The sequence below is a fragment of the Nitritalea halalkaliphila LW7 genome, assembly GCF_000265075.1.
GTDB classification, from domain to species: Bacteria; Bacteroidota; Bacteroidia; order Cytophagales; family Cyclobacteriaceae; genus Nitritalea; species Nitritalea halalkaliphila.
The window spans coordinates 1-56119 of sequence record NZ_AJYA01000017.1 but is presented as its reverse complement, the minus strand read 5'-3'; the positions used below and the strand labels follow the sequence as shown (position 1 = coordinate 56119).

At 52.1% G+C, this 56119-nt stretch carries 55 protein-coding genes, 5 pseudogenes and 1 riboswitch (1 of these 61 cut by a window edge); of the genes and pseudogenes, 28 read left to right on the top strand and 32 right to left on the bottom strand.

Annotated elements, in window-relative coordinates:
- Both purL and A3SI_RS17265 read left to right on the top strand, forming a co-directional pair.
- On the top strand, positions 1-1550 hold the 3' end of the coding sequence (purL, locus tag A3SI_RS06800; RefSeq protein WP_009054609.1) for a phosphoribosylformylglycinamidine synthase. Its footprint begins 2122 nt before the window's first position; the window shows 1550 of its 3672 coding nt (coding positions 2123-3672); its start codon lies beyond the left edge, outside the window; it ends in the stop codon at positions 1548-1550.
- Between the two features lie 205 nt (positions 1551-1755).
- Positions 1756-2328 carry a hypothetical protein gene (locus A3SI_RS17265; RefSeq protein ID WP_009054607.1) on the top strand — a complete coding sequence of 191 codons (573 nt, stop codon included), beginning with the start codon at positions 1756-1758 and terminating at the stop codon, positions 2326-2328.
- A 109-nt stretch (positions 2329-2437) separates the two neighbouring features.
- On the opposite strand, the gene A3SI_RS06790 is transcribed toward A3SI_RS17265, so the two are convergent.
- Positions 2438-3232, bottom strand: a complete 795-nt coding sequence (locus A3SI_RS06790) for a thymidylate synthase (protein ID WP_009054606.1) — start codon at positions 3230-3232, stop codon at positions 2438-2440.
- A 122-nt stretch (positions 3233-3354) separates the two neighbouring features.
- Here A3SI_RS06790 and A3SI_RS20365 point away from each other — a divergent pair, with 122 nt between their 5' ends.
- The 4 genes from A3SI_RS20365 (at position 3355) to A3SI_RS20350 (ending at position 5646) form a co-directional block, all read left to right on the top strand.
- Complete coding sequence (locus tag A3SI_RS20365) at positions 3355-4005, top strand: hypothetical protein (RefSeq protein ID WP_238531636.1); 651 nt, start codon at positions 3355-3357, stop codon at positions 4003-4005.
- Between the two features lie 46 nt (positions 4006-4051).
- Entirely contained in the window at positions 4052-4585 is a 534-nt protein-coding gene (locus tag A3SI_RS20360) for an MMPL family transporter (protein WP_238531635.1), read from the top strand.
- A 103-nt stretch (positions 4586-4688) separates the two neighbouring features.
- Positions 4689-5078: a hypothetical protein gene (locus tag A3SI_RS20355; protein ID WP_009054604.1), complete on the top strand. Its 390-nt coding sequence runs from the start codon at positions 4689-4691 to the stop codon at positions 5076-5078.
- 112 nt (positions 5079-5190) lie between these two features.
- Positions 5191-5646, top strand: coding sequence for an MMPL family transporter (locus A3SI_RS20350; protein WP_394330361.1), 456 nt, complete (start codon positions 5191-5193; stop codon positions 5644-5646).
- Here the strand turns inward: A3SI_RS20350 and A3SI_RS06780 are convergent.
- From A3SI_RS06780 to A3SI_RS20340, 3 genes are all read right to left on the bottom strand, one after another.
- Entirely contained in the window at positions 5601-6671 is a 1071-nt protein-coding gene (locus A3SI_RS06780) for an endonuclease/exonuclease/phosphatase family protein (protein ID WP_009054603.1), read from the bottom strand. The genes A3SI_RS20350 and A3SI_RS06780 overlap by 46 nt on opposite strands.
- A 91-nt stretch (positions 6672-6762) precedes the next feature.
- Positions 6763-7569 carry a M24 family metallopeptidase gene (locus tag A3SI_RS20345; RefSeq protein WP_238531633.1) on the bottom strand — a complete coding sequence of 269 codons (807 nt, stop codon included), beginning with the start codon at positions 7567-7569 and terminating at the stop codon, positions 6763-6765.
- Positions 7566-8129, bottom strand: coding sequence for a hypothetical protein (locus A3SI_RS20340; protein ID WP_238531632.1), 564 nt, complete (start codon positions 8127-8129; stop codon positions 7566-7568). Before A3SI_RS20340 ends, A3SI_RS20345 begins: the two co-directional genes overlap by 4 nt.
- Before the next feature lie 349 nt (positions 8130-8478).
- Here A3SI_RS20340 and A3SI_RS06770 point away from each other — a divergent pair, with 349 nt between their 5' ends.
- Genes A3SI_RS06770 through A3SI_RS22340 form a run of 4 tightly spaced genes read left to right on the top strand, consistent with a single transcriptional unit; the run spans position 8479 to position 12037 of the window.
- Positions 8479-9468: a GSCFA domain-containing protein gene (locus A3SI_RS06770; RefSeq protein ID WP_009054601.1), complete on the top strand. Its 990-nt coding sequence runs from the start codon at positions 8479-8481 to the stop codon at positions 9466-9468.
- Positions 9469-9522: 54 nt separating this feature from the next.
- Positions 9523-10857, top strand: coding sequence for a primosomal protein N' family DNA-binding protein (locus A3SI_RS22350; protein WP_316929104.1), 1335 nt, complete (start codon positions 9523-9525; stop codon positions 10855-10857).
- An 11-nt stretch (positions 10858-10868) separates the two neighbouring features.
- Complete coding sequence (gene priA / locus A3SI_RS22345) at positions 10869-11744, top strand: replication restart helicase PriA (RefSeq protein ID WP_316929103.1); 876 nt, start codon at positions 10869-10871, stop codon at positions 11742-11744.
- On the top strand, positions 11741-12037 hold the full coding sequence (locus tag A3SI_RS22340) for a hypothetical protein (RefSeq protein WP_009054599.1): 297 nt from the start codon (positions 11741-11743) through the stop codon (positions 12035-12037). The genes priA and A3SI_RS22340 overlap by 4 nt, the downstream gene beginning before the upstream one ends.
- A gap of 56 nt (positions 12038-12093) precedes the next feature.
- Here A3SI_RS22340 and A3SI_RS06760 read toward each other — a convergent pair whose 3' ends face one another.
- Positions 12094-13401, bottom strand: a complete 1308-nt coding sequence (locus A3SI_RS06760) for a glycosyltransferase family 4 protein (protein WP_009054598.1) — start codon at positions 13399-13401, stop codon at positions 12094-12096.
- A 197-nt stretch (positions 13402-13598) separates the two neighbouring features.
- On the opposite strand from A3SI_RS06760, the gene A3SI_RS06755 reads away from it, so the two are divergent.
- A complete protein-coding gene (locus A3SI_RS06755; RefSeq protein ID WP_009054596.1) occupies positions 13599-14840 on the top strand; it encodes a S41 family peptidase in 1242 nt (413 codons plus the stop codon).
- Between the two features lie 186 nt (positions 14841-15026).
- Here A3SI_RS06755 and A3SI_RS06750 read toward each other — a convergent pair whose 3' ends face one another.
- From A3SI_RS06750 to A3SI_RS06740, 3 genes are all read right to left on the bottom strand, one after another.
- Entirely contained in the window at positions 15027-15860 is an 834-nt protein-coding gene (locus A3SI_RS06750) for an alpha/beta fold hydrolase (RefSeq protein WP_238531631.1), read from the bottom strand.
- 149 nt (positions 15861-16009) lie between these two features.
- On the bottom strand, positions 16010-16516 hold the full coding sequence (locus A3SI_RS06745; protein WP_009054591.1) for a Dps family protein: 507 nt from the start codon (positions 16514-16516) through the stop codon (positions 16010-16012).
- A gap of 12 nt (positions 16517-16528) precedes the next feature.
- Positions 16529-16936 (bottom strand): arsenate reductase family protein, encoded by a 408-nt coding sequence (locus A3SI_RS06740; RefSeq protein WP_009054589.1) that lies wholly within the window; start codon positions 16934-16936, stop codon positions 16529-16531.
- Between the two features lie 176 nt (positions 16937-17112).
- Between A3SI_RS06740 and A3SI_RS18840 the strand changes: the two genes are divergently transcribed.
- Positions 17113-17436, top strand: a complete 324-nt coding sequence (locus A3SI_RS18840) for a hypothetical protein (RefSeq protein ID WP_162098426.1) — start codon at positions 17113-17115, stop codon at positions 17434-17436.
- Positions 17382-18245 (top strand): hypothetical protein, encoded by an 864-nt coding sequence (locus A3SI_RS06735; protein WP_009054587.1) that lies wholly within the window; start codon positions 17382-17384, stop codon positions 18243-18245. The genes A3SI_RS18840 and A3SI_RS06735 overlap by 55 nt, the downstream gene beginning before the upstream one ends.
- A gap of 292 nt (positions 18246-18537) precedes the next feature.
- Here A3SI_RS06735 and A3SI_RS17260 read toward each other — a convergent pair whose 3' ends face one another.
- A complete protein-coding gene (locus tag A3SI_RS17260; RefSeq protein ID WP_050977425.1) occupies positions 18538-19386 on the bottom strand; it encodes a helix-turn-helix domain-containing protein in 849 nt (282 codons plus the stop codon).
- A 307-nt stretch (positions 19387-19693) separates the two neighbouring features.
- On the opposite strand from A3SI_RS17260, the gene A3SI_RS06720 reads away from it, so the two are divergent.
- Complete coding sequence (locus A3SI_RS06720) at positions 19694-20593, top strand: fumarylacetoacetate hydrolase family protein (protein WP_009054583.1); 900 nt, start codon at positions 19694-19696, stop codon at positions 20591-20593.
- A gap of 12 nt (positions 20594-20605) precedes the next feature.
- Here A3SI_RS06720 and A3SI_RS06715 read toward each other — a convergent pair.
- The 12 genes and pseudogenes from A3SI_RS06715 to A3SI_RS06665 form a co-directional block, all read right to left on the bottom strand.
- A pseudogene (locus A3SI_RS06715) lies at positions 20606-21986 on the bottom strand (MATE family efflux transporter).
- 7 nt (positions 21987-21993) lie between these two features.
- On the bottom strand, positions 21994-22218 hold the full coding sequence (locus A3SI_RS22335; RefSeq protein WP_316929109.1) for an NUDIX hydrolase: 225 nt from the start codon (positions 22216-22218) through the stop codon (positions 21994-21996).
- A complete protein-coding gene (locus A3SI_RS22330) occupies positions 22193-22549 on the bottom strand; it encodes an NUDIX hydrolase (RefSeq protein ID WP_009054581.1) in 357 nt (118 codons plus the stop codon). Before A3SI_RS22330 ends, A3SI_RS22335 begins: the two co-directional genes overlap by 26 nt.
- A gap of 115 nt (positions 22550-22664) precedes the next feature.
- Complete coding sequence (locus A3SI_RS06705; protein WP_009054580.1) at positions 22665-23147, bottom strand: Lrp/AsnC family transcriptional regulator; 483 nt, start codon at positions 23145-23147, stop codon at positions 22665-22667.
- A 281-nt stretch (positions 23148-23428) separates the two neighbouring features.
- Positions 23429-24559, bottom strand: a complete 1131-nt coding sequence (locus A3SI_RS06700; RefSeq protein ID WP_009054579.1) for a hypothetical protein — start codon at positions 24557-24559, stop codon at positions 23429-23431.
- Positions 24556-25713 (bottom strand): trans-sulfuration enzyme family protein, encoded by a 1158-nt coding sequence (locus A3SI_RS06695; RefSeq protein ID WP_009054578.1) that lies wholly within the window; start codon positions 25711-25713, stop codon positions 24556-24558. Before A3SI_RS06695 ends, A3SI_RS06700 begins: the two co-directional genes overlap by 4 nt.
- 65 nt (positions 25714-25778) lie before the next feature.
- Positions 25779-25882, bottom strand: a riboswitch (SAM riboswitch).
- 119 nt (positions 25883-26001) lie between these two features.
- Positions 26002-26561: pseudogene (gene pth, locus A3SI_RS06690) on the bottom strand (aminoacyl-tRNA hydrolase).
- Between the two features lie 109 nt (positions 26562-26670).
- The gene (locus tag A3SI_RS06685) at positions 26671-27246 is read right to left on the bottom strand and encodes a 50S ribosomal protein L25/general stress protein Ctc (protein WP_009054576.1); all 576 of its coding nucleotides are present in this window, start codon (positions 27244-27246) and stop codon (positions 26671-26673) included.
- A gap of 27 nt (positions 27247-27273) precedes the next feature.
- A complete protein-coding gene (locus A3SI_RS06680) occupies positions 27274-28200 on the bottom strand; it encodes a ribose-phosphate pyrophosphokinase (RefSeq protein WP_009054575.1) in 927 nt (308 codons plus the stop codon).
- 102 nt (positions 28201-28302) lie between these two features.
- Positions 28303-29008: pseudogene (locus A3SI_RS06675) on the bottom strand (2-phosphosulfolactate phosphatase).
- A complete protein-coding gene (gcvT, locus tag A3SI_RS06670) occupies positions 29005-30105 on the bottom strand; it encodes a glycine cleavage system aminomethyltransferase GcvT (RefSeq protein WP_009054572.1) in 1101 nt (366 codons plus the stop codon). The pseudogene A3SI_RS06675 and the gene gcvT overlap by 4 nt, the downstream one beginning before the upstream one ends.
- Before the next feature lie 172 nt (positions 30106-30277).
- Positions 30278-30604, bottom strand: coding sequence for a HesB/IscA family protein (locus A3SI_RS06665; protein WP_009054571.1), 327 nt, complete (start codon positions 30602-30604; stop codon positions 30278-30280).
- 90 nt (positions 30605-30694) lie between these two features.
- Between A3SI_RS06665 and mce the strand changes: the two genes are divergently transcribed.
- A complete protein-coding gene (mce, locus tag A3SI_RS06660; protein WP_009054570.1) occupies positions 30695-31099 on the top strand; it encodes a methylmalonyl-CoA epimerase in 405 nt (134 codons plus the stop codon).
- 104 nt (positions 31100-31203) lie between these two features.
- On the opposite strand, the gene A3SI_RS06655 is transcribed toward mce, so the two are convergent.
- Complete coding sequence (locus A3SI_RS06655) at positions 31204-31401, bottom strand: hypothetical protein (protein ID WP_009054568.1); 198 nt, start codon at positions 31399-31401, stop codon at positions 31204-31206.
- A gap of 121 nt (positions 31402-31522) precedes the next feature.
- Between A3SI_RS06655 and thiL the strand changes: the two genes are divergently transcribed.
- The 5 genes from thiL (at position 31523) to A3SI_RS06630 (ending at position 36546) form a co-directional block, all read left to right on the top strand.
- Positions 31523-32548 (top strand): thiamine-phosphate kinase, encoded by a 1026-nt coding sequence (gene thiL, locus A3SI_RS06650; RefSeq protein WP_009054566.1) that lies wholly within the window; start codon positions 31523-31525, stop codon positions 32546-32548.
- 246 nt (positions 32549-32794) lie between these two features.
- Complete coding sequence (locus A3SI_RS06645; RefSeq protein ID WP_009054564.1) at positions 32795-33202, top strand: hypothetical protein; 408 nt, start codon at positions 32795-32797, stop codon at positions 33200-33202.
- Between the two features lie 35 nt (positions 33203-33237).
- Positions 33238-33912, top strand: a complete 675-nt coding sequence (locus A3SI_RS06640; protein WP_162098425.1) for a two-component regulator propeller domain-containing protein — start codon at positions 33238-33240, stop codon at positions 33910-33912.
- The gene (locus A3SI_RS06635; protein WP_009054562.1) at positions 33879-35804 is read left to right on the top strand and encodes a sensor histidine kinase; all 1926 of its coding nucleotides are present in this window, start codon (positions 33879-33881) and stop codon (positions 35802-35804) included. The genes A3SI_RS06640 and A3SI_RS06635 overlap by 34 nt, the downstream gene beginning before the upstream one ends.
- Positions 35794-36546: a LytR/AlgR family response regulator transcription factor gene (locus tag A3SI_RS06630; RefSeq protein WP_009054561.1), complete on the top strand. Its 753-nt coding sequence runs from the start codon at positions 35794-35796 to the stop codon at positions 36544-36546. Before A3SI_RS06635 ends, A3SI_RS06630 begins: the two co-directional genes overlap by 11 nt.
- A 132-nt stretch (positions 36547-36678) precedes the next feature.
- Here A3SI_RS06630 and A3SI_RS06625 read toward each other — a convergent pair whose 3' ends face one another.
- Together A3SI_RS06625 and rlmD are read right to left on the bottom strand one after the other, a co-directional pair.
- Positions 36679-37062: a hypothetical protein gene (locus tag A3SI_RS06625; protein ID WP_009054560.1), complete on the bottom strand. Its 384-nt coding sequence runs from the start codon at positions 37060-37062 to the stop codon at positions 36679-36681.
- Positions 37059-38460: pseudogene (gene rlmD, locus A3SI_RS06620) on the bottom strand (23S rRNA (uracil(1939)-C(5))-methyltransferase RlmD). The gene A3SI_RS06625 and the pseudogene rlmD overlap by 4 nt, the downstream one beginning before the upstream one ends.
- A 127-nt stretch (positions 38461-38587) precedes the next feature.
- Here rlmD and A3SI_RS06615 point away from each other — a divergent pair.
- Positions 38588-39406: an SDR family oxidoreductase gene (locus A3SI_RS06615; RefSeq protein ID WP_009054557.1), complete on the top strand. Its 819-nt coding sequence runs from the start codon at positions 38588-38590 to the stop codon at positions 39404-39406.
- 80 nt (positions 39407-39486) lie between these two features.
- Here the strand turns inward: A3SI_RS06615 and A3SI_RS18835 are convergent, their stop codons facing one another.
- Positions 39487-39642, bottom strand: coding sequence for a hypothetical protein (locus A3SI_RS18835; RefSeq protein WP_156810207.1), 156 nt, complete (start codon positions 39640-39642; stop codon positions 39487-39489).
- 17 nt (positions 39643-39659) lie between these two features.
- On the opposite strand from A3SI_RS18835, the gene A3SI_RS06610 reads away from it, so the two are divergent.
- Both A3SI_RS06610 and A3SI_RS06605 read left to right on the top strand, forming a co-directional pair.
- A complete protein-coding gene (locus A3SI_RS06610; protein WP_040670339.1) occupies positions 39660-41864 on the top strand; it encodes an AAA domain-containing protein in 2205 nt (734 codons plus the stop codon).
- Positions 41789-43348, top strand: coding sequence for a DEAD/DEAH box helicase (locus tag A3SI_RS06605; protein WP_040670337.1), 1560 nt, complete (start codon positions 41789-41791; stop codon positions 43346-43348). Before A3SI_RS06610 ends, A3SI_RS06605 begins: the two co-directional genes overlap by 76 nt.
- A gap of 48 nt (positions 43349-43396) precedes the next feature.
- On the opposite strand, the gene A3SI_RS06600 is transcribed toward A3SI_RS06605, so the two are convergent.
- The 4 genes and pseudogenes from A3SI_RS06600 to recQ all read right to left on the bottom strand — a co-directional run bounded on the left by A3SI_RS06600 (position 43397) and on the right by recQ (position 49047).
- Positions 43397-43849, bottom strand: a complete 453-nt coding sequence (locus A3SI_RS06600; RefSeq protein ID WP_009054555.1) for a gliding motility lipoprotein GldH family protein — start codon at positions 43847-43849, stop codon at positions 43397-43399.
- Positions 43846-45501, bottom strand: a complete 1656-nt coding sequence (ricT, locus tag A3SI_RS06595; protein WP_316929102.1) for a PSP1 domain-containing protein — start codon at positions 45499-45501, stop codon at positions 43846-43848. The genes A3SI_RS06600 and ricT overlap by 4 nt, the downstream gene beginning before the upstream one ends.
- A gap of 62 nt (positions 45502-45563) precedes the next feature.
- Entirely contained in the window at positions 45564-46856 is a 1293-nt protein-coding gene (gene purD / locus A3SI_RS06590) for a phosphoribosylamine--glycine ligase (RefSeq protein ID WP_009054551.1), read from the bottom strand.
- A gap of 14 nt (positions 46857-46870) precedes the next feature.
- Positions 46871-49047: pseudogene (gene recQ / locus A3SI_RS06585) on the bottom strand (DNA helicase RecQ).
- A 383-nt stretch (positions 49048-49430) separates the two neighbouring features.
- On the opposite strand from recQ, the gene A3SI_RS06580 reads away from it, so the two are divergent.
- From A3SI_RS06580 to A3SI_RS06575, 3 genes are all read left to right on the top strand, one after another.
- Entirely contained in the window at positions 49431-50282 is an 852-nt protein-coding gene (locus A3SI_RS06580; RefSeq protein ID WP_316929101.1) for a mannose-1-phosphate guanylyltransferase, read from the top strand.
- Between the two features lie 8 nt (positions 50283-50290).
- The gene (locus A3SI_RS22325; protein WP_316929100.1) at positions 50291-50536 is read left to right on the top strand and encodes a hypothetical protein; all 246 of its coding nucleotides are present in this window, start codon (positions 50291-50293) and stop codon (positions 50534-50536) included.
- A gap of 250 nt (positions 50537-50786) precedes the next feature.
- Positions 50787-51392: a DUF4136 domain-containing protein gene (locus tag A3SI_RS06575; protein ID WP_009054547.1), complete on the top strand. Its 606-nt coding sequence runs from the start codon at positions 50787-50789 to the stop codon at positions 51390-51392.
- A 15-nt stretch (positions 51393-51407) separates the two neighbouring features.
- Here A3SI_RS06575 and A3SI_RS17255 read toward each other — a convergent pair whose 3' ends face one another.
- Genes A3SI_RS17255 through A3SI_RS06565 form a run of 3 tightly spaced genes read right to left on the bottom strand, consistent with a single transcriptional unit; the run spans position 51408 to position 53695 of the window.
- Positions 51408-51665 carry a hypothetical protein gene (locus tag A3SI_RS17255; RefSeq protein ID WP_009054545.1) on the bottom strand — a complete coding sequence of 86 codons (258 nt, stop codon included), beginning with the start codon at positions 51663-51665 and terminating at the stop codon, positions 51408-51410.
- Positions 51644-53035 carry a glycoside hydrolase family 10 protein gene (locus A3SI_RS06570; RefSeq protein WP_009054543.1) on the bottom strand — a complete coding sequence of 464 codons (1392 nt, stop codon included), beginning with the start codon at positions 53033-53035 and terminating at the stop codon, positions 51644-51646. The genes A3SI_RS17255 and A3SI_RS06570 overlap by 22 nt, the downstream gene beginning before the upstream one ends.
- 9 nt (positions 53036-53044) lie before the next feature.
- Positions 53045-53695 (bottom strand): N-acetylmuramoyl-L-alanine amidase, encoded by a 651-nt coding sequence (locus A3SI_RS06565; RefSeq protein WP_009054542.1) that lies wholly within the window; start codon positions 53693-53695, stop codon positions 53045-53047.
- Between the two features lie 168 nt (positions 53696-53863).
- Between A3SI_RS06565 and A3SI_RS06560 the strand changes: the two genes are divergently transcribed.
- Positions 53864-54613, top strand: coding sequence for a DeoR/GlpR family DNA-binding transcription regulator (locus A3SI_RS06560; protein ID WP_009054541.1), 750 nt, complete (start codon positions 53864-53866; stop codon positions 54611-54613).
- An 87-nt stretch (positions 54614-54700) separates the two neighbouring features.
- Positions 54701-55951 carry a metallophosphoesterase gene (locus tag A3SI_RS06555; protein WP_009054540.1) on the top strand — a complete coding sequence of 417 codons (1251 nt, stop codon included), beginning with the start codon at positions 54701-54703 and terminating at the stop codon, positions 55949-55951.
- Positions 55952-56119: the final 168 nt, after the last annotated feature.

Here is a 56119-nt window from a genome sequence, read left to right as displayed (position 1 = left end):
ATTTTGCGATCGCGCTAGGTATCAATATCCCGACCGGAAAAGATTCCCTTTCCATGACGCAGCAGTATCCGGATGGGCAGACTGTTTATGCGCCTGGAACTGTGATCATCAGCGCCATCGGTACGTGTACAGACATTCAGCGCGTCCTTTCCCCAGATTTAGCCCCCGTGCCCGGATCCTCTCTTTATTACATTGATTTTTCGTCGGCACCCCTACAGCTAGGGGGGAGTGCGCTGGCGCAGGTCTTAAACCAAGTGGGGACAGAGACGCCGGATGTGCTGGATGCGAACTATTTCCGCACCTGTTTCGACGCCCTGCAGCAGCTCATCCAGCAGCAATTGCTCCATGCCGGCCATGATATTTCTTCGGGTGGTTTGGTGACGACGCTCTTAGAGATGTGTTTTCCGTCCACGCGCGTAGGCTTAGACGTGCAGCTGGAAGGCCTGGGCGAGGCGGATCCGATCAAAATGCTTTTTGCAGAAAATCCGGGCGTGGTCATTCAGGTGAAAAATGCTGAAAAGGTGCGCGCCCTGCTGGACAGCTACGGCGTACGCTATGTGTCGCTGGGCAAGGTGACCCTGGATGGGGTGCTGAACATTCCCGCCCAAGGGCTGTCCTTCCCAATCGCGACCTATCGCCAACTGTGGTACCGCTCTTCCTACTTGCTGGATAAGTTGCAGTCAGGTGCTGCGCATGCGGAAGCCCGCTACACGAATTACAGCCAGCAGCCCCTCATGTATAGCGGACTGAGCGCTTGGCAGCAGCGCCTGGCGCAGGGGCAGGATAGTGTCCCTCGTGGTCGTGCCCGTGCAGCCATCATCCGCGAAAAAGGCGTTAATGGAGACCGCGAAATGGCCTTTGCGCTTTATGCGGCCGGTTTCGAGGTGAAAGACATTCACATGACCGACCTAATTTCCGGTGCCGAGACCCTGGAGGATGTGCACATGATCGCCTTTGTAGGTGGCTTCTCGAATTCGGATGTTTTGGGCTCCGCCAAAGGCTGGGCTGGGGCCTTCCTCTACAATGAAAAAGCGAAAAAGGCCCTCGACGCCTTCTATGCTCGCCCCGATACGCTGAGCTTAGGGGTATGTAATGGGTGCCAGCTGATGGTGGCACTTGGCCTGCTATATCCGGAGGCGGAGCAGGCTCCTAAAATGGAGCATAACCGCTCAGGGAAATTTGAGTCCGCCTTCCTAAATGTGACGATTCCGTCTAATCAGTCCGTGATGCTGGGCTCCTTAGCCGGCACGCGCCTGGGGGTGTGGATTGCACATGGCGAAGGAAGGTTCCACTTGCCAGCGATGGAATCCTATCGCGTGGCCATGACCTACAGTTATGCTGCCTATCCAGGGAATCCAAACGGTTCGGATGCGGACGTGGCGGCGCTGGTCTCGCAGGATGGCCGACATCTGGCGATGATGCCGCATATCGAGCGCTCCCTGAAGCCTTGGAACTGGCCCTACCTCAGCCCGGAGCTGGCGGAGGATCCTGTCAGCCCATGGATGGAGGCCTTCCAAAATGCGTATAACTGGATAGCTGAAAGAGTGTAAAGTCAAAAAAAGGAAGAGGTTTCGCATCTCTTCCTTTTTTTAGGCCTGCGCGGCCAAGTGACTACCTATGGGATGAAAGTCTCAGGTGAGGGATAACGATCGCCAGGCTAATTTTTAAATCTACAACATATCAAATTAAATCCCGTAATAATGATAAAATAACGCTGTGTTTGAGGGGAGCTCCCCAAACGCACAAAGGCCACACATGAAAAGCGAGAAGCATACATCTTACGGGAAGAACCATCAAGCCTGCTGTCGCCTGGGATTCCTTTTGCTTCCTTTTCTGCAGCTCCTGCAGCAGCCAACTTGCGCACAAACCCTCGAGACACAGCAGCACGAAAATAATCCACGTATCGGTGCCTTTTTTAGCTTCGTCACCAATATGTACGAACAGCCATTCGGCCCCAGCGCGGAAGCAGGCGCCAGCTGGCTACCGCTTCGCGCCATCGGATTTCCTACCGGCATCAATTTTTGGTTGAACGATCAAATCGCTTTTTCAATCGAAGTAGTACCCACCCTAACATGGGAGGAAAGACTGCGCGTTTCTCAATTTCTTTTTCATCCCGGCATCATCTGGAACTTTGGGAAAGACATGAGCCTTGCCACACGCCTGGCCTTCGAAAGAAACGGACAGCTGGGCTTTACCCCCGTCATCGGAAAAATGATTAAAGATTTTGGCCACTCCAACCTCTCTCTGGCTGTTCCCTTACCCTTGCGCTTTGGAAACGATCTCCCGAGCAACTGGTCCATTGGTCTTCAGGTAGGTTGGGGTTTTTAAAAGGAAGCTCCGGAAATCACGAAAAAAATAGCCAGGGCATGCTTTCGCGCAGAGCTAGCATCCTCCATGCAGCAGCTCGACACGTTATCCTCGGCTTACCCATTTACTCTCAGACAGAAACTTCTGCCTTAATATGTGGATAGGGATCGTAATTTTCAAGGGTAAAATCGGAGTATTGAAAACCAAAAAGGTCCTTTACTTCTGGGTTTAGCCGCATCTGCGGCAAAGGGCGCGGCGTACGGCTCAGCTGCAGCTTGGCCTGCTCTAAATGATTGAGATACAGGTGCGCATCCCCAAAGGTATGGATGAACTCACCCGGAGTCAGCCCACACACCTGCGCTAGCATTAGCGTCAGCAGCGCATAGGAGGCGATATTAAAAGGAACGCCTAAAAACACATCGGCAGAACGCTGGTACAGCTGGCAGGATAGCTTCCCCTCCGCCACATAAAACTGAAAAAGCGTATGACAGGGGGGCAGCGCCATTTCATTCACCTCGGCCACGTTCCAGGCGCAGACCAGGTGCCGCCTACTGTTCGGGTTTTGCTTCAGGCCATCCACTAGGAGCTTGATCTGATCGATCTCACCGCCTTTGCCGTCAGGCCAGTGCCGCCACTGATGCCCATACACCGGCCCCAGCTCGCCATTTTCATCGGCCCATTCATCCCAGATCCGCACCCCATTTTCCTTCAGGTAAGCGATGTTCGTCTCCCCTTTAAGGAACCAAAGCAGCTCATGAATGATGGAGCGCAGGTGCAGCTTTTTGGTGGTCACCAGTGGAAATCCCTCTTCCAGATTATAACGCATCTGATAGCCGAACACGGAAAGCGTTCCAGTGCCTGTTCTGTCCTCCTTTTTCACTCCATGCGCTAAAATGTGCGCCATAAGCTCATGATATGCTTGCATGCGGTAATGGTTTTGGCCTCCGGCCAAAGGTACAGCATTCTCCCCATTTTCAAAAGCGCGCCCAACATCCGGCTCTTAAAACCTTTCTCCCCTGGAGGCGTTTTCTATAAAAACTACGCCGCATGTCTGCCCACTTTTTACGCCCTCAAGCCTACCGCCTCGCGCTACTGGCCCTGGGGATCAGTCTCCTTTTTGTCGCCCTTCGCCCAACCCCCACCTTTGATTATGATTTTGAAGGATTTTTTCCGCGCGGCGACGAAAGTCTGCTCTACTACCAAGACTTCCGCGAGCGTTTCCAAAACGATAACGATTACCTCTTGATCGCCGTCCAAGCACCCGAAACTGTTTGGGATCGCGAGTTTCTCGGGGAGGTAGAAGCACTGCAGGAGGCGCTGCGCGAACTACCAGCCGTCCTCAGCGTGCAGTCCGCCCTAGATCTGGAAGAGCTCCGAGCAGGGGCTTTCGGCCTGCGCCGCAGTAAGTACATACAGTTCGAAGACGAAGAGGAACTGGCTGCCAGCCAAAAGCGCGTAGAAGCCCTCCAAACCACTGGGCTCAATTTATCGCCGAAGAGGAGCGCTACCTCTTACTGCTCTTGGAAAACGAACAAAATATCGCCAAAGAACGGGGCGACACGCTTTACCTCGCCATCCAAGCGACCCTCGACGAGCGCACTGCTGCCTTCTCAGACATCAAAACTGCCGGTAAAATCAAGGCGCAAGGGGCTTTTGTATCCCTACTGCAAGCAGAATTTGCCTTTTTTCTGGGCTTGAGCTTCCTATTGATTGTGGTTTTGTTGGCCTTACTTTTCCAAACCTGGTGGGGAGTCGTGCTTCCCCTGCTGGTGCTAGCCGTGGGCATCGCCTGGTCCCTGGCCTTTCGCCTACTCAGCGGGCAGGCGCTCGATGTGCTGGCGGTCATGCAACCCACCCTGCTGCTGGTTATCGGCCTAAGTGCTGTGTGCATTACCTTAGTTATTATCTGCTGCTACTTCGGCGCGGCTACACGAAGGCGGAAGCCATTCCGGAAACCTTTCGCCACCTTTTTCTGGCCGTTTTCCTTACCGCACTCACCACCAGTTTGGGCTTCTTTTCCCTGTTTTTAGCCAGCGCTGACAGCATCCGCTACTTCGGACTGTTCACGGGCGCTGGTGTGCTGCTGATGTTTGCGGCCATCAACTTGCTGCTCCCCGCTCTGCTGTATCGTTTCGCGCCGGAAGGGCAGGGTGGGAGCGAAAAGGGCTACCTGCGCTGGGAAAGGGGCCTAAGGGGGCTCTTGGGCGCGGTTCTTAGGAACCGCAAAACGGTTTTAGCCACTTTTCTCTTTCTGATAGCTGGTGCAATGCCCTGGTAACCCGCCTACAAGTGGACGGCTACCTGCTGGATAACTTGCCTGAAGAGCATCCTATCGTGCAGGAGTTTTTGTTTTTGACCGTACCTTCGGAGGGAGTAACCCATTGGAAATCAGTATCACAGCGGGTAGCGAAGTGGAAGACCTCTTGGATTATCGGGCGCTGAAGGCTTTGGACACCCTCGAGCAGTTCGTCCAAAAAAACTACGCCACAGGCCCCTTACTTTCACCACTCACCTTCGCGAAATTCGCCCACATGGCCTCCAATCAGGCAAATCCCAAAGCCTTCGTGCTGCCCTCGGAGGCACGCTATAAAGGGTATGAAGGCTCATCGAAGGACTGTTGGAAGCGGATTTTCTGCCCCCACTTATTGACAGCGAGGGAACGAGGGCCCGCATCACAGGGCGCATGCAAGATTGGGGATCCGCCCGAGCCGAGCGATTGGATCATGAACTCCGGGCATTTACGGAAGCATATATTTCCGAAGAAATCCTGAGCGTTCGCCGAACAGGCACCTCTTACCTAATCGATAAAAGCCATCGCCTCGTCTCTGAGCAGATGGCAAAAGGGCTGGGGCTGGCCTTTCTCCTCGTGGCCACAGTGCAGGAATCCTATTCCGCTCCTGGCGCATGGCCCTTATCGTGCTTATTCCGAACGTGATTCCGCTCTTCTTTATGTGCACCGTCATGGTGCTTGCGGGCATCGACTTGAAACTCACCACAGCGATTTTATTTGCCGTCGCATTCGGAATCGCCGTGGACGATAGCATCCACTTTATGAGCAAGTTATACGGGGAATTACGCAGTGGGAAGAGCATGGCCTACGCGGTGAAGCGCACCTTTTTAGAGACGGGCAAGGCCATCAGCCTCAGTACCCTAATCCTATGCAGTGGATTTGCGCTGCTGCTGTTCAGCGCCTTTGGCGTTACCTTTTATACCGGACTACTGATTAGCCTCGCCCTGCTCTTTGCCTGGGCCGCAGATCTCCTACTGCTTCCTGTGTTACTCGGAAACCGAGGCTACGGAGTGCCAGAGCGCTTGCGCAAAAGGGCTCCGATAGGATAATGATCCGAGTAATCGACTGCTGAATACGTTTTAAAGTCAGTCACATCGAAAAAGTCCTCTTGGTAAAACAAGTGGTCGATGCGTAGAAAAAATAAAACACGGTTGTAAGTAAAGCCAAAACCACTGCCCGCACGTTCGAAAGCGTTCGAAAGGTTTTGACGCAAATTAAAATACAGGTAGCTGTAGGGCGTGTCATTAAAATCGCCCATAAGCAAGACAGGGTACGGACTGTCAGCGATATGCTGCTGGAGCTGTGCCAACTGGCGCGCGCGGGTAACTTGGCCATTTCGAATTTTGCGCGCCACATCGTAGTAATTTTCTTTGAACCCCTCCACATCTTTTAAGGCCTCAGCCTGTATGCTCATGGACTCCAGGTGCGCATTGTAAACGCGGATCGTATCGGAGTTCCAACGGATATCGGCGAATATGACGCCGTTATTCCGCGAATTATCGAAAACCCGCCCTTCATTTACGATAGGGTAGCGGCTGATGATGGCCATGCCGATACTTTGGCGCTGGCGCCGTCTCTGCACCGGCTGATAAGAAATGTGCATGCCCTGATCCTGTGCTAACCGACGGATCATGTGGGTCGATGCCGTGGTTTCATCCTGATAAAATTCTTGTATGCACTTGATATCCGCGGGATGCTCACTGAGCCAGCGGGCGATGCTCTCCCGAAATTCTGCAGGATTGCGCTTTTCCCTGTTGTAGCGAAAAAGATGCACATTATACGAAAGCACCTCCAGTGTTTCCTCCGTGCGGGCCTCCTGGAAGCGGTCAGCGCTTGGCCAGCGGAAGGTAGCCTTCAGGTAGGGAAAGCTGAGCACCAGCACCAGAAGGGGCACCCAAAACCAGCGGCTGCGGCTTAAAAGCATGAAAACAAAAAGCACCCCATGTCCGAGAAGGAGCAGGGGGATGCCTAAACTTAACAGGCCCGCCAGCGGAACATGTAGGGGGCTGATGTACACGCTCAGCAGCACCGCCACACTCAGTATCAAAAGAAGTCCATAAAACCAGCGCGCCATAGCTATTCTAAATTGCTTGCAAAACGCAAAACTAGGGAGAAAATTGAGTTTCTTCAGTAAAAAAGCAAGTTTCTCTCCCCAGTTTTAGCGTTTAGCGGTCAGAGGAAATTAGCACAAGTTCCTCCTGCGGGGCCAAAATATAGCGTGCTCCGTCCTCCGTTACGACGGCGATTTCTTCTACGGACATGGTTTTCAGGCCTCCATCAGGCAGCTTCCAGGCATGAAAGCCATCGAAAGCAAACAGCTGCCCCGGCTTCAGCGGACGCATCACAGAAGGGCGTGAGCTCGGGTCTTCCAGCAAGCCACCCCCTAAGCTTGGCCCGATGTCATGCGCCACATAGCCTACCGGATGCCCTGTACTCCACATCACGGGCTCAGAGCCACGCTCGGCCATCCACTCGCGCTGTGCCCGATCTACTTCATAGCCTTTTACACCGGGAGCCATGGCGGCCAGTGCCACACGATTTCCTCCGATGCTGGATTCGAAATAATACTGCACCGAGTCGGGCGCGCTCGTTTCACCAGGGCGTAGCACATACGCAAAACGCTGGATGTCACTCACCCACATGTCCCACACGCGCACCCCAAAATCGATCTGTATAACATCTCCAGGCTGAATCACCTTATCCGTGGCATGACTGTGACCACGATCAGCACCCGAGTTGACATTCGGGTTTTGCTCAGGATTCCAGGCATCACTGAAGCCATAGGCCTCCATTTTATCTTTTAAAAAGCGGGCGATATCCGCATCAGTACTTTTTCCCGGCACTACTTGGGCGTAAGCCTCAAGCTCCCACTGGGCCGTTAGCTCGGAGGCTTTCGCGATAATTTCTACTTCCTCGGGCAGCTTCACAGATAGCCACTCGTAAATGAGCTCATCCGCAGACACTAGCTTCACCGCATCGGGTCCCATAGCCGTGCTGATGGCGGCATACTGGGTGCTGGATAGCCGTCGGCCAAAGCGTTTTCCGTAGAGGTATTAATGGCGATGGCACTAAATCCACCGCTGCGCAGGTAGGCTACCGCCTGCGAAAGGGCAGAGGCTCCCCGGTCGATCGGGCGCACCTCGTCGTGAATGCCCGACTCCGCCAGCGCGGTCGCTTCGCCCACAGGAGAAAAAGCCACACTGCTCACTTCCCCATTTCGATAGGCAAAAACGATGGCCAACTGACCTCCGGCATTTTCGCCGCCGACATGGTGGGCGATAGGGTCATTGTTGTTTTCCCGACAGAGAATCAGCCAAGCATCCACGCCAGCTGCTTCCATAGCCTGGGGAAGTAAGGTACGCATGCGCTCCTTGCGGATTTCGGGCCATGGGCTCGGCCCAGCAAAAGGATTTTCGATTTCCTGCTGATCAGCACTGCCTTTTTCAGCCGCACAAGCTAAAACACTTGCGGCTATGGCACACAGGAGGAACCCTCTCTGAAGAAGGCGAGCAAGAGAATGTGTAGGGGACATGAGGCTTCGTTTATGCAGTTGAAAATAAAGCGAAGATACGGCCTTCTATGGTTTTTTGGCGTATTTTTCCATAAATGGATGCTGGAGTACTTCGAAAAAGCGCGACATATACCCTAGTAGGCTCCTGTCAGAAGCGCCCTAATTTAACCGATAGAAAAAATGCCAAGAAAGAGGAAAAACCTTTGCTTTATTTTTTTTACATTTGTTATTCTGCTCGATCGCATCATTTTTAAATCCGCCTTGCTGTAATGGGTTGAATGTCAGATCGAAAAAGCAGTGATTCAGGCCGGTAGCATCGTGAACATGTCCTATCGTCTTTCATTCCATAAACTAAAGCGTCATCCGATTTATGAGTACCTTATATACCCCTTGTGAAATTCCGGAGAAAGAGCCTAAGCTAGATTTTTCCTCTTTTGTGGTTGCCCTGGGTTCTTGCTTTTCCACAGTAATGGGCGGATTTTTACAGCAGCGGAAATTTGAGACACTTATAAATCCCTTTGGAACCCTCTTTAACCCCATTTCTATCCTCCGAAATGCCCGCATGGCTCTGCAGCAAGAAAGCTACCGACCGGAGCTGGTGGCGCAGCGAGACGGACTGCTCGCGCATTATGAGACGCATGGCGACTTGATGGCCTACAGTGAACATGCACTTATGCGGCTTTTGGCGAAGCGCCAAAGTGTTTGTAGACATGGGCTCCTCGAGGCCAGCCATGTTTTCCTGACCTTTGGCACCGCCTGGGTGCATGAACATAGCCCGTCAGGTACACTCGTGGCCAACTGCCACAAGCAGCCGGCAGCTTTCTTTACGAAACGCCTGCTGCAGGTAGAGGAAATCGTGCAGGCCTTCGAAGCCTTTTACCTCTGCCTACAAGAAGAAAATCCCGACGCCACCTTTCTGCTAACCGTAAGCCCGGTTCGTCATACGCGCGAAGGATTGCCCCAAAACCAGTTGAGCAAGTCGGTTCTCCGCCTGGCCTGCCATGAAATCGAACAGCGCTTTCCTGGGGTACATTACTTTCCTGCGTATGAGCTGATGCTCGACGAGCTCCGCGATTACCGCTTTTATAAGGAAGACCTCATCCACCCGAGCCCTCTGGCGGAAGAAATGATCTGGGAACGCTTTAAAGCCGCTTGGATTCACCGCAGCACCTTCGGCCTCATCCATGAGTTCGAGCAGATTCAGCGAGAGCTGGCGCACCGCCCCATTAACCCCGAAGGCGTGGCGCATCAGCGCTTCGTGAGCAGTCTGCTGCGCAAGCTGGAACGATTCGATAAGGATTTTGATTTTAGTAAAGAAATCGAGCAGCTGCGCAAACAGGCCATGCAGCAAAGCCGCTAAGCGCAAGCCCTTTTTTTGGCCCGAGAGGGCCGTATGCCTTAACCTCTACCACCGGTGCAAGAAAGTTTATTCACGGATTTTAAAGGCAGTGGGGAGCCAGATCAGTTCGTCGACCTGGTGCTGCCCGTTCCGATCCCCAACCTATTCACCTACCTCGTGCCGCGCGAGCTGTCGGCCAGCATCGGCATCGGATTTCGTGTGGTCGTGCAGTTCGGACCCAAGCGTGTGCTGACCGGAATCGTGGCGCGCATGCATACGAAGGCGCCGGAAACCTATGAGGTAAAGCCGCTTCTGGATGTGCTGGACACCGAGCCCGTGGTGCATCCGATCCAAATTCGGTTTTGGTCTTGGATGGCCAGCTACTATGCCTGCTACTTGGGGGAGGTGATGAGCGCCGCCCTGCCAGCTGGGCTTAAGTTAAATGCAGAGAGTAGGCTGCAGCTACGTCCCGAATTTTCGCGCGAGAACTGTGCCTTTCCGCTGGATAACAGGGAAGAGCTGCTCATTCAGGCGCTGGAGCAGAAGGACTCCCTCACCTATGTGGAGTGCGAGCAGGTGCTAGGCAGTAAGCAGATTCATAAAATCATTAAAAGCTTGATCGCGAAGGAAATCGTCCTGGTCTTCGAGCAGTTAAAAGATAAATATACCCCGCGTAAAGTCAGTAAGGTTCGCCTAGCGGCGGAGCATTTGGCGCCGGGGGCGCTGGAAAAACTTTTTGAGACGCTAAGTAGCAAGCCCAAGCAGGAGGCGGTGCTGCTGCGCCTGCTACAGGTGCTGCCCGTGCACCAAAATCCAAGCCTGAATGCGCTGGGGGTGGATAAAAAGCGCCTGCGCGAAGGGGCAGGGCTGTCTGAATCTTCCCTGGCGACGCTCTTGAAAAATGGAGTTTTAGAGGGTTTCGAGGAAATCGTCAGCCGCTTTCAGGAGCAGGCCGGTACAGAAGAACGCCCCATCCTAAGTAAGGCCCAAGAGCAGGCACTGCAAGAAATCCAGGAGGCCTTTCAGTCGAAAGATACGGTGTTGCTGCAGGGGGTGACAGGCAGCGGCAAGACCGAGCTGTACCTCCACCTGATCTTAGATGCGCTGGAAGGGGGGGCGCAGGTGCTGCTGCTGCTCCCGGAAATCGCCCTTACAACCCACCTGGTGGAGCGCCTGCGCAGCGCCTTAGGCGCAAAAATGGGGGTATTCCACTCAAAATTTTCTGAAAATGAGCGCGTAGAGGTATGGAATGGGCTCTTGCAGGGACGTTATCAGGTCGTCGTAGGCGTGCGCAGTGCCCTTTTTCTGCCCTTTGATAGCCTCGGCCTCGTGATCGTGGACGAAGAACATGAGCCTTCCTTCAAGCAGTTCGACCCGCCCCTCGCTTTCAGGCTCGGGATGCCGCCCTGATGCTGGCACACATGCACCAAGCCAAAAGCCTTTTGGGCTCCGCCACCCCCTCCTTCGAATCGTACTTTCATGCGCGCAAAGAAAAGTATGGCTACGTCTTCCTCGGCACACGCTACGGAAATGCGCAGCTGCCGCAGGTCGAACTCGCTGATATCCTTCGGGATAAGAAGCGCAACCTACTCAAGCAGGGCTTCACGGCACGTTTGCGGGAGGCCATTCAGCAGCGGCTAGAACGCCAGGAGCAGGTATTGCTCTTCCAAAATCGGCGTGGCTATGCGCCCTACCTGTCTTGTGATGCCTGTGGCTGGGTGCCCGAATGTGTGCAGTGCGATGTGAACTTGACCTATCACCAGGCCATTGCCAGCCTAAACTGTCACTACTGCGGGTTTAAAGATGGACTTCCCGCGCAGTGCCCTGCCTGTGGAAGTGCCAAGCTAAGCCCGGTAGGGCTGGGAACGGAGCGCCTGGAAGAGGATGTGAGCTTGCTCTTTCCAGAGGCCCGCGTGGCACGTATGGACCTGGATACCACACGCTCAAAATATGGCTTCCAACAGCTTCTGGAGGAGTTCGCGGCGGGACATATCGATATCCTCGTGGGTACGCAGATGATTACGAAGGGCTTAGACTTCGAGCGTGTCACGCTAGTGGGGGTGATGGATGCCGACCGCATCTTGAACTTTCCGGATTTTCGCTCCAGTGAACGGGCCTTTTCGCAGCTTTTACAGGTCGGCGGACGGGCCGGGAGGAGGGAGAAGGCGGGTGAGGTCATCATCCAAACGCGCCGTCCGGATCATCCCCTGTTCCAGTGGGTGATCGGCTCGGACTACCATGCACTCTATCTGGAGGATATGCGGATCGCCAAAAGTATTTGTACCCGCCCTTTGTGAAGCTCATCCGCATTTCGGTGCGCCATAAGGAGCAGGTCTTAGCTAAAAAAGGAGCCGAGTACCTCCGGAATCTGCTGCAGGAGGTTCCTGTACAGAAGGTGGTGCTAGGACCCGAAAAAGCCCTGGTGGGCAAGGTCCGGAACTACTACATTTTCGAGCTGCTGCTCAAATTAGAGCGGCGCCATGAGGCCAACCAAGAGATGAAGCAGGCCCTGCAGCAGCTGGTGGAGAGCATGCAGCAGCAGCGCGAATTCCGGAATTTACGGATTTTAATCGATGTAGACCCCCAGTAAATGCAGTCGCGACAGCTTGGCTGGTGACGGCTTATGGTGTCTTAGTTTTTGGTGGCTTAGTTTTCTTTGGCCGGGAGGCCTTCGCGAAGCCAGTCGGATACTTTTCGGGCAAGTGCTTTTCGGCTGTAAGCGTTTAAACTTTCGGATAGGGGGCGGATAGCTTGTGGACTAAAATCACGTAAAAAACCTTGGATTTCCGTACTTTGGCTGTGTAGAAATACCTTTCCAGCGCCCGCTGCACGAAGGAGCTCTGCGCTGTCTCCTTTGGGGTCCCCCAGTGCCAAAACGGGTCGGCCCGTTGCCATGTATTCAAAGAGTTTTCCGGGGATATTTCCCTTGGCATTCGCGGACTGCGTGAGGATTAGCAGGAGCAAGTCCGCCTGTGCGTAATACTGAAAAACCTCTTCATGCGCCACATAGCCCACCAGGTGTACCGTGGCAGCGAGGGCGGGATGTGCCTCCAGAAAATCTCGGAGTGCTGCGGAGACTTTGCCCACGAAATACACCTGAAAGCGGGGTGCCTCCGGGGCTTGCGAAAGGGCCAGCAGCGCCTCTAAAAAGGGGAAAGGGTTTCGGATCGCATCGATGATGCCGGTGTACACGATGCGAATGGGCCTCCCAGGCTTCACATCAGCAGGCGTGTACAGAGAAGCAGGAAAGTCCCGCGGGTCAAAGCCATTGGTGAGAAGGGATACGGGGCGACCGACGCGTGCCTGCAGCTCCTGCTGAAAGGTGGGGCTAATGGTGCACACACGGTCCGCTTCGCGGCAAACTGCAAGCTCCAGCCGGGCATGTTTTCGGCGGGCAAAGGGGAGCATCGGGAGCTGCTGCAAAAACTCCCACTGGGTCCAAGGGTCGCGGAAATCAGCCAACCAGTAGGCCTGCGTTTGAGCCTTTATCCGGCGGGCGATTAGGTGCATGCTGTGTGGTGGGCCTGTGCTGATAAGCGCCTGTATGCCTTCGGCTTTTACGAGCGCGGTACCTTTGGCCGAGGCGGCCTGCACCCAAGACACGCGGGGGTCTGGGATGAACAGATTCGCACGGATAAACAGTGCTGCCCGTCCCAGTAAGCCGTGATTTTTTTCCTCCAAAACAGCCGCTGCATCTCCCCCTTTTTGGCCCCGAAGGCGGCGCCAAAGCTGGTAAGGCTCCCGTATCGGCAGGGGATGTACCTGAATGTCAGGGTGGATGTCGGCCAGCAGCTTGGGGTCGCGGAGGTGAAAGTCAGGATTTTCGGGGCAAAGCACGTGGACCTGCCAACCCATTTCTTGTAAAAAATAGCTCATTTTCAGCCAGCGCTGCACGCCCGACCCGGCCGAAGGGGGCCAGTAGTAGCTAATGAGTAAAATTCCAGGTTTTTTCATCGAAAATATGCGCGTACAGAGGAGTTCGTGTGCGAATTTTTTATACATTAACCCCCAAAATTACATAAAAAGGCAGGCGGAAAAAACTTTTGCTCAGATGCAGGCGATTTTGCGCGTTAAAAGTTGCGAGAAAAAGAATTTGGCGGCTTAACAATCTGAATGCAAGTTCGTTTCGTTTATGCTTTAAATCATGACGTATGAGAAAAACCTTTTCCTGGTGGACAGCGGGGCTGATGGCCCTATTCGTGGGGATGGGAGCCTGTATGCCTCCCGAAGATGAGACAGATAATCCGGGACTATCCGTGCCGGGGATTAATCAGGAGATTTATCGGCTGATGCAAGATTTCTACTTCTGGGAGGACGAACTTCCCGTGGTAACTGATTTCGGTCGTATTAACGATAACGATGCGTTTCTACGTAGCCTACGCTTCGAGCCGCTCGATCGCTGGTCCTATCTGACCACACGCGAAGCCTTTGAGGCTGCCTTTACCGGGCAGGCGAGTGGCGTACATGGCTTTGGCTTTCAGCTTCAGGAGCAGCCGAGTGGAGACTTTAAGATGTTCATCGCCTTTGTGTTCGCGAATGGTCCTGCCGGACAAGACGGTTGGCAGCGTGGCTGGGAAGTAACGCAGATCAATGGCCGTCCGATCATGAGCTACCGTACGGCGAACGGTTTTGATTTTCAGCTGGGGCCGAATGTGATCGGCAGCACGAATAGCTTTACCTTCCGCCTGCCTGACGGCACGGAAACTACGCGTACCATCCGAAGAGATGCCTTCCAGACGAACTCTGTCTTGCACCAGGAGGCTTTCGAGCTGGCGGGTAAAAAAGTGGGCTACTGGGTATATCATTCTTTCCGTGCCACAGCCGGTGAGACCCCCACTCGCAGCTTAGAGGTGGAAGACAGTTTTCAGTTCTTCAACCAAGAGCAGGTGCAGGAGCTGATCATCGATCTGCGCTATAATGGAGGCGGATCGGTGGCAGTTACCGAACAAATCTTGAATTTCCTCGTGCCCCAGGCGGCTGATAATCAGGTGATGTACACGGTACAGCATAATCAGCCGCAGCAAAACCGAAACCGTACGGTCAATTTCCGTCGCCGAGGGAATCTGCAACTTCAGCGGGTTATTTTCTTGACCAGCCGCAGCTCGGCTTCGGCATCAGAGCTACTCATCAACTGCCTCGAGCCGTATATGGACGTGGTCTTGATCGGCGACAACACCTTTGGAAAGCCTGTGGGATCCTTCACCCTCAGTGGCTTCAGCAGGCCCCTGCAGCAGCGCGGCTTGGAACTGGTTCCGATTACCTTTGCGACCACAAACGCCACGGGCGTCGCGGATTACTTCGATGGACTTCCCGCTGACTTCTTCGTGGCAGATGATCCTAGCCGCAACTGGGGCGATCGTCAGGAGGCACGCTTTCAGGCAGCCTACAGCTGATCAGCACGGGGGCTGTGCAAGCGGGTGCACGGAGCAGTTATCGCCCGCCATTTTGGGAGATGATCGATCACTTCAGTGGCTTAGAGCAAGAGTTTCTGCACTTTTAGTGCCCAAACAATAAAAAATAATTTCATACCATAACTCTAATATCAGGGAGGCAGGTGCAAGCGGCTTCCCTTTTTTATGTTACTTTTTTCGGCGGTTTTTCAGGTATTCGGCGTAGTCTGGAATCAGCGTATTATGGCCGCTAGCCAAAGCCACATGCTCGGCGGCCGGCAGGGCTTCTATAAAGTAAGCCAAGTTTTCATAGGTAACCATGCGGTCGAAGTCTCCCGTGACCAGGGTAACCGGAATCGGCTGCCGCCGAAGCTCAGCCAGTATGGCTTGGATATCCGGCCTTAGCTTCCGAAAAACGGACCAGGTGAAGTACACTTGCGCGCGCTTGGTGCGGGTTTCCATTTGGGTGTCGATAAATTTCACAATGCTTTTATCCAGCAGACCGATGCGGCGAAGTCCGTGCATCCAGGTGAAAAAACGGTTGGGGTCCAAAACAGTTCGCTTAAATAGTCCCTCGAAAATGCCGGGAAAGTTGCTGATGTTGTACCAAAAACCTGTTTTTATCCCGTCGGGTGCTAATAGGGTAAGGCTGAGTACCTGCTTGGGGAGCTCTTGGTAGCTGATGAGGCTAAATTTTCCCCCCATACTGTAGCCGACTAGATGGAAGGAGTTGAATTTTTCTGCGGCCATCAGCTGCTGAAGTATGGCGGCCCAGTCCTTTGGGAGCAGCCGCTTGGAGGCCTTACTCCAGCTGCTTAGGCCATGGAAAAAGAGATCGATACTGATGTAGCGTTCTTCTTTTCCTCGGAGACTCAGGAAAGCGTGGAAAGCGTGTTGGTTTTGGCCGAAACCATGTAGGAGTAGGGTGACTGTACCGCTGGCAGGCCCATGAACGCGGTAGGCCAGGCGCCCGAGGGAGCAGGTTAAAAATCGCACAGGTACGTCAGAAAAGGGCTGTGGCATCGGCTTAGAAACTTTTTTTAGTAATTTAGTTTCCTTTGCCCGAAGGGCAAAACCTTTTACAAAAAAAAAGCACCTACGCATGAACGCAGGTGCTGGCATTTGACGGGGGGCAAGGGGCCGAAAATTAACCCCTACGCCCTCCTACGCTATTAAGCATGCTCTTTTAGGAAGGAAGTGAACATCCAGTGCTTCAGTTCGATGCTTTTGATAAAGGCGACGAGCATATCTTCCGTGGCTTTATCACCGAGTTCTGCCACTTTTTCAGCAGCATCATTCATGTTTTCGGCGAGCACCTCGAAGTCACGTAATACTTCGCGCACCATATCATGGGGGTGCAGGTCTGTGCCTACTTCCTTAATGTCAGCTACTTCCAAGTAGTCGCGCATCAGGCTCAGTGGTGTCATGCCAAAGACCCGTACGCGCTCAGCCACCAAGTCGATGTTTTCCATGGCTTCGTCGTAGAGCTCCTCGAATTTTTCATGTAGCTCGAAGAAATCTCCACCTGTCACGTTCCAGTGGAAATTACGTAACTTCTGATAATGCACGTGATAATTCGCGAGCAACTGATTCAGTGAGGCTACGATTTTATCTGTTTCTTCCCTATTATATCCTAATTTTTTGAATACGCGTTTTTCAGCGGTTCCGTTCGTGTTCATAGTTGTGTTTGTTTAGTAGTTATCGTTTGGATTGATTTTAATTCCCGCTACCGCCAGGTCTATTTGGTGCGTGTCGAATGGAGACTCCAAAAAGCGAGCTCCAAATTCCGCGATTAAAATAGGTGTTTTCAGACGGGAGGGGTCACGATGCAGGAGGTCTAGAAGATCCTGGTCGCTAAACGAAGCAGATGCTATTTCTTCCTCATAGCGATCATGCTGCTTATCGAATAATTCGATGATAGGCACCCCTAATTTGGTGGCCAGCTCCGCAAAATGCCGCTGTGTCAAGGGTGTTTTGGCCACATTTACCTCATTCATTGTATGCTGATCTAAGGCAGTGGCATACCCAAAAGCTTCTCGATCCTTTAGATCGTCTGAATGGTATAAAAACTTGATTTCTTGATGACCTAAGTCAAACATGGTGTAAGTGGTTTAGTGTTTACATGATTATTAACGGGGTCTGATTTCCTTTTGTTTCGAGTTTAAAGCGTATATCTGTAATTTAGACACCTATTTAGTTTCATTAAAAATAAAATAATTGCTAAATTTAGGCATTCCTATAGCTAAACCAATTTTTAAACCCTTAGTAGTTAATTATGAAAGTATGCGTTAACCCCTTGCCATTCCGTCGATTTTCCGTTTTGGCAACCTGTGGCCTTCTCCTTTTCGGTGGCTTGAGTTCGTGTCAGGAGTCTGAAGATGTTCTTCCAGAGCAAGAGCAGGAGGCACGTTTTATTCGCTTACCCAACTTCAACTGGGAGCGTGGGCACGTCGCCAACCTGACCCTACAGGGAGACCGCCTGTTGTACTCGAACGCCTTACGCCGGGATTCTTTAGTGCAGCAGGCACTCAAGAGCAGTTTTCATTGCGTGCCTTTGATATGCGTTTCGGTCAGGCGCATGGAGAGTTTTTATCGATAGGTGCACTAGACACGCGCGCTAGCTTACTGGCCATCGCAAATGAAGACTATAACAGCTTGGATGTTTTGCGCTTGGATGCCCTAACTATTCCCGATCATCCCGCTAACTATCAGTTGAATCCAGGCTGGTTTGGGCTGCCTTCTTTTGGTGTCCAGGGGAATGTGGTGCTTTCCAGCTGGGTGGATCCGCTCGGAGGCTCTTCTTTGGAGGACCGCGTCTTTTTAGTGGAGGTGGATGCTCAGTCAGGGCGCTTGCCTGTCATTAATCAGGAAGTTCCTGTGATGAACAGAATACTTCTGCAGTACCGTTTCGAAGATATGCCGATTACCGAGCTCTATTCGGTTTTCGCTCTGGAGACGGGCTGGCTGATATCAGCTGGCGTGGCGGGCCGTCAGAGTAGTTTTCTACTTACGGAGACGGGTGAGGTGACGCCTGTATTCGAAGATTTACGTCGTTTTGTTGTTTTAGGTACAGATACCTTTACCGATGGCAGCCGTTTGGTGCTGAGTGAGGAAGGGCTTTTCCGCTCTGCCTCCGGCAATGTCCTAGACCTGGAGCCTATGTTTGCGAACAACACGCTGCGTGGTGTGCGCGTAGTGGAGGATCGCATCCTCGTTTGGACGGGTGTCGATGAGTTGTTTGAGCTAGAAGGTCAAGGAGAAAGCGCTGTCCTCACCCGTTTGAATACAGAAGGCTTAGAAAATTTACAGCTTACGGATGTGGCCTTATTTGACGGTTTTGTGCACATCGCCACGCGAAATGGTCTTTTCAAGATCGCGCAGGAGGAGTTTTGGATGCCAGCGGAATAAACGTTTTTTTAATGGTTGATGGTAAATGGTAAATTGTTAATTATTTAAACGCGGAATATGTGAGGACGAAAACGGGAGAATCCTTAAATTTCGAGCGGCATGGCGGCGGATTTTGGGGTAGTTTGGCGGCTTTAGCGTCAAGTAAGAAAGACGATAAATCCGCATCAACGCAGGACAATTAACGTCATCAACCATTCACCATCAACCATTCACCATCAACCATCAACCATTCACCATTAACCATTAACCATTCACCATTCACCATTCACCATCAACCATCAACCATTAACCATTAAAAAATTACCTTTCTTTTTCCAGCAGCAAAACCACTCGGCGTCCGCCCTGTTTCTCGCAGAAAAAGACGATTGAAGTTACTTAAATTGCTGAAGCCTGCGCTTTGTGCTACTTCGGCTATGGTGAGTTCTGGCCGCTCGAGGAGGCAGGTTTGCGCAAAGGCGATACGCAAGGCAAGCAGCACCTTGCTGAGGCTTTGGCCGGAGGCCTGACCTACAAAACGACTAAAAGCCGCATACTGCATGCCGATCTCCTCCGCCAGCTCCGCCAGCTCAATGCCCGTATCGAAGCCCTGAAGCAAGCGCTCATAGACGCGTAAAAGCCGTGGCTCTTGGTGAAAGGGAACCAGCCAACGGCGATCTTCCGTCGCCAGCAGATCGGTCGAGGAATCCGAAAGGGCCTGCTGCCAATCAAATAGCGCCTGAAAAAACTGGAGCTGGGGAAAGGCGGCGGGCTGGGCTTCCTCTAGCCAGCCGGGAAGGTCGAGTAGGCGGACGAAGCGCTCCTCCGAATACGCTATGCGACGGGCCCAAAGTGCTTGCTCGCGGGCCTGTTGGGCCAAAGGCTGTAAGCTCGCACCCCACTGCGGGAGGCTAAGCAAGGCCTCATCACTGACCTCGATGAGATGCAAGGCCTGCACGGCTCCCATGTTCGTTTGCTTTCCTTTTTGTTCGTTTGCTTTCTTTTTAGGGGGTAAATCACTTTCTTTTTCTTTCTTTTGCTTTCCTTTTAAGGGGTTTTTAAGGAAAATAGAAAGATTTCGATCACAAACGAACATACTGTCCTCCCGCAGTACATGGAAGCGACCGCCTACGAAGAGCCAGTAGGGGCCGGCGGGACAAAACAAAAAGCGCAGGCCAGCACCTGGAAGTCCTGGGAAAAGTAGGAGGCCTCCTCGAGAGGTTCTTGCCGGTACAGTGCCGGAAAAAAGGGACGGGAAGGGCGAGTAAAAGCTGACATGCAGGTATGTTTCTTGATGCGAAGATAGGATTTTCGCCCTGAAGCGCCATGCTTCGAGCGCAGGGAGCGGGATTTATCTTTACAGCTATCTTTATTTAGCTGAATAGGCTCGGGATATCCTTGCCCCTTCGGACAAATCCTCGTAGTTTCGAAGGCTAAGGAACACCTAACAACGAACAAGGAATTCAGCGCCTATGCAGGAGCAAAGACAAAAAGTAGAGCGTCTTCGACTGATACGATTAGGCCCTTTCGGGCAAGAGCAGCCTGGACTTTTTCTCGGCGGCAGCGCGCATCTGCTCAAAGGGGAGCAGCTACCGGGAGGGGATTATGGGGAGTCGTTTTTTCGTGCAGGAGGTTTCCGCTGGTTGCGGGAGCGCTTGGAAACAGGAGCCATCTGGACGGAAGCAGCGGCGGCGACTTTGCGCCTCGGCGCACCGGTAGCGCGTCCTTCTAAGCTCATCGCTGTGGGCCTAAATTATGCTGCACATGCCGCTGAAGTGCAGATGCAGGCTCCGGAGAGGCCGATTTTGTTTATGAAAGCCAGCACCTCCCTCTCAGGTCCTTTCGATGCGATTCCACTGCCTTTAGGGGCTGAAAAACTGGACTATGAAGCTGAGCTGGCCGTGGTCATCGGGCGAGAGGGGATCGCGATTCAAGCACAAGAGGCGGCTGCCTATATCGCAGGTTACAGCATCCTGAATGATGTCAGTGAGCGTGCATGGCAGCTGGAGCGTAAAGGGCAGTGGGTGAAGGGCAAAAGCTATGATGGTTTCGCACCTATGGGACCTGTTCTGCTAGAGCCAGCGCGGGCAGCTGAAAACGAGCGTTTCGAGGTGCGCACTTGGGTGAATGGTAAGCTACGGCAGGAGGCCAGTACAGCGCAGATGCTACTGGATGTGCCGGCCTTGATTGCGGAAATTTCAAGCTACATGCGTCTTTTACCAGGAGATATCATCGCTACGGGAACTCCAGCAGGAGTAGGGATGGGCCTACAGCCTCCGCGATTTTTACGCGCCGGTGACCGTGTACGCATGCAGCTGAGTGGGCTAGGCGAGATGGAGCAAGAGGTGCGTTCGGTGCTGCCGATTTCGTAGGTGCCCAGTGGTTTAATGCATCAGCTCGGGATTCACTTTTGGTAATTCTTTGGCGCTAGCCAAACGCTTACTCAGGCTATGAAAACGGTAAAGAAGTCCGCAGGCGGTCAAGCTGAGCCTGTCAAGAGGCCATACCAGACGCCTTTTTCTTCCATGCCGAGGTGGAAGGCAAAGAAATAGCCCAGCGGCAGGCCGATCACCCAGTAGGCGATCAGTGTCACGATGGTGGGAATTTTAACGTCCGCCATCCCGCGCAGTGCCCCTAGGCCCACGACCTGTATGCCGTCCGAGAGCTGGAACATGCCGGCGATGATAAGTAGGCTGGCGCTCATCTGAATGACCTGCTGATCGTCGATGTAAAGCGATGGCAAAAACTCCCGCAGCAGGATCAGGCAGACGGCAGATAAACTCATAAAGGCGGCGGTCATCAGGAAAACCGTGAAGCCAGCATCACGCAGACCGGGGATGTCCCGCTGTCCCAGCTGGTTCCCTACGCGCACCATGGCTGCGGCAGAAAGTCCTGAGGCCATCATGTAGCTGATGGAGGCCAGGTTAATGGCAATCTGATGGCTGGCTAGGGCATTCACCCCGATCCAGCCCATCATAATGGCGGCGGTGGAGAAGGCTCCTACCTCAAAGATAAATTGAAAGCCGGTGGGGATGCCGATTTGGAGCATTTTGCTGACCATCGGGAAGCTGAAGCGCTCAAAGCGAAAGTTGATGTGATACGTTTTATAGCGCGGCGACCACCACACGTAGTAGGCGATCATCAGGGCCATCAGGATGCGGGAGATGAGCGTGGCCCAGCCGGCGCCATTTAGTCCCAGCTCTGGGGCGCCCAGTTGCCGTAAATCAACAGCCAGTTCAGGAATACGTTGAGCGCATTACAGACTAGGGTAATGTACATGGCTTGCTTGGTCTGGGAGAGGCCTTCGGTGAACTGCTTGAAGGTCTGGAACACCATAAAGGGCAGTAGCGAGAAGGTGATGATGGCCAGATAGGGTATGGCCATTTCCACGACAGCTTCTGGCTGGTTCAGGTGAAGCAGCAGTGGGCTGGAGAGTAAAATAAAGAGGAGCAAAACGATCCCTGCACCTAAGTTGATGACGAAGCCATGCCGGAAGAGGCGGGCGATGCGTTTATTGCGTCCGCGCCCATCTGCCATCGCTACCAGGGGTGTGATGGCCATGGAGATTCCGATTCCGAACATCAGCACCACGAAGAAAATACTGTTGGCGAGAGAAGCCGCTGCGAGCGGTTCTGCCCCCAGTCGGCCCACCATCATACTGTCAGCCACGCCCACGAGTACCTGCCCGAGCTGGCTGAGCATCACGGGGTAAGCGAGTAAAAATGTTTTGGAGCTATGCTGCCTAAAGTTCTGAATACCAAGCATGTTGATCTTATATAGCGTAATCGCGGGCTACGCGCAGCAGCCCACATACGGAAATAGCGTCTGTAATTTTTCCTTCGAGGACCCACTGTACGGCTTCCCGCAGGGGGAGTCGGCGTACCTGTAGGATTTCGGTTTCTTCTGCCTCGGGGGTGCCGGCATGTAGCCCTTCGGCCACATAGATCAGGCCCACTTCGTCGGTGGCGGAGTTAGAGGTATGCACTTCCATGAGCAGGGTCCAGCTGTCCGCTGTCAGACCGGTTTCCTCTTTTAGCTCTCTTTTGGCGGCGCGCCAAAGGGGCTTCTTCTAAGGGGCCACCTCCCATAGGAATCTCCCAGGAATAGCCCTCCGTCGTGTAGCGGTACTGCCCTACCAGGTAGGTGTAACCCTCCTCATCGATGGGCAAAATGCCGATCGCGCGGTTTTTAAAACAGACCTTGCCGTATTCGGCGGGTTTTCCGGCAGGATTCAGTACCTGATGGTTTTCAACGCGGATCCAGGGATTTTCAAATACGGTTTTTTTTTCCTGGCAGATCCAGGGATTTTCTTCTTTTGTCGGTGCCATAGGGTCAGGGGTTCCAGTACTGCGGTAGGGGCGCAGTCCTTTCGCCCTGCAAAAGTACATAAAAAAAAAGCATGATCGGGAGACCATGCTTGTGTGGGTGCGCGCTAAGCGACTTTTATGCAGGAATAGGTAATACCTTAGAATCCTTAAAAGTGGAAAGAATCACCATGGACTGCATGGAATCTACCTCTTTAATTTCGGAAACCTGCTCGAGCATCAACTTCTGGTAGGCAGTGATGTCTTTTGCAATAATTTTTAGAATAAAATCGCCAGAACCGGTGATGTGATGGCATTCGATAACCTCTTGGATGGTGTTAATTTCCGTCATGAAGGCATCGATATTAGCTTTATTATGTCCGATAAGGGTCACGAGTACGAAGGTACTTACCCCGAGGCCGATCTTTTCTGGATCTAATTTCGCATGATAGCTACGGATGATTCCAGATTGTTCTAATTTCTTAACGCGCTCTAGGGTGGGAGCCGGTGAAAGCCCAATATCTTTCGAAAGCTGCGCATTGGTTATTTTCGCATTTCCCTGTAAAATTTCTAGTATTTTACGGTCGATTTTGTCAAATTTTACTCTTACGCTGTTATCCATAGATGAAAGTATTTACAGAATAATATCTTGTACAAAGTTAGGTATAATAAATATTATTTTAAAGCAATCGGAAAGAAAAAGGTGTGTAAACACGAAATATTCTTGTTCGTACCTGCACTCCAGCAAAAGCATTCAGGGTAATGTAAGCCAATAACTATGCCAATTCAAATATTCTCCTGCTGAACTTCTTTGGTAAACGGGAAAAGCGTTTCAAAGTTTATTCTTTTTAATAAAATTTCGTGCTTCCTTATGGGCGGGATGCTTTCTTTTGGCAAACTTCTTCACCTGATTAAAATAGGACTTGGCCTCGTTTTTTTTGCCTCGGACGTGGCGATTTTTCCTAAGGCCAGTAAACTGTAGAGGTAGTAGCCACTTTCCTGTGCCTCAGACTCTTCTCCGAAGGCCAGTGTGCGCTTGTAATAAGCTTTCGCCTGCGGCATGTCATTTCTGCGCTCGTAGTACTGCGCGATATAAAATGCGGCATAACGCCCGCTATTGGCCTCATAACCGGTCTGCTTGGCATCCAATCGGCGGAGAATTTCTTCAGACACCTCCTTGCACTCGTACCATTTTCCCACCGTATAGAGGTTGCGCGCATGGGAGCGATGAAAAAAGGCATTATTCGGATACTTATCCATTAGATAATCCGTAATCGCCAAAGATTTAAAGGGGCTGCCCTCCGCATTTGCATACAGCATGTATAAAAAATACTGCGCTTCTACCCGGGAATAGAAAGCATTATTGGCCACATATTCCAGCAGCTCGATTCCTTTTTCCTTATTGCCCTTTGGGAAAAAGGCGACTACGGGTTTCAGCAGGGGATAATTCTCTGGAATCCAGACGGAGTAATAATTAAACAGCGCATCTCCTAGCACCAGCTCTGGACTCATTTCCTCATCGCCATCTTTACTCAAGTTGAGGTATTTGAGCGCATTTTTTCCTGCTAGCGTGGCCTTCGTCCAGGCCCTGCGCTCCGAATAGAGCCGCCCTTGAAAACCATAGGCTGCCGCCAAAAAGAAGGTGGCCTCCTTATTTTCAGGGTCCCGCTTGAGTAGGCTCTTCGCTTTTTCGATCACCACATCCATCTGCCCGACGAAGCGATCGTCATAGCGCTCATTATCTAAATCGGGTAAAATTTTCCACCAGCTGCTAAGCCCCTGTAAAAAATAGGGCAGTGGATGCTCCGGGTACTCGTACTCCAAAACTTTAAATCCGCGATCTGCCTCGCGGAAATCAAAATTATACAGGCTATTTACATAGCGGGTGATTCGAAACTGCAAGCCTTTATCCAAAAGCAGGTACTCGCTGCGATTCTCCACGCTGTCTAAGGCTACAGGAGCAGGCTGTGCGAAAGCAAGGGCTCCCAAAAGGAGCCCCCATAGCAAGAAAAAACCAAAACGTTTTTTTATCATAATGCTTGTTCGATATCCGCGATGATATCGTCCACGTGCTCCAAGCCTACCGATAAGCGTATCAGGCCTGGCGTGATTTGGACACGCTCTCGCTCTTCGGGACTCAACTTACTGTGAGTCGTAGAAGCAGGGTGTGTGACGATACTTCTGGCGTCTCCCAGATTCGCAGTAAAACTGATCATTTTCAGCCGATCGATAAAGGCCGCCGCCGCTGCTGCTCCTTCCTTCAGATCTAAAGTTACTATACCCCCACCATGGCGCATTTGTTTCACGGCCACCGCATATTGTGGATGACTTTCTAAAAACGGATAATTCACCCGATTTATTTTGGCATGCCCCTCGAAATGCCGCGCTATTTTTAGGGCATTCTCACAGTGGCGGTCCATTCGTACCGCTAAGGTCTCCATACTTTTATCCAGTATCCAGGCATTAAAGGGCGAGATGGAAGGGCCCGTATGCCGGGCAAAGAAACGTACCTGTTCGATCAGCTCCTTACTTCCTAAAATCAATCCCCCCAGCACGCGACCCTGTCCGTCGATAAATTTGGTAGCACTATGCGTGACCAAATGGGCACCCCATTTCGCCGGCTGCTGCAGATAAGGTGTAGCGAAACAGTTGTCCACCACCAAAATAAGCCCATGCTCCCGTGCAAAGTTCCCCGCCCATTCTAAGTCGATTAATTCCAATCCTGGGTTTGAAGGAGTCTCTAAAAAGAGCATCTTGGTGGTCGGCTTCAGGAGAGCGGCCCAGTTCTTATAATCTGCAATGTCCCCATAGGTGGAGGTAATCCCCCAGCGCGGAAAGACGCGGGTTAGCAGCTGGTGCGTGGAACCGAACAGGGAGCGCGAGGCTAAAATATGGTCGCCCTGGCTAAGCAGTGCGGCGATACTTCCGAACATCGCGGCCATGCCTGAAGCGGTCACCATGCCATCCTCGGTGCCTTCTGCTAAGCAGACCTTTTCGAGCAGGGAGCTGGTGTTCGGGTTCGCATAGCGGGAATAAATCTGCCCTTCCTGCTCCTCCGCAAAGAGGGCTCGTGCTTGCTCGGCGGAGTCGAAAGTAAAGCTGGAAGTGAGATGGATGGGACTGGAATGTCCTGCTGCATTAGAAGGCTGCGCGCCTGCGCGAATCGCCTGTGTTTCGAAATGTGCCATAAATTCAGGGTTCTTACGTAATCGGTATAAAGACCATCGCCCCGTGCATCTATAGCGCATTGACCCGTTTATAGTTCCCGGATAGGGGGCAGGATGTGGCACCTTGGACGCGAACGGCCGGTTGCCAGAGGGTCATGGAGCCTGTTCTCTCGCCTCTTCTTTATAAAGGTGTAAACTTCTTTTCCTACAAAGAAAGCGCTTGGAATCCAGAAAACAAAATCCCTGTAGCTTTCCCTCCTGCTTTCCCTGCTGCTTTTTCATCTTTGGCCTTCGGCCAAAAAAAAGGACTTAGTCGTTAAACTGATTCATGGCGTGCACGATCCCGATGCTGCCGAAAGCTTCGATCATGGCGATGGCACGGTCCATATGTTCGGGCAGGGCGTCGATTTCTGCCTGCGTCCAGCGTCCAAGGACATAGTCCACCTGTCTGCCTTCGGGAAATCATCTCCTATCCCAAACTTTAGCCGGGGGTAATCTTGGCCTCCTGTAAGCGCCTCGATGTTTTTTAGCCCATTATGGCCTGCTGCGGACCCCTTGGCGCGCATGCGTAATTTGCCGAAAGGCAAGGCCACATCATCTACCACCACCAAGACATGGGCTTTCTCTATTTTCAGCTCCGCCATCCAGTGGGAAACGGCTTTGCCACTCAGGTTCATGTAGGTCGTGGGCTTGATGAGATGAAACTGCCGGGATTTATAACTAAAGTGGCTGTAAAAAGCATGGCGGCTTGAGCTCCAGCTGCACTGATGCTTGTCTGCGAGGCGGTCTAAGGTGAGAAAACCGACGTTATGGCGGGTCAATTCGTACTCTGGGCCGATATTTCCGAGGCCAACGATTAAGTATTTCATGAGTGATGAGGGGGTGAGTGGCGGCCGGCTCCTGCTATCGGCCGGAAACAAGACATCCTGCCACAGCGTAAATACTGGGCAGGATGTAGGTAATTTAGGGAGAAAAAGCTTATTCAGCTGATTTCTTACCACGAAGTGCTCTTGGAATACCGATCGTAGCGATGGAAACGTTCGGGCTAGTAAGAATTTCGAAACCTTCTACTGAAAGTTCAGAAACTTTTACGGACTTGCCAAGGTCTAGGTGCGAAATATCCACATTGATTTTATCAGGAAGATTGCTCGCTAGGCCTTTCACCTTTAAGGTACGGGCTTTAATTTCTAGCTTACCCCCTTTTTGGATACCTGGAGAGCTCCCTACGATATTTACAGGGATGTCCATCTTCACAGGACGGTCTTCGCTGAATGCTAAGAAATCTGCGTGCAGAAGAACTTCAGATACCGGGTGGAACTGTGTGTCCTTGAGAAGTGCCTTGATTTTCTGACCTTCGATGTTTAATTCTACTAAGTGTACATCCGGCGTGTAAACAAGCGGGCGGAAAAGAATCGCAGGTGCATAGAAGTGAATCTGCTCTTCGATACCTGGTCCGTAAACCACAGAAGGAACTTGACCGTCTTCTCTAAGCTCTTTTAAAGTAGCACTGTCGAGATTTGCTCTTTTAAACCCTATAATCTCTAAAGATTTCATAGTAAATAAGAATAAGTTATAAATAAATTAAATAAAGAGTGCACTGATAGAGGAGTTGCCAGTCACTGCATGAATCGCCTTAGCGAATAAATCAGCAACGGATAACACCCGAATTTTACTTGATTCCTGAACCAGCGGAATGGTATCGGTGATGACCAGTTCCTCTAAAACAGAGTTGTTAATATTCTCATACGCCTTTCCAGACAGCACCCCGTGTGTGGCGATGGCGCGAACCGATAAGGCACCTTTTTCCAGTATGATTTGTGCCGCACGGCACAATGTCCCCGCCGTATCCACTAAATCATCGATAAGTACGACATCTTTGCCCTCTACATCTCCGATAACCTGCATGGAAGCGACCTCGTTTGCGCGTTTTCGATGCTTGTCACAGACGACCATCTCCACCGCAAAATGCTTGGCGTAAGCACGCGCACGCGCTACTCCTCCTACATCTGGGGCGGCGAAAATCAGGTTATCCCGGTTCAGCCTCTCCAAATAGGGCACAAAGATAGCGGAAGCATTCAGATGATCCAAAGGAATGTCAAAAAATCCTTGGATTTGTCCGGCATGCAGGTCACAGGTCATGATGCGGTCTGCACCTGCAGAGGTCAAAATGTTGGCCACAAGCTTAGCGGCGATCGAAACCCGAGGGCGGTCTTTTCGATCCTGACGCGCATAGCCATAATAGGGAATGACAGCGCAGACCTTGTAGGCGGAAGCGCGCTTTGCGGCATCGATCATCAAGCAAAGCTCGAGTAAGTTATCAGCGCTCGGGTTAGTCGACTGGATAAGAAATACGGTGCAGCCACGAACAGATTCATTAAAGCTTGGCGACATTTCCCCATCACTGAATTTGGAAAGGGTCAAGTCACCTAATTTTTTCCCATAATGCTTGGCGATTTTTTCGGCTAAAGGGAGACTATTCGAACCGGCAAATAATTTGACCTCGGTCATCATTTTATTGGTATTAAGGTTGTAAAAGGCATCTGCTTATGGCATACAAAGGTAGCCAAAAAGCCTGCATTAGGAAACGATTTTTTCGCTTACGCCTAATTATTACGCCAATACCAATTTTTCTTCTTTTAGCAGCACTAGCTCTTCGTAGCGGTCGAGCTCCAAACAAAAGTCGATATCTCCTTCGATTCCGTGGTTCTGCAGGCGCTTGGCATGGGAGCTTGCGCCAAAAAGCCTTTCAAGTCCTCTTTTACGGCTGCATAGAGGGTTTTCATGGCCAAACTGCTGTCGCAAGCGGGCGTATGGCTTTCCGAAAGTGCCTCCACTAGCGCACCCGCATAGAGGGCGTCCTCGAGGTTATAGTTGCCTTTCCAGCCTGCACAGACGATGAGTACGTCGGCATCTTGTGTGCGCAGGTGGGCAGCTGTGCGGCGCAAGTTCATAAAAGCCCGATGAGGAGTTCACGTGCCCCTTCGCGGAATTTTTCGATCGCCAGCGTGCCATTGGTGGTGGTCATACTGAGTTTTTGGCCTTTAAAGGCTTCCTGCTGGAAGGCCAAAGGGCTATTTCCCAGGTCAAAACCGGGAATAATGTGGCCATTTCGCTCTCCGGCGGTGAGGTATCCTTTGGCGCCAAGCGCTCGGCACTCCTCCTGATCGGCCACAGGAATGATGTGGTCCACCCCTTCGCAGAGGGCCGCGACCATGGTGCTGCTGGCGCGGAAAATGTCCACCACCACCACGATGCGGCCACTTACCTCATAGAGCTCCCGCAAGGCGGGTGTGAGGCAAATGCTTACTGTCTTCATGCGTCTTTTTTATAGAGGGGCAACTTAGTTACGGTCACGGCCAACTGCTTCTGGCGGATGCCCACGCGAAGTACTGTGCCTGGCTTGGCATAGGCCGTCTCCACATAGCCGAGTCCGATGCCCTTGCCTAAGCTAGGAGACTGGCTACCAGAGGTGACGCGCCCGATGGTTTCTCCGGCCTCATTTAGCAGGGGATAACCACCACGGGGGATGCCTTTTTCTTCTAAAATAAATCCGATCAACTTCCTCGTGACGCCGGCTTCTTTTTGTGCCAGTAGCGCTTCGGAATTAATGAAGGGCTTGGTAAATTTAGTGATCCAGCCCAGGCCGGCTTCTAGCGGAGAGGTGCTGTCGTCGATGTCATTCCCATAGAGGCAGTAGCCCATTTCCAGGCGGAGTGTGTCCCGTGCGCCTAGCCCGATCGGCTTGATGCCATGCGCCTCACCCGCCTCGAAAACAGCTTTCCAGAGTGCCTCAGCATGCTCATTTTTTACGTAGAGCTCGAAACCTCCTGCGCCCGTGTAGCCTGTGGCGGAGATGATGACCTCAGGGATTCCCGCCATGCTGCCCACGGTGAAGTGGTAGAATTTAATGCTGCTCAGGTCGATTTCAGTTAGTTTTTGGAGGGTGGCTGTGGCCAAAGGTCCCTGCACCGCAAAAAGGGAGTAGGCGTCGGAGGCATTTTCTAGGTCCGCACCCATGGAATTATGGCCGTTGATCCAGGCCCAATCTTTATCGATGTTAGACGCATTCACAACGAGCATATAGCGCGCCTCTTCCATACGGTAAACGATGAGGTCATCTACGATGCCGCCAGTTTCATTCGGGAAGCAGCTGTACTGTGCCTGGCCGATGCTGAGGGTGGAGGCATCGTTAGAGCATACCTTTTGGATGAGGTTCAGCGCTTCTGGCCCGCTCACGAAAAATTCGCCCATGTGGGAGACGTCGAAAACGCCTACGCCACGGCGTACTGTATGGTGTTCTTCGAGGTCTGAGCTGTAGCGGACGGGCATGTTAAAGCCTGCGAAGGGCACCATTTTGGCGCCGAGCGCCTGGTGCAAAGCATCTAAAGCGACGGTTTTAATCGCTGTTTCCATATTTGGGTCTGTTTAAGTTTTTAGGATCGTTTTAGAAGTATCTCCTAGGTCCAAAGGTACATAATCGCAGCCATAAATCGGCTTAGACAGGGCTAGAATTCGCCTGTAACGAAAAAAGCGCACCTCTTAAAAGAAGTGCGCGTATCGCTAAAGTGTAGTTTGTGGTAGGGATTTAAATGGAAAAGCTTTCGCCACAGCCGCAGGTGCGGGAAGCGTTCGGGTTGACGAATTGGAATCCTTTGCCGTTTAGGCCATCGGAAAATTCCAATGTGGTCCCCGCTAAGTAGAGCAGGCTTTTTCGGTCTACGATTATTTTCACGCCCTTGTCTTCGAAGATGTGATCCGATTCTTCTGTTTTATCATCGAAGTGCAGGTCGTACATGAGGCCGGAACAGCCGCCACCTTTCACGGAGACGCGAATATTTTCGTGCTCGGCGCGATTTTCTTCTCGTTTTAAGGTGAGAATTTGTTCTTTCGCTTTATCTGAAACGATGATCATATTTTTTAATTTTGAAATTACACCCATATCTTTCGGCAAAGGTAAAACACCTTCTGATAGGAAAACATTCCAATATACGAAAAAATTATGATGAGAAAAATAGAACATCTAGGGATCGCGGTGAAGGATCTGGCTGCTTCTCGCGAGCTGTTTACACGTCTGCTCGGAACGGAAGCGTATAAAGAGGAGTCTGTAGAGGGCGAGGGGGTGCATACGTCCTTCTTTAGGGTGGGTGAGACGAAGGTGGAATTACTGGAAGCGAGTCGTGAGGATAGCCCGATCGCCAAGTTCACTGCGAAAAAAGGGGAGGGAATCCACCATATAGCCTTTGATGTGGAGGACATCCACGCGGAGGTAGCCCGGCTGAAGGCGGAAGGCTTCGAGGTACTGAATGAGACGCCGAAAGAAGGGGCAGATAATAAGTGGGTGGTTTTTTTACATCCCCGCTCCACGAATGGGGTGCTTGTGGAACTTTGCCAGGAGCGGCCGGCTTAAGCGGTACGCTTTTGCCATGAGGCGATCGGGTTTTTAGCACTTTCGGGCCTAAAAAAAGGAGCCGGATGTGCGGGCTCCCTGTTGTGGGTTAGCTGTAGGAGGACTTATTTGCGGCGTGCCGCCAAAATAAGTCCAATAATAAAGACGGCACCACTGCCGACGACGGGTGTCCAGTTCGCGCTGCTGACGGCGATGTCCAGTCCGAGGAAGCTAAAACTTTCGGAGTCTTGCATGGCTTGAAAGCCAAAGAAAAGCAGTCCGACGACACCGATAATGATTAAGAGAAATCCAAAGGTTTTCATGATTGTTTTGTGGTTTTGTTGGTTTATACCGCTAAACATGCAACATACATGCCGAAAACCAGAGAGAGCGGGTTTCGGATGGATTTTGTACCTTTGAGCGGCAAAAATGAGAGAATCAGGCATGGAAAAGAGAACAGAAATCGCCGAGTTGGGCGAATTTGGATTAATAGAGCGTATTAAAGGCATGGCTAGTCCGCAGCAGGCCAGTACCTTAGTGGGTATTGGCGATGATGCGGCGGTACTGGAGGCGGGCGACCATGTAAAAGTGGTGACCACGGACCTACTACTGGAGGGGGTGCACTTCGACCTGAGCTATGCGCCGCTACAGCATGTGGGCTTTAAGGCGGTGGCGGTGAATGTGTCCGATGTGGCGGCCATGAACGCACTACCCAAGCAGGTCACGATCAGCCTCGGCCTTAGCAATCGTTTTTCGGTGGAAGCGGTGGAGCTTTTATACAGGGGGATTTATGCTGCGGCTGAGCAGTATGGTGTGGATGTGATCGGAGGAGATACCACTTCCTCACGCAGTGGGCTAGTCCTTTCGGTGACAGCTATCGGTGAGGGACAAAAGGATACGCTGAGCTATCGTTCGGGGGCACAGGATAAAGATATCCTCTGTGTTACGGGGGATCTAGGTGGGGCACTGGTCGGCCTACAGGTCCTGGAGCGTGAAAAGCAGGTCTTTTTAAGTAATCCGAATATGAAGCCTGAACTGGAAAAATACGCCTATGTCACAGGGCGGCAGCTTAAGCCCGATGCGCGAGTGGATATCATCCATGAGCTGCGCGAGCTGGGCGTGGTGCCTACCTCCATGATCGATGTGTCGGACGGTCTGGCCTCTGAGCTATTTCATATCGGCAAGTCCTCAGGATTAGGGGCGCTCCTGTATGAGGATAAGTTGCCGATTGCGAAGCAGACCTATGATACGGCGGTGGAGCTCGGACTCGATCCGATAACCTGTGTGCTGAATGGAGGAGAGGACTACGAGCTGCTCTTTACGATCAAGCAGTCCGACTTCGCGGCTTTGGAAAAGCATCCTGATATTCACTTTATCGGTCACATGAGTCCGGTGACGGAAGGTTTCCACTTGGTGACGAAGGGGGGTGCGGCGGTGCCCCTCAAGGCCCAGGGCTGGAAGCACTTTTGATTGGTGAAAGATTTTACTGCTTTCATGGGGAAAATACCCTAGTTGGTGAACTCCCTCGATTTAGAAAATAAAATTGCCTTACCTTTGAATCATACGAAATCAGATGGTTTCTTTTGGGCGATTGAACCAATGATTTTTGATTTTTTTTGGTGACTTATTCTTAATTTTTCGGGTAGAAAGCTGCCTTCTTCGGGAGGCAGGTTTTTCTTGCTTCCGAGAAGGAGAGGCATCATTAACACCCTGTATATGTCGGATTTTAAGCCTTTCTTCAGCTGCTTGAGTAGTTTTTTAGGCATGCTATTTTGGATGTGTCTCTCCAGCGGAGTGCAGGCGGAAGGGTATGCCTTTTCCGCTCCAGATCCTGGAGGAAGCACGGTGGAGCGCTTTCACCGCCAGGTGTCTTACTTAGAAGGCTTACCCTCGCCCACCGTTTACAGCCTGCACGTCACGCCAGCAGGGCTGATGTATGTGGGCACAGAGCTGGGTATTTTCCGTTTTAATGGCTTCCGCTTCGAACGACTTTCCATGCCCGAGGCACGGCATCAGCCTGTCGATAACATTATTGCCGATAGCCAAGGCGCATTTGGTGTAAAAATTTCGCCAATCAAATCTTCACCATCGAAGGCGAACAGCTGCTTGCGCCGGCGGCACTGAACCAGTTTTTTCGTGAGCGGGAGGAGCTGGTGGCCTTGCATACGCAGGGTCCCTATTTGTATCTGGAAACCTTCCAAAACATCTACCGCTACGACTTACAAACGGAGGCCATCGAGGCCCTTCTTCCTTCCGAAAATCCAGGGGTGGTGGGCCTGTATCTGACAGATAATCAGGAAATTCATTATCGTGGCATCGAGGGGCATTTGTATCGTGTAGGACAAGAGAAACCGCTTCAAGAGGATGTTTTTGCTACTTTTTCGGATGGCCGCACACACTTTATCCGGCGTGAGGGCCGCACGCTGCTGCTGAATCGCGGGAGTAGAAAGAATTTTAAGGTGTTAGAAGAGAATCAGGTGCTTCCTTTAGCTGTGGGAGAGGGGGCGCTTTATAAATATTTTTGGCGCAGCCTCGATGGCCAAGACCTCTGGGTCTGCACGAATCGGGGGGCTTTCCGCTTAGATCCTGTCACACTGCAGCTGGAGGAGACGCTCCTGCCTGATCTTCGCGTGTCGGACATGGTGCGCGACCGTCATGGAAATACCTGGGTGGGAACCTTAGACGAGGGCTTGTTCATGTTTCCAGCGCTGCCTGTGCAGGTTAGCAGGCCTTTGCCCGGAGGCAAAAAAGACGTGTCCACTACACCGCCTTACATCGACTCCCCACAGGGAACCTGCTCGTGGGGACGAACACGGGAGCTATCCTGGAGCTAGATCCTAAGGGGGAGCTGCTGCGTGTGCTGCTGGAAGATGGACCCCGTGAGATCGAGTTTATCTATTTTGCGCCCGAGCAGAACCGGGTGCTCCACACCAATGGGTATTTTTCCTATGCCAACCCTAAGGAGCGGGTGCTGGCCTATTTTGGGAAGGATATGGTGCAGGATGCCCTCGGTAATTTCGTCGTGGCCTCCTATGGCCTTGGGGGGATTTTAGATCCAAGCTTGACCAGTATTCCGAAACTGCCTTTTCAGCGGTTTTTTCCTTTTGAGGTAATCAATAGGGAGGGAATGCAGGTACTTGCACTGGCGAATGGGCGGATGCGTAGGGCGTTTTATGGGAAGCAACAGGGGATGTATGCATTTTCTAGCACGAACGGCTTGTATCTGATCGATAGTACGGGAGAGCGACAGCTGCTGCGCGGCACGGGGCATGCCGAGGAGCCGGCCTTTATCGTGGATGCGATAACCACCTCGAAAAATGGGGATTGGTGGCTGGCGACGCAGAAAAATGGCCTTTTTCGACTTGTTTTTCCCGAGGGTGGGGCGCCTGAGCTTACAGCGGTAGCGGGCTCCCTAGGGCTTAATGGGCTCAATCATGTGCAGTGGGATGCCTCCGAGGAATACGTGTATTTTAATGCGGAGTCGAAAATTTATCGGTATCATCCTGCTAGCGAGACGTTTACGCTGCTGCCGATCAGCATGTATTTAAAGGGGATCACGATAAGTCAATTTCTACTAGCGGAGGACGAGCTGATCATCGCTACGAATGCGGGCGTATTTTTCCAGCCTTTAGCCGCTGAGCCGCTGGAGATGTCTATTTCGCTGGAAGTCACGGGGCTTTTAGTGGATGGGAAGCCCCATGGGTTAGAGGAACCTATTCCTTCGGGACACCAGCAGGTGCAGGTACTGTATCAGGTTTTGGATTTTGTGAATTTTAACGAGCGACAGCTTTTTTATGGTTTTCAGCCGGATAGCCTTGAAAATAATGCAGATGCTGGCGCTAGCCTGTTGAACTTGGGCAGGCTGCATCCCGGAAACCGCAGCCTGCAGCTGTACGCGCAGAATGATGTGATGCGTTCCGAAATGCTTTTGATTCCGCTTACGGTGGCGTTCCCTTGGTGGCAGCAGTGGCCTGTGGTCTCGCTGACGCTGGTGCTCGTGGTATTCGCTTTCGCGTATGGGTACCGCTACCTCCGCAGCCGCATCGAACGCCGGGAGCAAGTGAAGGAGCTGCTGGTGAGCACCCAGCTGAGTGGCTTACGGGCGCAGCTGAACCCGCATTTCTTTTTTAACGCTTTAAATACCATGCAAGGCTTGATTTATGCAGAGGATCAGGCGGCGGCCAGCACATATTTAGGTAAATTTAGTGCGCTGATGCGGCGTTTTCTGAGTGATAATGACAAGCAGTACAACTTGCTCCAGCATGAGCTGGAAACTGTGCGGCTTTTCGTAGATTTAGAGAAGATACGCATGGCAGACGAGCTGCAATTTACGCTTCAGGTGGCGGAAAAAATTCAGCCGGAGCGCTGCATGATTCCCAGCATGATGCTCCAGCCCTTTATCGAAAATGCCATTCGTTTCGGGCTAGTGGAAAAAGAGGGGCAGAAGACCCTTTCCGTGGAAGTGCGGCCTTCAGATCGTGGTCGCTCGGATGAACTGACGGTAGAAATCCGGGACAATGGCATTGGCCGGGAGGCCTCTAAGAGCCTCTGGAAGCAGCGTAAATACCGCACACCGCATGTAAGTAATGAAGAAATCGAAACCCGTATCGCTCTGATCGGGCAGTTGTATGGCCGCTCGATGCAGGTCCAGATTCAGGATTTAGGCAGCCCAGAAGCACCGCTGGGTACCGCTGTACTCATAACCTTACCCACCTATGAAAAGTAAAGAAATTCGTGCCCTGATCGTCGATGATGAACCGATGGCACGTATGGCCCTGAAGGGGATCTTATCCCGTCATTTTCCGCAAGTAGACGTGCTGGAGGAAGCTAAAAATCTGCCCGAAGCAGTAAAGCACATTCATAAGCATAAGCCCGACCTCGTATTTCTGGACATCGAGATGCCAGGCTACTCTGGCTTGGAGATTTTAGACTTTTTCCCCGACCAGCAGGTGGATTTTCGGATCATCTTCGTGACCGCTTACCAGGACTATGCCCTAAAGGCCTTTGAGCTTTCTGCGGTGGATTACCTGCTGAAGCCCGTGCAGCAGGAGGCTTTGGAGCGGGCGCTCCAAAAGGTACTGCCCCAGCTACCGGCACGCCTGCAAACGTTACAGGAAAACTTAGCCGAGAGCAAGCCAAAAAAAATCACGCTACAGACAGGGGAGGGGATGCTGTTTATCTGGCTCCGCGATATCATTTACCTGAAAGCAGATGGTTCCTATACGCACTTTCACCTAGAAGACGGAAAAAAAATTACGGTGTCTAAGCGCTTGCAGGAGTATGAGCGGATTATGGATATGGGCAAGTTTATGCGCATTCACCGCAGCCACATCATCAACTTAGACCAAATTTCCAAAATCACGAAAGAGGATGGGGGCTCGGTGCACATGTCTAATGGGGAGGTGCTGTCGATTTCGAATGAGAAAAAACAGTTGCTCATGCATCATTTCGAGCGCCAAAAGCTATAAATTCAAGTGACAAAAAAAGCCCCGGACTGCTCGCCTTATCGTGACGAGCGGTCCGGGGCCTTCGTGTAGGCTATTAAAAAGGTGGCCCATGCGGCCTGTTTTTTTCACCCCTTTCAGGGAAAGGAAGACAGTTTAACTATTTTCGTCCGGGTAGGGGACATACACGAAGCGTGTGAAGGCCCCATCGATGACGAAAAGGCAGCAGAACTCTTCGGGATCCTTATAAAAGCGCTTGAATTCGGCTACGTTTTCTTCTCCGATAAGCGTGCGCTGCTGAAATTCCTCTAAAAAGGAGATAAAGTAATGCCACTCCAGGCCCTTTTTATCGCCTTCCACCAGTAGACTCCCGATCGGCTGCTCTCCCTTCGCGATGGGAAAGATCGGAAAGTCCGAGATTTTTCGGGAGCGCACCTGATAGGCGGCCTCCTTTAGAAAGTCTGAAATACGGACAAAATCCTTCGTGATGGTACCGAGGTATTTGCCATCTAATTCCGGGTCATTGGCGTCGTCGATCATTTCAATTCTAGTTTTACTACATTCTCTACATGATAGGTCTGCGGGAACATGTCCACCGCCTGCACGCGGCTCACGCGATATTTCGCGTCCAGCAGGGCCAGGTCGCGCGCCTGTGTGGCGGGGTTGCAACTCACATACACGATGGTTTTCGGCGCCAGCTCCAGGAGCACCCGCACCACATCCTCGTGCATGCCTGCTCGTGGGGGTCGGTGATGACCACGTCCGGTCGCGGATGCTGCGCCAGAAATTCAGGGGTCAACATATCCTTCATGTCGCCAGCGTAAAAGCGGGTGTTCGTAATGCCATTTTCGCGTGCATTCAGGTGCGCGTCCTCGATGGCCGCCTCCACATATTCGATGCCGATGACCTCTTTGGCCTGGCGGGCCACAAAATTCGCGATCGTCCCTGTTCCTGTATAGAGGTCGTAGACTACCTCTTCACCTGTCAGCCCCGCAAAATCCCGCGCCACCTTATACAGCGTGTAGGCCTGTTTCGGGTTGGTCTGATAAAAGGACTTCGGCCCCACCCGGAAGCGCAAGCCCTCCATTTCCTCCTCGATGTAGCTACGCCCTTTATAGGTGTGCACTTCCAAGTCATGAAAAGTCTCGTTTTTCTTCAGGTTAACGATATACAGCAGCGAGGTCAGGTCTGGAAACTGCTCGGCCAGAAACTGGAGCGTCTTTTCGATGCCCTCAGGATCGTCTGCACCGAACTGTACGATCACCATTTCCTCCCCGGTGGTGGTGCTACGGATAATCAGGTTACGCAGCAGCCCCACCTGCTCACGGATATCGTAGAAGCTCAGGCCTTCGGCCAAAGCAAACGCATAGAGGGCATTTCGGATGGCATTCGACTGGCCGCCCTGCAGGTAGCAGTGCGAGATGGGAACGATTTTGTCGAACATGCCGGGCACATGGAAGCCGAGCGCATTGCGCTCAAACTCCTCTCCTGACTGGATTTCTTCCTTCGTGAGCCAGCGGTTATTCGAAAAGGTAAAGTCGAGTTTATTTCGGTAATAAAAGGTTTCTTCGGAGCCGAGAATGGGGGGAATCTCTGGCAGCTCCACCTTCGCGATGCGCGTCAGCTGATCCACGACCTGCTGGGACTTGTAGGCTTTCTGCTGTTCATAGCTGATATGCTGCCACTTGCACCCGCCACAGGTGCCAAAATGCGCACAGGTAGGTGTGATGCGCGCAGGGGAGAGCTGATGAAAGTGTACGGGCTCGGCTTCCAAAAAGCTGCTGCGGCCCTTGGTGACACGCACATCCACGACATCCCCTGGAGCCACCTGCTTGACAAAAACTACTTTGCCTCGTGGTAGCCCAGGCACTTGCCCTCCGTAGCCACCCGCTCGATGAGGAGCTCAGGAAGAATTTTATGCTTTAATTTTCTCGACATGGGCACAAAATTACATAATTATTCCTACTCCGCGTGCGCTCAGCCGTATAAAAGCAGGTGAACCTGAAGCATAGCCCAAAGGGAAAATGAAGGGTTTATCGTCTAATCTTCCTATCTTTACGCTGTTATGCCGAAAGACTTTAAAGAAAAAGTAGTACTCATTACAGGAGGAACTTCGGGCATCGGCTTTGCGCTCGCCGCCAAGTTCGCACAAGAAGGTGCGCATGTGATGATTTCCGGACGGAATGAGCACAAATTAGAGGATGCACTCAGCCGCTTAGAGGACATGGGGCTGCCCGTGGCAGGTGTGCTCGCGGACGCTTCCTCGAAGGAGGACAATGCCTTTATGGTGGATTCCTGCATCAAGCGCTTCGGGGGCCTGGATGTGCTTATTAATAATGCAGGCATTTCCATGCGCGCACTCTTTAACGAACTGCAGCTCCAGGTCTTCGAGCAGGTGATGCAAATTAATTTTTGGGGTACAGTTTATGCGACGAAGTTTGCGCTCCCGCACTTGCTGGAACGTAAAGGTATCCTGATCGGGATCAGCTCCATCAATGGTTACCGCGGCACGCCTGCGCGAACGGCGTATACGGCCAGTAAATATGCGATGAATGGCTTTTTCGAGGCGCTCCGCACGGAGGTCATGCATGAGGGGGTACATGTTTTGGTGGCTTCGCCGGGTTTTACTGCATCGAATATTCGTCAGAATGCCCTAGCCGCTAATGGTGCACCACAGGGCGAATCTCCGCGCGAGGAAGAAAAAATGATGCAGCCAGAAGAGGTGGCGGAAGCCATTTATCAAGCCGCGCTAAAGCGCAAAAGGGACTTAGTCCTCACTACAGAGGGGAAGTTGGCCGTATTTTTAAACAAGTGGATCCCCGGTATCATGGATAGGGTCGTGTACCGGCACATGGCAAAAGAAAAAGATGCTCCCTTTACCTGATGCAGGAATTTTTACAGCAGCTGGCTTTACATATCCAAGATTTAAGTAAGCGCAATCCCGCGATTTTTGTGCCCCGCCCTTTAGGAGCAGGCTTCATCGATACCTGCCGCCTGGAGGAGAGCATGGGCTCCGGCGCGGAGCCAGCCTTTTTTCAGTTTCGAAAAGGGGAGGAGCCACTGCCGATCTTGCAGGCGCAGGGGCCTTACCACAACAGTGAAAATGCGCTGTCGGGCCAACTTTTTCGACTGGCTAAGTGGCGCAGCGCCAAGAAGAGGAGTCAGGAACCGTGGCCTTGGCTGTGGGCTGGCCCTTTGTGCTGGGCACCCTACTGGACGGGGCTCCGATCGCAGCACCGCTTTTCGTACTGCCTGTACAGCTGCAGCTTCGTCAGAACACCTGGCTGCTTCAGGCCACAGACGCGGGACTCCAGTGGAATTCCGCTTTTTTGGCCGCTTATTTTCAGGGTAGAGAGGAGCTTTTTCCAGTAGAGGCCTTTCAGCGCTGCCAGGCTGTGCTGCGCAACTGCGAAACGGTGGCGGATTTTTTGGCTTTGCTCTACCCCTTCCTGAAGGAGCATCTCGCGCTGCATTTCAATCAAGAGTTATTTACGGGGCGGTTACAAGCTGTTCCAGAGGCGCCGCTGCCTGAGGAAAGTGGGCGGGGGCGCCTCAAGTTGTACCCTTTTCAGGTCCTGGGCGCTTTTAGCAGTCCGGAAGAAGTCTTTTTACACGCCTTCGCTACACTTGAAAAGCGTTCCTTCGCTTCGGTGGAGGCCTATTTAGAGGAAAAATTTGCCGCTACCAAGCGTGGCACCCCATCGGCGCAGGCGGCCATTTACAGTCCGTTTCCGCTTGATGCCAGCCAAGAGGAAGCCCTGCTCCGAGTGGCAGAAGGACATTCCTTTGTCCTGCAAGGACCTCCGGGCTCGGGCAAGTCGCAGGTTATCACCGCCTTAGTGGCCGATGCGCTGGCCCGCGGCAAAAAGGTTTTAGTGGTGGCAAAAAAACAGGTGGCCTTAGAAGTGGTGGAAAAACGCCTGGCTACTGTTGGGCTGGACGCCTATGCTGCCCTCATTCCCCACATGCAGTTTCGAAGTGATTTGGAAACCAAGGTGCTGGATCGCCTCAGTGCCCTGAGTGAGGAAAAACGTGCCGACGATAGCCCTGAGATTATGCTGCTGGAGCGGCGTTTTCAGGAGTGTCGCCAGCAGATTCAGCAGCGTTCGGGGCAGCTGGAGCAGCTTTGTCAGGCTCTTTTTGAGACCAAAACGGCTGGTGGCTGGTCTGCCCGTACGCTTTATGGGCATCTGGCCTCTCATTCTCTGTCCGATTTAGAGGCCTTGCCCGACATGCGCAGCTATGTGCCCTATTTTCCGATGGAAGGACTGTCTGCCTTGCCCCTGTCTTTTGCGCTTTTAGCGCAAATGGAACAGCTGCAGCAGCGGGAGTTGCTCTGGGCACTGCGGCAGCCTTTTCCGGAGGTGGCCGATCCGATGGCGCAGGTGGAGCAACAGGTGGCGGTGCTCGAGCAGCTGGAGGGGATCTTGCTGAAAATAAAGCCTTTGATAGGGAAGGAGCGGGAGCTGGGGGCATTGTTACTGGCTATGGGAGAAGCGGACTGGTCGGAGCGGGAAAAAATCGCCGGATTTCACGCACGTTTCGCAGCAGCGCCTTTTTTCCGAGAGCTGCTCGCGCAGGACCTTCGGGAGGTGGACATGCCCTGGCTTGTGGAAAAATATGACATTGTAAAGCGGCTGCTTTCCGGGGTGGGGCCAGCTTGGACGGTGCCATTGGAGGAAGTGCCCGGCTTGCTGGAGCAGTGTTTGGCCTATGAGCAGCGCTGGGACCAAAGCCTTTTTGGGATCCGATTGGCGTTTTGGCAGCGGGAAGAGAAGAAGCGGATCCAAGCTTTTATGGCTGGGGAGGGCTTGCCTTTTGAGCGGAGCGCACTGAAAAAATTCATCACCATGCTGGAAAATCGCTTGAACATCCGGCATCAGCTAACCCTTTTGGGGGCCAAGGCCTTTCTCGAGCTGCCAGAGACTCCCTTTCGTTTTGAGGTGTTTAGTGCAGCATTATCGGGACGGATACGCATGCTGCAGGCGATGCAAGAGTTGGCATCTCTGCGCTGTTTTTCGGCTTTCCGACCTTTCATGGGGCTTCCGCCCAAAAAATTTCAGGTTTTATGGTCACTTTTAGGGGATTTGGAGGGATTGAGGCCTCTTTTGGGGTTCCATTTTAGTGAAAAGCAGCTAGTGGCTTGGGCGAGGCGCCCGATTTCGAGCGGTTACGCCGTTTTCGGGAGCAACTGCGTACGCAGCATGCCTGGATGTACCGCTTTGACCAGCAGTGCCGCCGCTTGGCTCCTCAGCAGGAAGCGGGCATGCGGTATTTTTTACGGCGCTATCAGAGCGGGGAAGGTTCTCAGGCAGCAAGCCCGGAAGAGGCTTTTGCGCTAGCGATCGCTTGGGCCTGGCTACGGGTTTTGGAACAAAAATACCCTGAGCTGCCGCAGGTGCGTGCAGGCTACTGGGAAGAAGAACTGGCCGCGCTGCAGGGGGTGGAGGAGGAGCGTCGCGCGCTGGCTCGTACCATCATAGGGCTAAAGGTGAGGGAGTTAGGTAGGGAAGGCTTGCAGTATAATCGCCTTGGCAATTTGGTGAGCTACCGGGAGCTGGGGAAGGAGCTGCGTAAAAAGCGACGGCGACTTCCGCTGAAGCAACTGCTGGCGCAGCAGGGGGAAGCACTTTTCCGCTTGCTACCTGCTTGGCTTTGCAGTCCGCATGCAGCCCTCACCCTGTTTCAGGGAGAAGGAGCAGGGGGGAATGCCTCTCCTTTCGATCTCATTATCTTCGATGAGTCTAGCCAAATTCCTACTGCAGAGGCCTTTCCGCTTTTGGAGCTGGGGCGGCAGTTTGTGGTGGTGGGCGATCGGCAGCAGCTGAAGCCCTATACGCTGTTTCGCAAGCATTACGCAGAGGCGGCGATCCATACGGAGGAGAGTTGGTTGTTTTGGGCAGGCTTGTATTTGCCCGATCACATGCTGTTAGGGCATTATCGGGCACGGCATGAGGCCTTAATTGCGTTTAGCAATGCACATTTTTATGGCGGTCGTTTACGGATTTTGCCCGACAGGGCCACCTTTACGGCGGAAGCCTCTCCTTTTCACTATCAGCTGGTGGAGGGTACCTATGCTGCGGGCGAAAATGTCCGAGAGGCGGAGGCTTTAGTAGCTTATTTGCTTCAGCAGCCGGCGATTTGGAGAGAAAAGCAGGTAGGGATTCTGGCGCTAAACCAGGCGCAAAGCCAGCTGCTGTTCCGTTTGCTGTGGGAGGCCTTCAGTGGCCAAATTCCAGCAGGCTGGCAGGTGCGGCATCTGCAAGAGGTGCAGGGTGAGGAGTACGACTTCGTCTGCATCAGTACCGTGTATGCGCGTAGCGCCAAGGGCTACTTTCCGAGTAGTATGGGCTGGATTTCTCTTCCGGGGGGAGCGCAGCGGGTGAATGTTTTGGCCAGCCGCGCACGGGAGCATGTAGCTGTCTTCACCGGGATTGAGGCGCACCTGATAGGTCCGGGCATGCGTGAAAATGATGGGGTACGCCTACTTTTGGCTTTCTTGGAGCAGGCAAAAAGCTTTCGGAGGAGGCTGCGGCCAGAGGAGAAGGAGGGTGTGGCTTTAGGCTATGATCCGCTGCGTGCACAGACCTGTGCGCATGTGGCGGGTGCGCAGGTTTTTCCGTTTGGGAGCCTGGTGGACATTGCGCTTACGCGGGCGGATGGCACGTTTACCGGCGAGTTAGTTTTACGGGATCGTCAGGATTGGCTTTTGGGGCCGCGGCTGCTGGGGCCTTTCGTGTACGATGTGGCTTACGTTCGCGCGCGTGGCTGGAAGGAGCGCTGGTGTCTAAGTCCCTCGCTTTTCCCTGGAAGGCCTAAAGTTTAAGAAAGGAAGAGCACAGAAAAGGGCTGGCCTGTCTGTGCTGCTTATTGGCTAGTTTTTCTTGTTTTGGCGTATGCCAAAGCCCTCTACGCCAGAGAGATCTTCTCGGCGCATATACTGCAGGAGGAGCAGTTCTTTCCCCCCTTCGCTGTTAATCTGAACACTATCGCTTAGGCTAAAAGACTTGCCAAAACCTGTTCCCAGGGGTTCGCCTGTTTGGGGGTGAAAGAGCGCCAGGTTATGCAAGTTTTCTTCGATCACCTGTCCGGCGCTGTCGAGCAGCAGGTAGCGTACGTACAGATTTCGGTAGGGGTATTCGCTGGTGTAGCGGGGGCTTAGCCAAAGTGTTCCGGGTAGGATGTCTACTCCGGGGGAATAGCGCAGGGTATCTCCCGCCAGCCAGCGGCCAGCGGGGAGTCCCTGATGTATTTCGAAATGTCGGTTTTGGTTACAAGCCAGACAGAGTAAGCCGACCCCAAATGCGAGCAGACCTTTTTTAATCATTGCTTAGTCATTGGTGTTCGGTTTATCTTCATTTGGTTTCTGACGCGGCGGGAATTTTCTACGCCCCCGCTTGTTGGCACCATCCGGTTTACCTCCTTCACGCTGGGAGGCACTTGGATTGTTTTCCACAGCATTTCCCGAAGGACTCGAAGGGTCGGGACGCTCGCGCTTGGGTCTAGGGTTGGGTTTATGACGGGGCGGTCTGTTTTCTTGTAGGGCAGCACCTTTTGCCCATCGCCTCCTTCCGGGTTTTGTGGGCGCTGACGTTTTGGACGTGCCGGTCTGTTGGCGTTCGCTTGTGGAGCGTCGCTGCGCTCTGCTGCCTCTTGTGGATTTCGCTCGCTGTTACGTCCACGGCGTATTTTGCCTTCGAAACGCTTAGACTCTCCGCCTGCTGCTTGCTCCTCGCCCTTTGCGGCAGGGCCGCGCCGTCTATTCGGAGCTGGAGAATTTCTGTCGCCCTCGTTCTGACGCGGTGATCTGCGCGAAGAGGGGCGCGCCTGTGCACGTGGGTTCGCGGTATCGGAGTTGGGCTCCTCGCCGGGTTTACGCTTTTTCTTTTTCTTCTTTTTGTTTTGCGTGGCGAATTTTTTATCCAGTAATTCCAGCTCCCGTGTGGCCTTTTCGATCGAATTTTCGACCTCTGAGGCATCGTCGAACTGTAAGTTGAAAGGCTTTTTCCCCTCGCTATTTAAGGCTTGGATTTCCTTCACCCGCTCACAGGTGATGCTGTGCCAGTTGTTTTCGCTCTGGTAGGAGAACCACATCAGTTTTCGGAAAATATCCGTTTTTTGTAGTTTGGCGCTTCCCTGTTCGGTCATAAGGGGGCGGTCCACTGCTGGAATATCTTCTAAGGCACTCATGTAGGTGTCCAGCTCATAGTTGAGGCAGCACTTCAGTCTTCCACACTGGCCAGAGAGCTTACCGGGGTTGAGGGAAAGGTTCTGATAGCGTGCAGCGGAGGTGCTGACACTTTTAAAGTCATGCATCCAGGTGGAGCAGCAGAGCTCGCGTCCGCAGACTCCGATTCCGCCCAGCCTACCCGCCTCTTGCCGCAGGCTAATCTGCCGCATTTCTACACGGATGCGAAATTCGGAGGCCAAGACCTTAATAAGCTCACGGAAGTCCACGCGTTCATCGGCAGAGTAATAGAAGGTAGCCTTCGTATTATCTGCTTGGAACTCGATATCAGAGAGTTTCATCTGTAGCCCCAGCTCATCGATGATTTGTTTCGTGCGGTATAGGGTAGGAATTTCACGGTTTTTCGCCTCCTCCCATTTTTCTAGGTCTTTATCGTTTGCTAAGCGGTAGATGCGGGGGATGCTTTCATCATCGCGCACCTTTCGCTTTTGCATCTGTAGGCGCACAAGTTCCCCCTGTAAGGACACATAGCCGATATGGTGTCCGCTTTGGACATCGACGACTACGGGGTCCCCGGTGGTGAGGGCCAGGTGCTCTACATTTCGAAAATATTCTTTCCTCCCTCCTTTAAACTTGATTTCCACCACATCATAGGTATCCACGGTAGGGATGCCCATGTGGGTCAACCAGTCGAAGGCATTCATTTTATTACAATCGCTCGTGCCACAGGTTCCATTATTTTGGCAACCGCCAGTTCCTGTGGTCGTGGAGCAGCTACTACATCCAGCCATACGTATGCTTTCCTCTATCTCTATGGGGCTTAGCCCGTTAAACTAAGGAATCAGCGTGTGTTTTATCCGAGCGCCAGCAGGTCTTGCCCGATGTCTTTTCGGTAGTACACGTGGTTCCAACAAATTTTAGCAGCTCCGGCATAGGAGGCTGCTAATGCCTCTTCGAGGTCTTTTCCTTTTCCTGTGATGGCGAGTACACGACCGCCATTGGAAAAGATTTCATCGCCTTGTTTTTTCGTGCCGGCATGAAACACTTGGACGCCAGGGAGCGCCTCTGCTTCGGAAATACCAAAGATGCTATCTCCTTTGGCGTAGCCTTCCGGATAGCCACCCGCCACCATAACTACTGTGGTGCAGGTGTCGGAAGAAACTTCCAGCTTGGCCTGATCCAGTGTTCCGGTGGCCATGCCCTTTAAAAACAGGGCAAAATCTCCCTCCAAGCGTGGAAGCACCACCTCTGTTTCCGGGTCGCCCATCCGCACATTATATTCGATGACAAAAGGATCTCCTCCCACATTCATCAGCCCGATAAACAAAAAGCCTTTATAAGAAATTCCCGCCGCCTGCAAACCGGAGAGGGTAGGTTTTACGATGCGCTCTTCCACTTTAGACAGGAAGGTGCTATCCGCAAAAGGCACTGGGCTAACGGCGCCCATTCCTCCTGTGTTCAGGCCTGTGTCGCCCTCGCCGATGCGCTTATAATCCTTTGCCGCAGGCAAAAGCTGATAGGCAGTCCCGTCTGTGGCGACGAAAACGGAAAGCTCGATGCCGCTTAAGAAGGCTTCTACCACCACCTTACTGGAGGCCTGCCCGAACTTTTTATCCACGAGCATTTCCTTAAAAGACTGGGCGGCGTCTTCGTGGCTTTCACAGATGAGCACCCCTTTCCCAGCGGCGAGGCCATCGGCCTTCAGGACGATCGGGAGGGGCTGCTGGCGCAAATAGGCCAAACCTTCTTCCAGGTTTTCGGCGGTAAAGGTGGCGTAAGCAGCTGTAGGGATGTTGTTTTCCTGCATAAAGCGCTTGGAAAAATCTTTACTGCCTTCCAGTTGGGCGCCAGCTTGATCAGGACCTACGATCGGAATGCCTGCCGTGCGCGGATCTTTTTGAAAAGTATCCACGATGCCTTTCACCAGAGGGTCTTCCGGACCGACCACGATGAGCTCGATTTTTTCCTCCACACATGCGGCTGCGATGCCCTCGAAGTCGTCTACTGCGAGGGCAAGGTTTTGGGCGATGGCAGCTGTGCCGGCATTACCGGGAGCCACAAATAATTTCGTGCAGGAAGGGCTTTGGGCTAACTTCCAAGCGAACGTATGCTCGCGGCCACCACTTCCTAATACTAATATGTGCATGTTCTTACTGCGGGTTAGTTGGCATGGTCCGAGATAAATTTAATCCGGTACACGCGGATTTCTTCTTCAGCGAAGTCCTCATCTTCTAATTCCTCCATTGCTAGGCGGATATTATCCGAGCTGGCCGTCATGAAGTAATCGTGGAGGATGTCTTCGCGCTCCTCGTCCATGATATTTTCGATATAGTAATTGATATTCAGTTTCGTGCCTGAGTAGATGATTTGCTCGATCTCTTGAAGGAGCTCTTGCATGCTCAGGTTCAGGTTAGATGCGATATCCTCCAGGTCGATTTTTCTGTCCACTTGTTGGATGATCGAAATTTTCACTTTGGAACGTGTTCCAGAGCTTTTTACTACCACGTCTGAGGCGGTGATGATCTCATTTTCCTCGACGTAGTTGGAGATGAGCTTTAAGAAAGAGGCGCCAAACTTGGCCACTTTGCCCATGCCCACCCCATTTATTTGGGCCAGTTCATCGCGGGTAGTAGGGTAGACGGTAGCCATTTCTTCGAGGGAAGGATCTTGGAAGATCACATAAGGAGGAAGACCTTTGCTTTCGCCACCTTTTTACGCTCCAGCTTTAAAAGCTCGAACAGTTTCTCATCGTGTGCCTTACGCTCCATGTGCCCTTCTTCCTGCCCATCGTTTTCGAGCATGGATTCGAAGTCATGGTCTTTAGACATGAGCAGATCGAAGGGGCTCTCCATAAAGGAAATGCCTTTCGGGGTGAGCTTGAGGACGCCATAGCTTTCGATATCCTTTTCCAGGAAATTAAAGATCAGCGCCTGGCGGAAAATGCTTTTCCATAGCCGCTCATCGAGTTCCGCGCCTACCCCGAAAACAGGTAAAGCATCATGGCCGTAGGAGCTCATGTAATCGTTTTTCACCCCGCGAAGGACATTGACCAGATGGTCCATCAGGAATCGACTTCCTGTCTGTTCCACAGTTTGTAAACCTTGTAGGAGAAGCTCCCGCGCCTGAAAGCTCTCTTTCGGCTTTTTACAATTGTCACAGTAGCCGCAGTCTTTTTCCATGATCTCTCCGAAGTAATGGAGGATAAAGCGCCTGCGGCAAACGGAACTTTCGGCATAGGCGGCCATTTCCTGCAGAAGTAGGCGCGCATTTTCTCGCTCGGTGACGGGCTTGTCTTTATTGAATTTTTCTAGCTTGATGATGTCCTCGTAGCGATAGAACATCAGGCAGTGGCCTTCTAATCCATCACGGCCGGCTCTACCTGTTTCTTGGTAATAGCCTTCTAGGGATTTCGGTACATCGTAGTGGATGACATAGCGCACATCAGGCTTGTCGATGCCCATACCGAAGGCGATCGTAGCGACGATGACATCAACCTCTTCATTCAAGAAGTCATCCTGATTCTTCATGCGCACCTGCTGGTCCAAGCCGGCGTGGTAAGGGGCTGCCTTGATGCCGTTTACGGTCAAGAGCTCAGCGATCTCTTCCACTTTTTTTCGGCTCAAGCAGTAGATGATGCCTGACTTGCCCTTCTGGTTCTTGATGTAGCGGATGATCTGTTTCCGTGTCTCTTCTTTTAATTTAGGCCGAATTTCATAGTAGAGATTGGTTCGATTAAAAGAAGACTTGTACAGGTCCGCCTCTTCCATCTGTAAGTTGCGCTGAATATCCTGCTGCACCTTCGGTGTGGCCGTAGCGGTCAGCGCGATGATCGGCAGCTGCTTGCCCAGCTGTGCGATGATGCTTTTTATTTTTCTATATTCGGGACGAAAATCATGCCCCCATTCGGAAATACAGTGCGCCTCATCTATGGCAACGAAGCTAATGTTAGCCTGCTGCAGAAAGGCGATGTTCTCCTCCTTGGTGAGACTTTCAGGCGCCACATAAAGTAATTTTGCATGACCAGAAAGCACCTCCGCCTTCACCTTGTTGACTTCTGATTTATTTAGGGTAGAATTAAGGAAATAGGCCGTAACACCAATAGCATTGAGCTGATCAACTTGGTTTTTCATCAGTGCGATGAGCGGCGAGATGACGATAGCAGTTCCATCGAGGATGACCGCGGGTAGCTGATAACACAGCGACTTGCCCGCCCCCGTAGGCATAATGACAAAAGTGTTTTTGCCTTTTAAGACGCTGTCTACGATGGCCTCTTGCGTACCTCTGAACTGGCTAAATCCGAAAATCTTTTTTAAGTTATCCTTTACACGTTGCTCCACTCTTCTCTTCGATTTATGATCTGTGCTTTGCAGGAATATCTGCGGGTGACAAGCACTTTGGCTATACAAATTTAAGCATTAACTTAAGTAAACATGAAATTAAGAAAAATTTTAGAAAGTCAGTTGTAGGCAGGCGAGATATTACGCGCATTTTTTTGACTGCTACTGCTATACAGCATTCTTTTACTGGGCAGGAGGGTTTCTGGACGAAAACAGGCCATTGCTTTTGCTTTTACCACTTTGGCCGTAGGCCAAAAAGCGCGTCGGAAAAAGGCGACCGAGGCACGCTAATTTCTGCGCCATCCTTCGCTTTTCGATTTGCTGCTGTAACCTTTCTGCCGTATCTTACGCATGCTTAATAGGTAGTCGTTCATTTTAAAAATTTGTCACTCGGGGAGCACCCCGCCCTTCTTATGGATCAAAACCCCTTTATCGTCATCATGGCAGGTGGTGTAGGCACCCGTTTCTGGCCCTACAGCCGGGTAAAAAAGCCCAAACAGTTCTTAGATGTTTTGGGGACAGGGAAAACCCTTCTGCAAATGACTTATGAGCGTTTCCTGCCGTTAACAAGCCCGGACAGGATTTTCGTGGTGACCAATAAGAAGTATCGAAAATTTGTTTTTGAGCAACTGCCGGCTTTACCGCAAGCACATGTTTTAGCTGAACCCCTACGACGAAATACAGCGACCTGTGTGGCCTACGCTTGCTATAAAATAAGACGAATAGACCCGGAGGCTAAACTCATCGTAACGCCCTCAGATCATCTTATTTTAAAGGAAGAACAGTTCCAAAAAGTGATGCAAGATGCTTTAGTGGCTTGCGCCAGTAGAGAGAATCGCCTGCTCACTATCGGTATTCAGCCGAATCGGCCTGAGACAGGATTCGGATATATTCAGTACATACAGAAGCCTGATACCTCTGTTTTTAAAGTCAAAACATTTACCGAAAAGCCAGACGAGCAGCTGGCACAGGCCTTTATCGATAGCGGAGACTTTGTCTGGAACGCGGGTATCTTCGTGTGGACTGTCCCCAGTATCATTCATGCCTTCGAAAAGCATTTACCTGAGGTGGCCGAAGCCTTCGAGGAAGGGGAGCAGTATCTGGACACAGAAGACGAGACCGCTTTTATCAAGCGCGCCTACTCCCTGGTAAAAAATGTTTCCATCGACATCGGTATTTTAGAAAAGGCTACTAATGTCTACACCCTCCTCGCAGATGTGGCTGGTCTGATCTAGGCTCCTGGATGAGCCTACACGACGTAAAAGGCCGGGATCTGGAAAATAATGTGATCGATGCAAATGCACTGCTTTTTAACACGAAGAACAGTTACCTGCGGGTGAGCCCGCAAAAGCTACTGGTCGTAGAGGATTTAGACGGCTACCTGGTGAACGAAACAGAAAATGTGATTCTTATCTGCCGATTAGAAAATGAAAAAAAATTCCGCAAGTTCGTAGCAGCTGCAAAAGATAAAGGAGAAGATTTCGTTTGATAAAAGAAATTTATTTCTCACGAATTTTTATTAAAAAGAAGTAGGGAGACCTAATCTTACAGCGGGCTCAACGCATGATTCCGATCGATTTGAGGGTGCCTTGCTATTCCTCGATACAATAGCATTTTAAAAGGAAGCTTGCATCGTGTAAAATTTGGTTTTTTTTTAAACTCAAATGCATCCAAAGGGTTAAGAAACAAGTATATACAAACGTTTCTTGTTTCTTTACACGCTCAAATCCTATTGCCCTATGCCTGTTTCCCGTTTTCTACTTAGCTGTGCAGTAATCCTACTGCTCTTTAGTTCATGCGCTTCCCAAAGAGATTTTGTAGCGGAATATGATTTCGATTATTCCGGAAAGTTTAAACGATATAAAACTTTTGGTTTTGTGGAAAACACGCATCCGGACAGCCTAGTGTTCTACCAAGTTATCCGAAACACCATCGCTACACGGCTAAACTCCCAGGGATTTCGTTTTAACCCAGATAAGCCTGATATTTTAGTGAATTATAAATTATTTACTGACCAAGTGAAATACCGTGGTTACGATCAGCCGCATTTCGACTGGTGGCTGCAGCGCAGAGGTATCGAATCCCTAGAAGAGCCGGATTACCTCAGCGAAGATGCCGAGAAAGGCTTCACGCCTCAGGAGCGTGATGAAAACTACAATCGTGTTCGCTACGTCGAAAATCCAGGGCTTTTAGTCGTTTTCGTAATCGATAACCGTCGCGGGCAGACCGTTTGGCAGGGCTATACCGCTGCTGCCTTCGATCAGCGGGAGGACACCTTTACCACGGACCTCACCCGCGCAACTTATCGCGTGATGGATCAGTTTCGGTTAATTACACGAAATTAGCGCAGCGCGTTTTCGTTACGGCACCCGGTAGGTGTACCCCACACTTTCTCGATCTTGGGTATCCAGGAGGCTCAGCTGTATGCGCGTTCCCGCAGAAGGGGCGGGGATTTGCAGCTGAGTTTCTCCAGAACGAATGGGATAAAAACTGCGTTTAATGGGCTGTAATCCTGAGGCGGGATAGGTGACGAATATCCCTTTTATGTCCCGACCTGAGAAGGAGACCTGCAGCTCGTTTTGCCGCAAGGCAAGGCCTAAAATTTCCGCTTCTGCCAATCCCTGACGACGTGCCGGAACACGCGCGGGCGACTGAAAGTGCGCAGCAGATAGCGTCGGGCGATTTCCGGATGCTGCCGCATGAGGCTGGAGGCATTATAAAAGGCATTTCCTTTTAAAAGCGGATATTTCTTGCGTGCTGCCACCTGCTGTAAGAGTTCATCTTCCTTATCCCAGGCCTTGTCTCCGTTATTTTTAATCTTATAAGCGGCATTTCCGATGTAGATGTGTGTTCGATCTGCATAGCGGTGCCACCACTCCAGCAGCACCTCATGAGAGGCGATCGGGTAGTGCAAGCTCCAGTACAGCTGTGGCGCCACATAGTCCACCCAGCCCTGTTCGATCCAGTGCACGATGTCGGCATAGGTTTCATCGTAGGCGGTAGGCCCTGCCTGCGTCGCACTGCCTCTCGGGTCCTTGTTTTTATTTCTCCACACTCCGAAAGGGCTCACGCCCAGTGCGATATGTGGAAAATCCGCCCGCAGCATCCGGTGGATATCGCCGATGAAGCGGTTGATGTTTTCTCTTCTCCAGTCCCCTAGATTTTGGCCTGACCGGCCAAAGCGCTTAAAGGTTTCTCCATCGGGAAAGTCCTGATTCCCCACCTTATACGGATAGAAGTAATCGTCGATATGTATGGCGTCGATCGGATAATGGAGACAGAGTTCACGCACCACGCGTAGCAGCTTGGCCTGCACCTCTGGGTTTCCTGGGTCGTAGTAATAGCGCTTGTCATAGGCGATCATCCAGTCAGGATGCTGCAGAAGGTCATGGCGGGGACTCAGCACGGAGATGTCTGCCGTGGTGGTGGCCCGATAGGGATTAATCCAAGCATGAAACTGCATGCCGCGCCGATGGGTTTCGGCGATCATCCAGGCGAGTGGATCCGCCTGGTCGCGCAGACCTTCTCCTTCTTTTCCCGTCAAAAACCGAGAGTAGGGGGCTTCTGCACTGGGGTAAAAGGCATCTCCGGCCGTCCGTACTTGCACGATCACGGTATTAAAGTGCAGCGCTGCGTAATAATCAAGTAAACGTAGGAAATCTTGCTTGTTGGCAGCAAAATCCCGATTCCCACGAATAGGCCAGTCGATATTCGCGACGGTGGCGACCCAAACAGCGCGCATTTCCTCCGGCAAAGCCATCGGAGCTTTATCTAGGAGCGGCAGCAGGTCTCCAGCCGGCAGGGTTCGGATCGTGCGCTCCGGAAGTGGCACAGGAGGGGTGCCTGCATCCATCGGAAGGGGGATGCTGCTGCGTGTGGAGGGTGCCTGCGTGGGCTTTGGCTTACAGCCAAAAAAAAGACCGATAAGTAGGGCGGAGCCGCCCAGTATCGTGAACAAAAAGGAACGAAAGCGAGGCTTTAAGCGCATACAAGTAGGTTACGGCTGGGACTGGAAGCGGTCGCGGCCAAGTTTTTTACGTAGGCGACGCATAAAGGCATCCCCAGGGTCTTGCTTTTTCGTGATGTAGTCCGGGTCTGTCTCTTTCCAAAGCGGACTGTCTTTAAATGCTTCATATTCATGGTGTCCGATCACATAGCGGATGTTATGCCGCCGCTGTAGGTGCTCGATGAGGGCGGCATTCGCCTTCAGCTGAGCGCGGGTTAGGGGAGCATCTGGGCCTCCGATGTTTTCGATACCGATGGCCATGTAGTTCAGTCCGATGGTATGGCGCCCGAAAGCGGTATCCGGTAAGAGTCGCCAAATGCTGCCGTTGCGGTCCACCAAAAAATGTGCCGAAACATTTAAGGCCGATGCGCTGCTGAGTTCTGGGCGGCCTCCTAAGAGTACGGGATTAAATACCTCATAAGTAGCTTCCAGTGTGGGTACGGCCGTCCAATGTACCACGATCATTTCAGGGGTGATGGCGGTACTGCTTACGTCCAGCCCATGGCGCTGCTGCAAGTACTGCAGGGACAAACTGTCGCGAACCGCATCATAGGCGATGGGCTTTTCATGGATCCGAAAAGTCGGACGGGAGGCACAGGACAAGGCTGAGAAGCCGATGAGCAGGAGCAGCAGCCGAAACATAGGCTTCCTGAAGGGAAGAATACAAGGATTTTCACCATTTTTTTGCTGGTTTTTGCGTTTTTATGCTGGAGAAATCGAAAATATACCTAAATTAAAGCAAGTTTAAGATAAAACACGTCAAGGCCTGCTGTTTTATTTTGTTTTTGATTTCCATAGCCTTAGGAAGATATGCTAAAAGAAGAGCGTCAAAAGTACATTTTAGATCAGGTACACCTCCATAATCGGGTGCTGCTTACCGATCTATCCGAGCACCTGTCGGTATCCATCGATACCGTCCGGCGCGATGTAAAGGAATTGGATAAAGAGAAAAAACTACGAAAGGTGCATGGCGGGGCTACTTCCATCGGCTTCCTTACGGCCTCTCCGAACGATGCCTCCATCTACCTACACGGAAAAAAAATCGTTATCGCAGAGAAGGCTGTTCACCTCATCCGGGAGGGAATGGTACTCCTGATGAGTGGCGGGACAACCAACCTGGAGGTGGTCAAGCTTTTTCCGCGCAAGCTGCAGTTTACGGTCATTACACCCAGCTTGCACGTGGCCCTGCAGCTCATGGAGTTTCCACTGATCGAGGTGATTTTTCTAGGGGGCAAATTGCTGCACGATGCTAAGTTCGCTATAGGGGGTACAGTGATCCATGCCTTGCGCGATATCCGAGCTGACCTCTGCTTTTTAGGAACGGGGTACGTGGACCCGAATCATGGGCTGACCGAGTTCGACTGGGAAGTGGTGCAGGTAAAGCGTGCCATGCTGCAGTCTGCCCGCCAAACAGTTTTGCTGACCGTTTCGGACAAATTATATTCTGTGCAGCGCTATAAAACCTGCGCTTTAGGCGAGGTGCAGACGTTGATCACCGAGCTTTCTCCTCAGGATCCGCTGCTAAAGGATTTTCAGGGGCTTTCCTTGCAGCTGATGTAAGGGCGGCGCAGTGCGCCATTACCGCTTTAGGGGCGAACTTTTTAGGGGCATATCGGGTACTATAAAAGAAATTTATCCCCCTACATGATGAATCAGCTCGGTGCGCTCCTGTTTTTAACCGCTTTGGTGTTGTTTTCCACCTTTCTAAATTGGTACAGCTTCCAAGCTGTGCGCACCTTATTAGAAGTGTATGCAGCCCCGAGGACGCGGCAGTTCGGCGCTGTGATCTACTGGATCCTGTTTTCTGGCGTGACCGTTTGGATTTTACTGGCCTTCCTCCGCATTTTCTCTGAGGGAGAGATCACGGCCAGCACCCAGTCCATGCTAAATGTTTTCCTCACCGTGGTGGTCACGCAGGTGACGCTATCGGTTTTTTTACTGGGGGAGGATCTTTACCGACAGGCTAGCGCGGGGATAGGGCTGCTGCAAGGGCAGGCGTTTTCTTTGCCGGAACGGCGTAGCTGGCTCAGCATCCTGGCTCTCACTGTGGCGGCGGTGCCCTTTTTTAGCTTCGTGTATGGCATCGTGGTGGGCAAGTATAACTATAAAGTGCATCGCGAGGTGCTCTATGTGGACGCACTCCCCGAGGCCTTCGAGGGCTTTACGATTACGCAGCTCTCTGATATTCACGCGGGTAGCTTGCGAAATCAGCAGGCCGTAGCGAAAGGGGTGGCGCTGGCGCAAAGGCAACAGTCAGATCTCATCGTGTTCACGGGGGATCTAGTGAACCATAAAGCGGACGAAATCGATCCGCTATTACCGATTTTTGAGACCCTGGAAGCTCCTTATGGCAAGTTCGCTGTGCTGGGAAATCACGACTACGGCGATTATGTGCAGTGGCCGAGTCCTGCGGACAAAGCCGCCAATCTGGCTGCCTTAAAACAAAAGTTTGCAGACATGGGCTTCCGTCTTTTGCTGGATGAGCATGTGCCTATCAGCCGAGGGGAGGAGGCCTGGTATCTGCTGGGCGTGGAAAACTGGGGTGTAGGATTTAAGGCCAAGGGTGATTTAGAGGCGGCGCTTCAGGGCGTGCCCGAGTCTGCCTTTAAGGTGCTCCTTTCGCATGATCCTTCCCACTGGACAGAAATCGTAAAAAGCCATCCCATTCCCATTCAGCTCACCCTTTCCGGCCATACCCATGGTATGCAGTTCGGTATCGAAACGCCGATCGTCCGCTGGTCTCCCGTACAGTACCGCTACCCAAACTGGGCGGGACTGGCCGAGGAGGCGGGGCGCTACCTCTATGTAAATCGCGGGTTTGGGTTTCACGCTTTTTCGGGCAGGGTGGGGATTTGGCCGGAGATCACGGTTATCGAACTGCGCCGACGTGTTTCTTAAGGAGGACGGCTGGGTTTTTGGATAAAAAGGGCTAACTTACTTTTTTACTTCTTACTGTCTGTCGTTTGTTTCGTACTTCTTTTGTTGCTGACTGCTGTCTTTTGCCGGAACGGCAAAGGACTAACGCCTGCAGACTCTTCGCTTCGGATGGACCGTCCCCGTGTGGGG

Coding starts and splice junctions, on each gene's coding strand:
- A3SI_RS17265 (WP_009054607.1), top strand. CDS start 1,756: ATGAAAAGCGAGAAGCATACATCTTACGGGAAGAACCATCAAGCCTGC.
- A3SI_RS06790 (WP_009054606.1), bottom strand. CDS start 3,232: ATGCAAGCATATCATGAGCTTATGGCGCACATTTTAGCGCATGGAGTG.
- A3SI_RS20365 (WP_238531636.1), top strand. CDS start 3,355: ATGTCTGCCCACTTTTTACGCCCTCAAGCCTACCGCCTCGCGCTACTG.
- A3SI_RS06780 (WP_009054603.1), bottom strand. CDS start 6,671: ATGGCGCGCTGGTTTTATGGACTTCTTTTGATACTGAGTGTGGCGGTG.
- A3SI_RS20340 (WP_238531632.1), bottom strand. CDS start 8,129: ATGTCCCCTACACATTCTCTTGCTCGCCTTCTTCAGAGAGGGTTCCTC.
- A3SI_RS06770 (WP_009054601.1), top strand. CDS start 8,479: ATGAGTACCTTATATACCCCTTGTGAAATTCCGGAGAAAGAGCCTAAG.
- priA (WP_316929103.1), top strand. CDS start 10,869: ATGCACCAAGCCAAAAGCCTTTTGGGCTCCGCCACCCCCTCCTTCGAA.
- A3SI_RS06760 (WP_009054598.1), bottom strand. CDS start 13,401: ATGAAAAAACCTGGAATTTTACTCATTAGCTACTACTGGCCCCCTTCG.
- A3SI_RS06755 (WP_009054596.1), top strand. CDS start 13,599: ATGAGAAAAACCTTTTCCTGGTGGACAGCGGGGCTGATGGCCCTATTC.
- A3SI_RS06750 (WP_238531631.1), bottom strand. CDS start 15,860: ATGCCACAGCCCTTTTCTGACGTACCTGTGCGATTTTTAACCTGCTCC.
- A3SI_RS06745 (WP_009054591.1), bottom strand. CDS start 16,516: ATGAACACGAACGGAACCGCTGAAAAACGCGTATTCAAAAAATTAGGA.
- A3SI_RS06740 (WP_009054589.1), bottom strand. CDS start 16,936: ATGTTTGACTTAGGTCATCAAGAAATCAAGTTTTTATACCATTCAGAC.
- A3SI_RS18840 (WP_162098426.1), top strand. CDS start 17,113: ATGAAAGTATGCGTTAACCCCTTGCCATTCCGTCGATTTTCCGTTTTG.
- A3SI_RS06720 (WP_009054583.1), top strand. CDS start 19,694: ATGCAGGAGCAAAGACAAAAAGTAGAGCGTCTTCGACTGATACGATTA.
- A3SI_RS22330 (WP_009054581.1), bottom strand. CDS start 22,549: ATGGCACCGACAAAAGAAGAAAATCCCTGGATCTGCCAGGAAAAAAAA.
- A3SI_RS06705 (WP_009054580.1), bottom strand. CDS start 23,147: ATGGATAACAGCGTAAGAGTAAAATTTGACAAAATCGACCGTAAAATA.
- A3SI_RS06700 (WP_009054579.1), bottom strand. CDS start 24,559: ATGATAAAAAAACGTTTTGGTTTTTTCTTGCTATGGGGGCTCCTTTTG.
- A3SI_RS06695 (WP_009054578.1), bottom strand. CDS start 25,713: ATGGCACATTTCGAAACACAGGCGATTCGCGCAGGCGCGCAGCCTTCT.
- A3SI_RS06685 (WP_009054576.1), bottom strand. CDS start 27,246: ATGAAATCTTTAGAGATTATAGGGTTTAAAAGAGCAAATCTCGACAGT.
- A3SI_RS06680 (WP_009054575.1), bottom strand. CDS start 28,200: ATGACCGAGGTCAAATTATTTGCCGGTTCGAATAGTCTCCCTTTAGCC.
- gcvT (WP_009054572.1), bottom strand. CDS start 30,105: ATGGAAACAGCGATTAAAACCGTCGCTTTAGATGCTTTGCACCAGGCG.
- A3SI_RS06665 (WP_009054571.1), bottom strand. CDS start 30,604: ATGATCATCGTTTCAGATAAAGCGAAAGAACAAATTCTCACCTTAAAA.
- mce (WP_009054570.1), top strand. CDS start 30,695: ATGAGAAAAATAGAACATCTAGGGATCGCGGTGAAGGATCTGGCTGCT.
- A3SI_RS06655 (WP_009054568.1), bottom strand. CDS start 31,401: ATGAAAACCTTTGGATTTCTCTTAATCATTATCGGTGTCGTCGGACTG.
- thiL (WP_009054566.1), top strand. CDS start 31,523: ATGGAAAAGAGAACAGAAATCGCCGAGTTGGGCGAATTTGGATTAATA.
- A3SI_RS06645 (WP_009054564.1), top strand. CDS start 32,795: ATGTCGGATTTTAAGCCTTTCTTCAGCTGCTTGAGTAGTTTTTTAGGC.
- A3SI_RS06630 (WP_009054561.1), top strand. CDS start 35,794: ATGAAAAGTAAAGAAATTCGTGCCCTGATCGTCGATGATGAACCGATG.
- A3SI_RS06625 (WP_009054560.1), bottom strand. CDS start 37,062: ATGATCGACGACGCCAATGACCCGGAATTAGATGGCAAATACCTCGGT.
- A3SI_RS06615 (WP_009054557.1), top strand. CDS start 38,588: ATGCCGAAAGACTTTAAAGAAAAAGTAGTACTCATTACAGGAGGAACT.
- A3SI_RS06605 (WP_040670337.1), top strand. CDS start 41,789: ATGCGGTATTTTTTACGGCGCTATCAGAGCGGGGAAGGTTCTCAGGCA.
- A3SI_RS06600 (WP_009054555.1), bottom strand. CDS start 43,849: ATGATTAAAAAAGGTCTGCTCGCATTTGGGGTCGGCTTACTCTGTCTG.
- ricT (WP_316929102.1), bottom strand. CDS start 45,501: ATGGCTGGATGTAGTAGCTGCTCCACGACCACAGGAACTGGCGGTTGC.
- purD (WP_009054551.1), bottom strand. CDS start 46,856: ATGCACATATTAGTATTAGGAAGTGGTGGCCGCGAGCATACGTTCGCT.
- A3SI_RS22325 (WP_316929100.1), top strand. CDS start 50,291: ATGAGCCTACACGACGTAAAAGGCCGGGATCTGGAAAATAATGTGATC.
- A3SI_RS06575 (WP_009054547.1), top strand. CDS start 50,787: ATGCCTGTTTCCCGTTTTCTACTTAGCTGTGCAGTAATCCTACTGCTC.
- A3SI_RS06570 (WP_009054543.1), bottom strand. CDS start 53,035: ATGCGCTTAAAGCCTCGCTTTCGTTCCTTTTTGTTCACGATACTGGGC.
- A3SI_RS06565 (WP_009054542.1), bottom strand. CDS start 53,695: ATGTTTCGGCTGCTGCTCCTGCTCATCGGCTTCTCAGCCTTGTCCTGT.
- A3SI_RS06560 (WP_009054541.1), top strand. CDS start 53,864: ATGCTAAAAGAAGAGCGTCAAAAGTACATTTTAGATCAGGTACACCTC.
- A3SI_RS06555 (WP_009054540.1), top strand. CDS start 54,701: ATGAATCAGCTCGGTGCGCTCCTGTTTTTAACCGCTTTGGTGTTGTTT.